The organism is Microbacterium sp. NPDC087589, assembly GCF_044743635.1.
Lineage (GTDB): Bacteria > Actinomycetota > Actinomycetes > Actinomycetales > Microbacteriaceae > Microbacterium.
The window spans coordinates 114072-169756 of record NZ_JBIUWV010000009.1 but is presented as its reverse complement, the minus strand read 5'-3'; the positions used below and the strand labels follow the sequence as shown (position 1 = coordinate 169756).

Here is a 55685-nt window from a genome sequence, read left to right as displayed (position 1 = left end):
CGCGCGCGGCAGCAGCAAGAGGACTCGGAAGAGGATGCCGAATCCGGCAGCGCTCCTGGAATCGCAGCGGCCACCGACCGTGCCGCGTTCATCGAGACGGCCATCCAGGTGGCGATCCGCCGAGGCGACTTCGACGACCTCCCCGGTGCGGGCAAACCACTCGAGGGGCTCGGCACGCACCATGATCCCGACTGGTGGATCCGCCGCAAGATCGAGTCCGAGAACCTCACCGGACTCGGTCCGCCCGCGATACTGCTGCGCGCCGAAGACCGCGAGCTCGACGACCAGCTCGACCTGCTCGGGCGCGAGGCCGACGTCCGTGAGGTGCTCGTGGACTTCAACCGTCGGGTCATCGAGGCACGCCGACAGCTGCAGGGCGGCCCGCCCGTCGTGACGAGCCCTCGCGACATCGACGCCTCGGTCTCCGCGTGGGCGGAGCGCCGCGCCGCACGGTTCGCGGCGGCAGCCGCTGAAGCGCCGGAACGTCCGGCGCGCCGCCGCTTCGGCAGCCGTCGCCGATCCTGAGGGACAGGGCGCAGCACCCGGCCGCGGTCAGGCGGTGACGGTCAGGCGGTGACGGGCAGTCGGATGTCGAACCGGGAACCGGTGCCGTCGTTGTGCGCGCTGATCACACCGCTGTGCGCTTCGACGATGCCGCGCGCGATCGCGAGGCCCAGTCCCGCACCGCTGGTGCCGTGGATGCCGCCGTGGGGCGTGCGCGCATCGCTTCCGCGCCATCCCGGCTCGAATACGCGAGCCAGGTCGTCGTGCGGAATGCCCGCGCCTGAGTCATGCACCGACAGGAGCATCGACTCGTTCTCGCGCGCGGTGCTGATGCGGATCGTCCCACCGCTGGGCGTGTGCTCGAGGGCGTTGGCGAGGAGGTTGACCATGACGCGTGCAAGCTCGCGGGCATCGCCCACGACGATGTGGTCCGGGCTGGAGAGCTCCACGAGGTCGATCTGCTTCGCGCGGGCGATCGCGGCGAGCTCGGCGACCGCGTCGCTGACGAGATCGTGCAGCGACATCGGCTCGGGCTTCAGCACAAGGGTTCCCGATGTGATCTTCGAGAGCTGGAAGAGGCCGTCGACCAGCTCGGTCATATGGTCCACCTGCCGGCGCATCTGCTCGTGGAATCGCGCGGGGTCCTCGGCGAGTCCGTCATCGAGGGCCTCGGTCATCACCCGGAGACTCGCCAGGGGACTGCGGAGGTCATGCGAGATCCAGGCGATCAGCTCGCGCCGGGACCGATCGAGCATCTCCACCTCGTCGCGGGCGGCCGCGAGCCGGTCGCTGGTGGACAGCAGCTCCTGAGCGACACGGGCGAAATCCGCATTCACGGCGAGCTCGCCGGTGCCGACGAGCCGTTCGCCGTCGCCGACGGAGTGGGTCAGCTGCTCGAGCGAGCGCACCCCTCGCACGAGCTGAGCGGCGAGGAGCAGCGCCACGACCAGTGCCACGACAGCCGAGATGGCCGTCACGACGACGACCACCAGGAGATCATGCGGCGAGATGTACATGGCCTCCGCGACCGCGAGCACGCCGGCCGCGAGCGAGAGCACCACGGCGAGGATCACGACGCACAACTGCAGCATCAGCGAACGTCTGCGCAGCAGCCACAGCGAGACCACTCCGAGCGCGCAGACGACCAGGGCCCAGGCGAGGGCGATGCCCGCGATCGCCACGACGTCTGCGAACGGCATCACTCGGCTCCCAGCTCGAGGCGGTAGCCGACGCCCCATACGGTGACGAGCACACGCGGATTGGCCGGGTCGTCTTCGATCTTCTCGCGCAGTCGCCGCATGGTGACGGTGACGGTCGACAGGTCACCGATCTCCCACCCCCAGACGCCACGAAGCAGCGTCGGACGGTCGAACGTCTGTCTCGGATGCTTGAGCAGGAAGGCGAAGAGGTCGAACTCGCGCACCGACAGCTCGAGCGGCACGGCGCTTCTCGTCACGATGCGGGCGGAGGGATCGAGCCGGAACGGACCGATGTCGAACGGAGCCTCCCGGGCGAAATCGGGAAGACTCCGGCGGAGCACCGAGTTCACGCGCAGCACGAGTTCTCTCGGTGAGAAGGGCTTGACGACGTAGTCGTCGGCTCCTGCCTCGAGACCGTCTATCCGGTCCTCCTCCGATCCCAGAGCGGTGAGCATGATGATCGGAACCGTCGACTGCGCACGGATGCGGCGGCACACCTCGGAGCCGTCGATGCCCGGCAGCATCCGATCGAGGATGACGAGGTCAGGAGCGACCGCGGCGACCGCGGCGAGACCGGAGAAGCTGTCGGTCGCTCCGTCGACCAGGTAGCCGGCCGCGCGCAGGTAGGTGTGCACGACCTCGTTCACCGTGGGATCGTCCTCGATCACCAGGACGCGACGATCCACGAGGTCCGCGGCGTCACCCCTGCTCTGAGACATGCCTTCATCGTATGGTCGACTCCTGCCGGGCGGAGGCCGGTGTGCTCCTGGCGGCGCATCCTTCCTCGATTCGTAAGGAGTTGGCGGGGCCGTGGTCGCCCCCGGCTCCCTAGCGTCTGGGTATGAGCATCCGCACCGACGTCGTCCTCCCGTGCCTCGACGAGGCGTCAGCCCTGCCTGGCGTGCTCGCCTCGCTCCCCGACGGAGCGCGCGCGATCGTCGTCGACAACGGTTCGACCGACGGTTCGGCGGCGATCGCGCGCCGCGCGGGGGCACTCGTCGTCGATGCGGAGCAACGCGGCTACGGGGCCGCGGTGCATGCGGGGCTGCTCGCCGCGACCGCCCCCGTCGTCGCCTTCTGCGACGCGGACGGCTCGTTCGACCTCGGTCAGCTCGATCGCGTCGCGGAGCCCGTGCACCGCGGCGAGCAGGATCTCGTCTTCGGGCGCCGGCGGCCCGTGAGCGCCGGGGTCTGGCCGGTGCACGCCCGCATCGCGAACACCGTGCTGCTCTCGACCGTCCGTCGTCGGACGGGTCTGCCGCTGCGCGACCTCGGCCCCTTTCGCGCCGGTCGGCGCGAGCAGCTGATCGCACTCGGCCTCGAGGACCGCCGCAGCGGATACCCCCTCGAGCTGCTCCTGCGGGCCTGGTCGGCGGGGCTGCGGATCGCCGAGGTCGAGGTCGACTACCACCCGAGATCCGGCAGATCGAAGGTCACCGGCACGGTTCGAGGAACCGTCACCGCCGTCACGGACATGCGCCGGATGCTGCGGAGGTTCGCATGAGCGCCTCGGCGGCCACCGTCGTCGTGATGGCGAAGGAGTGCGTGCCTGGTCGGGTGAAGACGAGGCTGCATCCGCCTCTGACGCTCGAGCAGGCCGCCCACGTCGCAGCGGCGAGCCTCGCCGACACGATCGATGCCGCCGTGGCCAGTGGACTCGCGGTGGTCGTGTGCGCCGATGGCGACGTCCCCGTTCCGGCCGGCGTCGGGTCGTTCGCCCAGGTCGACGGTGGGCTGGACCAGCGCATCGCGGCCGCGTTCGATCAGGTCGAGGGGCCGGTCCTGCTCATCGGCATGGACACCCCTCAGGCCGACCCGAGTGTGCTGCGTGCCCTCGCGGTGGGGTGGTCGGACGACGTCGATGCGTACTTCGGGGCCGCGCCCGACGGCGGCTTCTGGCTGCTGGGGCTCGCCGACCTTCCCGAGGGGAGGCGGGGCGGGCAGACACGAGGTGATCTGGTGCGCGGTGTGCCGATGTCGTCCGCCGAGACGGGACGCGCACAGCGCGCGCGTCTGGTCGCCGCCGGGCTCAGAGTGGTCGACATCGATTCGCTCACCGACATCGACGATCTCGCGTCGCTGCGCGAGGTGTCCGCGCGGCTTCCCGAAGACGGGCACCTCGCGCAGCTGCTGCCGGAGCTCGGACTCGCCGGGGTGTCGGTCGACGCAGGTCCGGGGTGCAGCGGATCATGAGCACGCCACTGGTCGCGCACTTCGGGGCGGGCGGAGACGCTCCGTACGACGTCGCACTGCGCAACGGCGGCGGCACGCTGCGGCTCGTCGAGCTCGGGGAGGGCGCTGGGCGGCACGTCGAGATCGCCCGGTTCCTCGCCGCCGCCGACGACGCCGACGATTCGGTGATCGCACGTATCCGAGGCCCCGTGCTCGACGTCGGATGCGGGCCAGGACGCATCGTGCACGCGGCGATCCGCGCCGGGCGGCTCAGCCTCGGCGTGGACGTCTCGCGGACCGCGGTCGAGCATGCGAGAAGTCGTGGACTCCCTGCTCTGCACCGCTCGGTCTTCGATCCGCTGCCGCAGGAGGGCGCATGGGAGTCGCTGCTCCTGCTGGACGGCAACATCGGCATCGGGGGAGAGCCGGAGGCGCTGCTCGCGCGCTGTGCGCAGCTCGTCTCGCCCGCGGGGAGCATCATCGTCGAAGTCGACCCCGATCCCGCGACCGACAGGGGCTATGCCGCGACCCTGGTCGACGACGACGGCCGTTCCAGCGCGCCGTTCCCGTGGTACGACCTGGGTGCCGCGGCGCTGCGCACCCGTCTGCGGAGGTCGAGGCTGTCGATCGCCGAGGTCTGGGACGTGTCAGGACGCGCTTTCGTCAGGCTCGCGCAGAGTCCCTGAGCGACGACGCAGGCGATGACGCACCGCGCTCGCCGCACTGAGCAGCCCGTCGTGCACGACGACGACGGCCGCCAGCCAGACGAGCACGCTGATCAGCTGCGGCAGATCCTGTCGCGTCAGCAGCCACCAGCCCCCGCACAGGAGCATCACCGCGCCCAGGACGACGAGCGTGACCCTCGCCCCGCGCATCACGCCACCTCGATGGACGTCAGCCACTTGGTCTGAAGGACTCCGGGCCTTCCCGGAGCGATGATGCGCGCCGGATAGCCGTGATCGACATCGAGTCGTGTTCCGTTGAGACGCAGGGCGGCGAGCGTTCGTGGGTCTCTCGCGTACGCCGCAGGCATCGTGGTCTCCCGGAAGGCGCCACGCCGTTGCATGCTGCGCAACCGCACCGTGGCGTCCTCCGGTGCTCCGACGAGGTCGAGCAGATCGCGCAGGCGCGGACCGGTCCAGGTGGCATCGACCGTCCATCCTTCGACGCAGGAGATCGGCAGAGACTCGGTGGCTTGCGGCAGCTCGTCGAGCTGGGCGAGCGTGAGCACGCGCGTCGTCGCTCCGGTGAGTGCCAGCGTCCACCCGGGATCGAGAGCGATCTCTGCGACGCCGGCCTGCCGTGCCGTGCGGTTGACAGGGAGGTCCTGCGGACTGTGCATCCGTGACCGCGGCGCCTTCAGACTCAGCGGTCCCCACGGCGTGATCGCGTGCACCAGCGCCGCCGCACCGAACAGGGCCGAGCCGCCTCCCACTCCCCACAGGAATCTCCGCCGCGAGATCTCGTCGCTCATCGAGACACCCCCTCCGCGTCGGCGTCGGCGTCGGCATCCGCATCCGCATCGGCATCCGCCCGCCAGGCCCGCACGATCGCCGGCAGATGCACGGAGACGTGCACCGCCATCGCCCCGATGAGCACCCAGGCCAGGGCGAAGTGCGTGCGGCGGAAGGAGAAGTCCCACGGGTACCACTGCAGGGTGTTGAGCGCACCCGTGAGCGGCACCATCAGGGCTGTGGCGACGAGTGCGGCGAGACTCGCCCGCTCGAGCAGATGCGACAGGCTGCGCACCGCAGGCCAGGCGAAGAGTTTCGGGAACACGACCCAGAGCTTGGCGAGGACCAGGGGGATGAGCGCCGAGCCGACCACGACATGCACCCCCTGCGTCCACCCGTAGAGATGGAGGGGAGCCACCGGGAGCGGCAGCCACGCCAGGGGGTCCTGGAGCAGATGGCTGTAGATGCCGGTGACGAAGCAGACCACGAACCCGACGCCGAGCATCCGGCCGATGACGACGGTCGTCCGCGTCGTCCGCAGCGGGGAGTCGAGTGCGCGCTGGACTCTCATCGACCGCTGCTGCAGCGCAGCCGACATCCTCTCGGTGATCGACTCCGATGGTCCTGGGCTGCCCATGACCTCAGTATGGGAAGCCCCGCTGCACGGGGCGACATCGATCCGCTTACAGACCGGTGACGGCTTCGACGTATCGCAGTTGTCACCGCGGTGTAAGGAAATCACCTGTCGCACCGTCGGCGGCTCACCCAGTCTGGGTGCATGAGCGGTGCAGAGCAGAGCCAGGACGACGCGTCGATCGAGGTCGCCGTCATCGGAGGATCAGGATTCGAAGAACTCCTCCTCGGCGGGGCGACCACGCTCCCTCCGCGGGAGTCGCGGTGGGGTACTGTCCCCGAGATCACGGTGGGCGACCTGGCCGGTCGCCGGGTCGCGTTCGTGCCCCGGCACGGCGTCGGCCACCGACTGCCACCGCACCGGGTCAACGCGAGAGCCCTGCTGTGGGGAGTGCGGTCGCTCGGTGCGCGCGTGCTGGTGTCGTCCAACGCGGTCGGCGGGCTGGACGCGGCCCTGCACCCGGGTGACCTCGTGCTGACCGATCAGCTCATCGACCGCACGCACGGCCGTGCCGACACCTACTTCGACGGCGAAGAAGGAGGCGCGGGGGTGCAGCATCTCCCCTTCGCAGAACCCTACGATCGACGTCTGCGGGAGATCGCTCTGGAGGTGCTGACGCGATCGGGCGAGCGCGTGCACCCGGCCGGCACGAGCGTCGTGATCCAGGGACCTCGCTTCGCGACCGCCGCAGAAGCGGACTGGCATCGGGCCATGGGTGCGCAACTGGTCAACATGACGCAGCTCCCCGAGGCCGCGCTCGCCGCAGAGCTCGGGTTCGCTCATGTGAACATCGCGATCGTGACCGACACCGACACCGAGCACGGCGACACCGAATCCGACACATCGGTCACCGCGGAGCGAGTGTTCGCGGTGATGGCTCAGGCGCGACCGCGGCTGAGCGCAGCGGTCGCTGCGATCGTCGCGGCGATCCCGCACGGGTACACGCCCGCTCCCCGGCTGTCGCCCGAGGTGGTCGATCGACTCCTCGCCTCGGGCGGTCGACCGTGAGGCTCCTGGTCACCGGCGGCGCCGGATTCATCGGTTCCGCCGTCGTCGAGGAGGCACTCGCCGAGGGATGGCGGGTGCGAGTGCTCGACTCGCTGCGCTCCGATGTGCACGCCGATGTGCACGCCGCAGCGCATCCGCCGCATCCGGGGGTCGAGTTCGTGAAGGCTGACATCCGAGACGACGAGGCCGTGGCCAGGGCTCTCCTCGGCGTCGACGCCGTGTGCCACCAGGCGGCCAAGGTCGGACTGGGGGTCGACATCCACGATGCACCCGACTACGTCTCGACCAATTCCCTCGGCACAGCCGCTCTGCTCGCGGCCATGTCGACGGCGGGGGTCGAGCGCCTCGTGCTCGCCTCGTCGATGGTCGTCTACGGCGAGGGACTCTCACTCGACGGACACCGCACGGTGCAAGCCCCGCCCCGCCGTCACACAGACCTGCGGGCCGGTCGGTTCGACCCCGTCTCGGAGACGACCGGCGAGGTGCTGGAGCCTGTGGAGATCGGCGAGGAGCAGCCATGCGATCCCCGCAACGTGTACGCCGCGACGAAGCTCGAGCAGGAGCTCCTGGCCCGAGCCTGGGCTCAGGACGGCGGACGCGCCGCGCTGCTGAGATATCACAACGTGTACGGACCCGGCATGCCCCAGGGAACGCCCTATGCGGGGGTGGCTTCGCTGTTCCGGTCGGCTCTCGAGAGGGGCGAGGCGCCGCGGGTCTTCGAAGACGGGAGGCAGCGGCGCGACTTCATCCACGTGAGGGACGTCGCCCGCGCCAACATCGCGGCGCTGAGGTGGACCGAGGACCCGGACAACCGGGGAGGCCGGGCCTTCAACGTGGCCACGGGCGTGCCGCACACGATCGGCGAGTTCGCCGCTTCGCTCGCCACCGCCTTCGGGGGGCCGGAGCCCGTGATCACCGGAGAGTACCGCCTGGGCGACGTGCGTCACATCACGGCATCCGCTCATCGGATCACTGCCGAGCTCGGCTGGCGGCCCACGGTCGCCTTCGAAGACGGGGTGCGCGAGTTCGCCCGCGCGCCGTTGCGCGCACGGGTGGGCGCTGCATGAGTGCGGGGTCGATGCGGCCTCGGGCGCGGGCAGCGGTCTGGGGAGTGGCTGGTGCCGTGATCCTCATCGCAGCGGCCATCGCGATCCCTGCGGCGACCGGATGGAACGTGCGGGTCAAGTCGTTCCCGCCCCTGCACGCCGAATGGATGCCCCGGCTGGGGCCCGGCACACCGTTGGCGCTGCTGCTGGGGGTCGCCGGCGTGATCTGGGGACCGCGACTCGCGGCATCCCTGCGGTGGGGTCGGCTGCTCGCGGTGTCGTTCGCGGCATCGGCGGTGTGGTTGTTCGCCCTCGCGACCGTCGACGGGCTCGACGGCATCGGGACGATCCTCGACCATCGGTACGAGTACCTCGGCACGGCCAGGGAGGTCGACGACATCGGTGCGACCCTCCGCGAGTACGTCTCACGGATCCCCTATGCGCACGAGGACAACTGGCCCGTGCACATCGCCGGACATCCGCCGGGGGCCCTGCTCTTCTTCGTCCTCCTCGTGAGGGTGGGCCTGGGCAGCGGACTCGCGGCGGGCACCGTGGTGATGCTCCTCGGGGCGACGACCGTGATGGCTGTGCTCCTCACGATGCGGACGCTGGGCGCCGAGGACCTCGCGCGCCGGGCAGCGCCCTTGCTCGTGTTCACACCCGCTGCGATCTGGATCGCCGTGTCGGGCGACGGCCTCTTCATGGCGGTCGCAGCATGGGGCGTCTGCACGCTGGCGCTGGCGACGCGGTCTCGCGGGGGTGTGCGGATCGTCTGGTCCGTCGTCGCCGGGCTCCTGCTCGGGTACTGCGTCATGATGTCGTACGGTCTGCCCCTGCTCGGCGTGCTCGCCCTCGCGGTGCTGGTCGTCGGCCGCTCCTGGGTGCCGTTGTCGATCGCCGCCGCCGCGGCTCTCGCGGTCGTGCTCGTGTTCGCGGTGAACGGATTCGCCTGGTGGGAGGCCTTCCCCGTTCTGCAGCAGAGGTACTGGGACGGCGTCGCCTCGCGCCGACCGCCGGGGTACTGGATGTGGGGCAACCTGGCGGCGTTCGCGGTGAGCGCGGGGCCGGCGATCGGCGCCTCCTTCGTCGCGGTCGCGGCCGGGGTCGTCGGGGTGATCGCATCACGACGGCGCGACCGGACGCCCGACCGCCCGAGCATCCTGCGCGATCCCCGAGCGGGGGTGCTGATCCTGTGCGTGGCGGGATGGCTGATGGTGCTCCTCGCAGACATCTCGAACATGAGCAGAGCCGAGGTGGAGAGGATCTGGCTGCCGTTCGTGCCCTGGACGACGATCGGGCTCGCGCTCTTCGGGCCGACCGTGCGGCGCGCGCTGCTGATCGCCCAGATCGGATTCGCGATCATCGTGCAGTCCCTGCTCCAGACGGGGTGGTGATCGCCTGAGGCAGGGGCCTCGCTCCCACGGTGTCCGGACCGGGTCATAGGCTGTTCGCATGACAGACGTGCTTCCCTCCGGCCTCGAGACCTCCGAGTTCAGCTCCGACATCCGCCCGCAGGACGACCTGTACCGCCATGTCAACGGCGCGTGGCTCGCCCGCACCGAGATCCCTGGCGACAAGGCGCGCTGGGGCTCGTTCCACCTGCTCGCCGAGCAGGCGGAGAAAGATGTCAGGGCGATCATCGAGGAGTCGCAGGATGCCGAACCAGGCACCCTCGCCCGCAAGATCGGCGATCTGTTCGGGAGCTTCATGGACACCGACCGCATCGCCGCTGCCGGCGTGACGCCCCTCGCCGAGACGCTCGCCGAGATCGAGGCCGTCGACAGCATCCCCGCATTTCTCCGCACGGTGGGGGCCTACGATCGCGATGGCCGCGCGCACCTGATCGGGTTCTACGTCGACGGCGACCCCGGCAATCCCGAGCGCTACCTTCCGGTGGTCGTGCAGTCCGGCCTGTCGCTGCCCGACGAGAGCTACTTCAGGCTCGACACCTTCACCGAGACGCGGGCGGCCTACCGCGCTCACCTCGAGCGGCTGCTCGCGCTCGCCGGAATCGCCGATGCCGCGGGCACCGCCGACCGTTCCATCGCCCTCGAGACCGAACTCGCCGGCCACCACTGGGACAACGTGAAGAGCCGCGACGCGGTCGCCACCTACAACCTCAAGTCCTGGTCAGAGATCCAGGAGCTCGCGGGCGTCGATCTCGAGCCGTGGCGCGATGCCGTCGCCCCCGGGCACCCTGAAGCCTTCGCAGAGGTCGTGGTCTCGCAGCCGAGTTTCCTCGAAGGCCTCGGTACGCTCCTCGTCGCCGAGCGTCTCGACGACTGGAAGGCGTGGCTCCGCGCGCAGGTCGTGCACGCGGCTGCTCCGTACCTGACCGACGACTTCGTGCAGGAGAACTTCTCGTTCTACGGCACCGAGCTCACCGGCGTCCCCTCGATCCGCGAGCGGTGGAAGCGCGGCGTCTCGGTGACCGAGGGCGCGCTGAGCGAGGCGATCGGCAAGGTGTACGTCGAGCGGCACTACCCGCCGACGGCGAAGGCGGCGATGGACGAGCTCGTCGACAACCTCATCGAGGCCTATCGCCGAAGCATCACCGACCTCGAATGGATGACAGCCGAGACACGGGAGCGCGCGCTCGCGAAGCTCGACTCGTTCACGCCGAAGATCGGTCATCCCACGGTCTGGCGCGACTACTCGAGCCTGGTGATCGACCGCGACGACCTGTTCGGCAACGTGCGGCGTGCGGCGATCTTCGAGCACGACCGCAACGTCGCGAAGGTCGGCAATCCGATCGACCGTGACGAGTGGCACATGCCGCCGCAGATGGTCAACGCGTACTACAACCCCTCGATGAACGAGATCGTGTTCCCTGCGGCGATCCTGCAGTACCCGTTCTTCGACGCATCGCGTGACGCGGCGGCCAACTACGGCGGGATCGGCGCAGTCATCGGTCACGAGATCGGTCACGGCTTCGACGACCAGGGCAGCCGCTACGACGGTGACGGCAAGCTCGAGGACTGGTGGACGGATGCGGATCGCACCGCTTTCGAGCAGCGCACGACGGCCCTGATCGCGCAGTACGACGAACTCGTGCCGGAGGGCCTCGATGACGAGCACCACGTGAACGGTGCACTGACGATCGGCGAGAACATCGGCGACCTGGGCGGCCTCGGTATCGCGCTCAAGGCCTACGAGATCTCGCTCGACGGCGCGGAGGCACCGGTGATCGACGGCTACACCGGCGTGCAGCGCCTGCTGCTGTCGTGGGCGCAGGTCTGGCAGCAGAAGAGCCGCGACGCGGAGACGCTGCGACTGCTCACGATCGACCCGCACTCGCCGAACGAGTTCCGCTGCAACCAGATCGTCCGCAACATCGATGCCTTCTACGAGGCGTTCGACGTCGCCGAATCCGATGCGCTGTGGCTGCCGCAGGGATCGCGCGTGACGATCTGGTGAATCGTCCCGCATAGCCGATCAGGGTTCGAGGGTGCCCTGCTGTCTCCTGTATGACGATCTGATGACCGTATACCGGAGCATGTAGGGCATCCTCACCTGACGGGGTTACGATATCCGTGCTGCGGAGGATGGACACCGCAGCATCCCGCCAATCCAACCCCCCTATTAAGGATCACGCGTGGGTGCTTCCGAGCCTGTCAACGGCCCGCCACTGGCCTCGCTGCGCCGCTCTCAGCGGCCCAGCCGACGCGTGCCGCGGCGTGCCGCCACGGGGCGCCGGTCGTTCACCTCGACGCTGCGAGCGCTCGAACAGCTCGCGGATGCGGGAGCCCAGGTCTCGGTGCATGTCGTCGATCTCGACAACCACACGCACGTCCTCTCGGGTGATGACCATGTGACCATGCCGGTCGCCGGGCTCGGAGTCGTGCCCCTGCTCATCGAGGTGGCGGCCGCCTTCGAGGCGGGCACCCTCGACCCGCTCGAGATCGTCGAGCGCTCCGCCGTCGAGGCGGTGTCGACCTCGGGACTCTGGCGACACCTGCACGCGCCTGCGCTGCCGCTCGAAGACCTCGCCGTGCTCGCAGCGACAGCCGGTGACCCCATCGCAGTCAATGCCCTGCTTCAGCGGGTCGGCCACGATCGCGTGCGTGAGCGCATCGAGGCCCTCGGGCTCCGCCGCACGGCTCTTCTCGATCGGTTCCGCGACGAGCGCGGCCCTGATGACGCACCGCAGGTCGCGGTCGGTTCGGCACGCGAGTTCGCCGGCCTGTTCTCGGCACTCGTCAATTCGCAGGTGGTGGGCGCATCGGTGAGCGCTCAGGTGTCCGAGTGGCTCAGTCTGAATCAGGACCTCAGCCTGGTCGCTGCCTCGACGGGCCTCGACCCCTTCGCTCACGACCATGACGCCCACGGGCTGCTCTTCATCAACAAGACCGGCCGCGATCGCGGTGTGCGGGCAGAGGCCGGCGTTCTCGCCGGGCCCCGCGCCGGCGTCGCCTACTCGCTGATCGTCTGCTTCGACGACCTGTCGATCACGCATCGGCTGCGTGCACACGATGCCTTCAGAGTCCTCGGGGTCGAGCTCATGGAGTACACGCACTGAGCTCAGGCCGGGCTCACCCGGGCAACGACGGATGCCGCTCGGCGGAACGCTGACGCGGGATGAAGAGCGACAGCACGAGCGCCACGATGCCCGCGGCGATCGCCAGCCAGAAGCACAGATCGAAGGCCGCCCTCGTGGGCACCGAGACTCCACCGACGTCGATGCTCATGGCGGCGAGCACCCCGCCCATCACGGCGGATGCGCTCGACGTTCCGATCGAGCGGAAGAGTGCGTTCAGCCCGTTCGATGCGCCCGTCTCGTTCGCCGGCACCGATCGCATGATGATCATCGGCATGGCGGCGAACGTGAATCCGATGCCGACGCCGATCAGCAGGTTGCCGACGAGGATGTGCCAGACCTCGCTCGACCACAGCAGTACGAACACGTAGGCGAGCACGATCGCGCCGGCGCCGACGGTGAACAGCGGGCGAGGGCCCACGGTGCGCTCGAGCCAGCCCGACAGCGGCGAGATCACCATCATCACGAGACCCGCCGGCATGATCACGAGTGCGGCCGAGACCATGTCGAGTCCGAAGCCGGCGCCAGAGGCGGCTGGACCCTCGAGCAGCTGCGGGAACGTCACGTTCGACGCGAACAGCGCGAAGCCCATGCCGATCGCGGCGATGTTGGTGAACAGCACAGCCGGGCGGGCAGCGACGCGCAGATCGAGCAGCGGATCCTCTGTGCGCAGCTGATACCAGCCCCAGACCAGCAGCACGCCGACGCCGCCGATGATGCACGTGAGCGACAGCGGAGCGGTCCAGCCCCACTCGGCACCGCGAGAGACGAACAGCAGGATGCCGGTGAGTCCGATCGCGAGTCCGATCGCCCCGATCACGTCGAGGCGTCCCGGGAACCGCAGCACGTCCTCGGGGATCACAGCCAGCACGAGGGCGAGGCCGATGACGCCGAGAGCCGCGGCGAGCCAGAACAGCCAGTGCCAGTCGGCGTTCACGGCGAGCACGGCGGCCACCGGCATCCCGATCGCGCCGCCCACGCCCATCGTCGCGCTCATCAGCGCGACGGCGGTGCCCAGACGTTCGGGCGGCAGCACGTCGCGCATGATCGCGATGCCCAGCGGGACCACGCCGGTCACCGCGCCCTGCAGCGCCCGGCCGATGATCACGCCGACGATCGAGCCCGAGAGCGCGGCGATCAGCGATCCGAGGATCAGCAGGCCGAGCAGCACGATCACGACGCGACGCTTGCCGTACATGTCGCCCAGCCGGCCCGAGATCGGGGTGGCGACCGCGGCGACGAGCAGCGTGATCGTGACGACCCAGGTGGTGTCCTCGCGGGAGGCGTTCAGCAGCCGAGGGAGCTCGGCCTGCAGCGGCACGACCAGCGTGAACATGAACGACGAGCAGAGCCCGGCGAACGCCAGCACCGCGACGATCGCCCACTTCGGTGATGTTCGGGAGAGCCTTCTGCGCGCGCGATCATCGTTCTCTCCCATCGCTTCAGGCTATCGGCGTCCGAGACACCCGAGGCGCGAGCCCCGTGCCGCGATCGTCAGCTCACGCCCTTCATCAGCCGCAGCACCGGCTTGACGGCGAAGAGCAGTCCGAGGCCGACCACGATCGCGATGCCGCCGAGGATCGAGAAGTACGGCACCTCGTCTGTCGGGTCGTAGAACTGCACGAGCCATCCCGAGATCGCGGTGCCCAGTGCGATCGACAGGAAGAACAAGGCGACCATCTGCGTGTGGAACACCTTCGGGGCGAGCTTCGTGGTCACCGACAGACCGACCGGGGAGATCAGCAGCTCAGCGACCGTGAACACGAAAAGGATGCCCACGATCGCGATCAGCGGGGTGGAGTTGGCGCCACCGCCCGCGAACGGCAGGAACAGCAGGAACGCCGCGCCCATGATCATCGCGCCCAGTGCGAACTTGACCGGAGTCGAGGGCTGACGGCGGCCGAGGCGGGTCCAGATCGCCGCGAAGACTCCGGACAGGATGATGATGAACACGGGATTGATCGACTGCACCCACGAGACGGGCATCTCGAATCCGAAGATGTTGCGGTCGAGACGCTCGTCGGAGTAGACCGTGAGCACGGTGAACTGCTGCTGGTACAGCGACCAGAAGGCGACGCTCGTGACGAAGAGGGGCAGGAACCCCCAGACGCGCGAGCGCTCGGTTCCGTCGATCCGACGGCTGCTGAGGATGACCGCGAAGTAGGCCACCGTCGCGACGATCGTCCCGATGATGACCATGGACGCGAGGTTGTCGGCCCGGATAACTCCGATGAGCACCAGCACCGCGATGAGGACGACCGCTGCGACCGCGATGATCGCGACGAGGGGGTACCGAGAGGAAGGCAGGGGGTTCGGGACCCGGCGTGCCTCTTCCGGCAGCGCCCTGCGGCCGAACGAGTACTGCACGAGTCCGAGCGTCATACCGATCGCGGCGAGGCCGAACCCATAGTGGAAACCGAGCGACGACTGCAGGATGCCGGTGAGGATCGGCCCCATGAAGGCGCCGAGGTTGATGCCGAGGTAGAACAGCGAGAATCCGGCATCCCGACGGGTGTCGTCTGCGCTGTAGAGCGTGCCGACGACCGAGGTCGCATTCGCCTTGAGACCACCCGAGCCGAGCGCGACGAGCACGAGGCCGACACCGACACCGAGGAAACCGGGAAGCAGGGCGAGGGCGATGTGTCCTGCGACGATCACGATCGCACTGAGGAACAGCACACGCTCCGACCCCAGCATCCGGTCGGCGATCCAGGCGCCGAGGATCGTCGAGAGGTAGACCGACCCGCCGTAGGCGCCGACGATTCCGCCCGCGACGGCCTGGGAGAGTCCGAGTCCTCCCTCGGTGACCGAGAAGTACAGGTAGATGAGCAGGATGCCCTGCATGCCGTAGAAGCTGAACCGCTCCCACATCTCGACGCCGAAGATGTGGACGAGTGCCCAAGGCTGACCGAAGAACCGGGTGTCGGATTTGTCGGCCGTCGTATCGCTGGTTGCCATTCCCCAACGGTACGCCCGGTCGAGACGTGGTTCCCAGCCCACTCGACCGTGTTCGATTCCGATATCGGCGACCGGAGGGGCAGACTGGGGGCGTGCGTACCATCCGTGATCTGGACACCGTTGAACTCATCATCGCCGCGCAGGGCCTGCTGGACTCCATCCGTGGCCCCGAGCGCGTGATCGACGCCGGCACTCTGCGAGCGCTGCAGCAGTCGGGCAACTACGTCGTCGGACTCTTCGACGCCGAGAGCGGCGAAGAGCGGATGGTGGGCGCCTCGATCGCCTTCTTCGGCGCGCCCGGACGCCGCGCGATGCACTCGCACATCACGGCGCTGCTGCCCGAGTACCGCGGACGCGGCTGGGGACGAGAGCTCAAAGAGCACCAGCGCCAGTGGGCGTTCTCGCGCGACGTCGGCCGCATCACCTGGACGTTCGACCCGCTCGTCGCCCGGAACGCGCACTTCTTCCTCACCGTTCTCGGGGCCCGCGTGACCGGGTACTCGGTGAACCGCTACGGCATCTTCGGCGGAGGGGATGCCGGAGACGAGAGCGACCGGCTCGACGTCGAGTGGGCGCTCGCCGACATCGCCAAGTCGCCGGCATCCGATGAGGTCGCGGAGACGCTGGAGATCCCCTCGGACATCGAGACCATCCGCGTCGAGGATCCGGATGCCGCGCACGAATGGCGCACCCGTCTGCGTGCGCAGATGGAGGGCCTGCTGAGCAGCGGCCTGACCCTGTCGGGGTTCGATGTCGAGAAGGGCTACCTCTTCACGGCCTGAACGCTCGGCCCCGACCTGGCCAGGGTCCTGACGCTAACCGGTCGCGGATAAGATTGACGTGCCCGTGATCACGGGCTTTCCCACAGCCGACCATTGGAGCCACCGTGGCCGAACAGTCCCGTCTAGACAAGGTCATCGCCCTTGCCCGCCACCGCGGGTTCGTCTTCCAGGCGGGTGAGATCTACGGCGGTTCGCGATCCGCGTGGGACTACGGGCCCCTCGGCACCGAGCTCAAGGAGAACATTCGCCGCCAGTGGTGGCAGACGTTCGTGCGCGGCCGCGGCGACATGGTGGGACTCGACTCGAGCATCATCCTGCCCAAGCGCGTGTGGGAGGCGTCGGGTCACGTCGCGACCTTCACCGACCCGCTGGTCGAGTGCCTGAGCTGTCACAAGCGCTTCCGCGCCGACACTCTGATCGAGGACTTCGAGGCGCGCAAGGGCCGCAAGGCCGAGAACGGCCTCGCCGACGTGCCGTGCCCCAACTGCGGCACAAAGGGCCAGTACACCGAGCCGAAGTCGTTCTCGGGTCTCGTGAAGACGTACCTCGGCGTGGTCGACGACGAGTCGGGCCTCTACTTCCTCCGCCCGGAGACGGCGCAGGGCATCTTCGTCAACTTCTCGAACGTTCTGACGGCCAGTCGCAAGAAGCCGCCGTTCGGCATCGGCCAGGTCGGCAAGGCGTTCCGCAACGAGATCACCCCCGGCAACTTCATCTTCCGCACGCGTGAGTTCGAGCAGATGGAGATCGAGTTCTTCACGCCCCCCGCAGACGCGCAGCAGTGGTTCGAGCACTGGGTCGAGGCCTGCTGGAACTGGTTCATCGACCTGGGTATCGACCCCGAGAACATGCGTCAGTTCGACGTGCCCGAAGACGACCGCGCGCACTACTCCGCCGGCACCATCGACGTCGAGTACCGCTTCGGCTTCACGGGCAAGGAGTGGGGCGAGCTCATGGGTGTCGCCAACCGCACCGACTACGACCTGTCGAGCCACAGCGAGGCGTCCGGGCAGAGCCTCACGTACTTCGACCAGGCCACCGGTGACCGTTACACGCCGTACGTGATCGAGCCGTCATTCGGACTCACCCGCGCCATGATGGCGTTCCTCGTCGACGCGTACCGCGAAGAAGAGGTGCCGAACGCCAAGGGCGGCACCGATGTGCGCACCGTGCTCAAGCTCGACCCGCGTCTCGCCCCGGTCAAGGCCGCGGTGCTGCCGCTGAGCCGCAACGAGCGACTGTCGCCGCTCGCTCGCGAGGTCGCCGACACGCTGCGCAGCTCGTGGGCCGTCGATTTCGACGACGCGGGTGCGATCGGACGCCGCTATCGCCGACAGGACGAGATCGGCACGCCGTTCTGCGTCACGATCGACTTCGACTCGCTCGATGACCGCGCCGTCACCGTGCGCGACCGCGACACCATGGCGCAGGAGCGCGTCTCGATCGACGAGCTGCACCAGTACCTGGCTGAGCGTCTCAAGGGCGCCTGACGCTCGGGCACATCCGAACGAGAGGCCCGCTGTCCGAGAGGACGGCGGGCCTCTCGCGTCAACCGGTGACGGTCAGCTGCACCTGATCGGTGCCGCCCGCCTCGACCCAGGCCAGCGAGCGCTCGAGGATGCCGCGGAGCACGTCGAGGTCGATCTTCTCGAGATCTTTGATGTAGAGGCATCCGACGCCCGTGCTGTGCGGCCCGAGCTTCTCGAGCGCCTCGGAGTGCGCGTCGACCCCGTCGAACAGGTAGATCGTGGTCGCCGCCTTGCGCGGGGCGAAACCGAGCAGGCCGCTGTCACCTTCGGTACCGGTCGGGTACCTGTAGTGGCAGCTGCCGAAACCGATGATCGTGCCCCAGGTCTGAGGGTCGCGGCCCGTGATCTCCTGCATGAGGGCGGTCAGCGTCTCGGCATCCCGGCGGCGGACCGCCGGAGCGGATCGGGCGATGAGTCCGGCGACATCATCGCCGGTGGGCTTCATGCCTTCGCCTTCGCCGCGGCCTTCATCGCCTTCTTGTGTTCGCGCACCCTGGTGAGCGATTCGGGCGAGACGATGTCGGCGACGCTGCGGTACGACCCCTCGATGCCGTAGTCGCCGGCGGCTTCGCGCCATCCTGCGCCGGTGAACCCGTACTGCTTGCCGAGCAGAGCCAGGAAGATCTTCGCCTTCTGCTCGCCGAAGCCGGGCAGTGCCTTGAGACGCTTCAGAACCTCGGCACCTGAGGGGTCGCCCTCGGTCCAGAGTGCCGAGGCGTCTCCGCCCCACTGATCGACGATCTCCTGGCAGAGGGTCTGCACGCGAGTCGCCATCGACCCGGGGAATCGATGCACAGCCGGGGTCGTCTTGAAGGCCTCGAGGAACTCGTCTGGGTCCATCGACGCGATCGTGGTCGCGTCGGTCGCGCCGGTGCGCTGCTCGATCTTGAGCGGTCCGGCGAACGCCGTCTCCATCGGGACCTGCTGATCGAGGAGCATCCCGACCAGCAGTGCGAGCGGGTTGTCGGTGAGCAGAGCGTCGGCGGCGGTGTCTCCGGTGATGTGAAGGGCCATGCGTCCAGTCTGGCACCCCGGTGATGACGGCGGAGTCAGATGCGCTGCAGCTTCGGCAGAGGACCCTCGAGGCGTGCGATCGACACTCTCACATCGGAGATGTCGGCCTTGAGCTCCGTCTTGACGTCGGCGATCTCCGTCTTGAGCTCGACCCTGAGTTCAGCGATCTCCGTCTTGAGCTCGACCCTGAGATCGGTGATCTGCGTCTCGACTTTCGTGAACCTCTCATCGATGCTGTCGAAGCGGGTGTCCAGTGCCTTCGACTGCTTCGCGAGCATCCGGGAGACCCCGCCGAGCACGGTCGCGCTGAAGGCGAAGAGGGCGACGATGATGCTGATCACATCAGGATCCACGAGCATCCTCCCAGTCTGCATGCGGGGATGGGCCTTGTCATGGTTCGACGATATGAAGCACGGGCGATGCGTGTGGGCGCCGGAGGCGAGATCCCCAGTGGCTGGGGAGAGATCTCCGCGGAGACCGATTGTGCAGAAGGGCGATTCCCTCAGGCGGTCGCGGCGTCGTCGGCGTCAGAAGCCTGCGCGGGCTCGATCGGCTCGATGCCGTACATCGTTGAGAGCGCGGCGGCGAAGTCGTCTGCGCGGCCGGTGGCGGCGAGCTCGTGCGCTCGCGTGGTCGGCACGTGCAGCAGCACGCCGGTCAGGTGGCGCAGGGCCTGCTCGACCTTGCCGTCGTCGTCGCCCCGGGCGCGGGCTCGGGCGATCTCGGACTCGAGCAGCGCGAACATGTGCGACCGCAGCGCGACGACCGATGGGGTGACGCTCTGTCGGCTTCCCACGACGTGGAAGGTGTCGGCGGCTTCACGCACGACGGAGCGCGCGGCATCCGTCGCCTGCAGCTCTTCGAGCGGTGCGTGCAGGCTGATGGTCTCGAGGTCGAGCAGGGCGACGCCCTCGAGGGCGGCGACAGCGGGGTCGACGTTGCGCGGCATGCCGAGGTCGACGACCATCTGGTTGTGCGACGCGACGGGGCAGCCCTCAGGGGCGATGCCTGTCGGCGCCTGCAGATGCTCGGGAGTGAGCACCGGTGCGGCCGCCGTCGTGCAGGTGATCAGCAGGCTCGATCGCGAGGCGACGCGCGCGTAGTCCTCGGCGGAGACCGGACGGATGCCGTGCTTCGCGGCGAACTTCTCTGCGCGACCCGAGGGCGAGTACACCGAGATGTTGACGGCCCCTCGTTCGCGCAGCGTCGCGAGGGTGACGGCTGCGTAGGCGCCCGTGCCGACGAGCAGCACGCGTTCGGCTGACCAGTCGACGATGCGGCTGTCGGCGAGCTCGAGAGCGAGGCGCACGAGTGAACGGCCTGCACGGCCGAGCGCCGTGACGTTCTTGACCTTGCGCTGCGCCTGGCTCGCCCTCTGGAAGAGGCGCTCGAGCTCAGGGGAAGTGGTTCCCACCTTGCGAGCGGACTTCAGTGCGCGCCGCACCTGACCGGCGATCTCGCCCTCGCCGGAGACGACGGATTCGAGGCCGGATGCGACGGAGAACAGGTGCTCGGCGACGCGACGGCCGGAGTGCACCTCATAGGCCCCGTCGAGTTCTGCGGCACGGATGCCCGTCGACGCCTCGACGGCCTCGAGAACTGCCTCGACGCCGATCGCACCTGCTGCGGTGACGGGCTCGTCCATCTCGACGTAGGCCTCGAAGCGGTTGCAGGTAGCAAGAACGACCGCACCCTGCACGCAGGACGCCATGTCCACAACAGAGGAGGCGACGTCATCGGGGGTGCGGCTCAGGCGTTCGAGCAATTCGAAGGGGGCGGTCTTGTGACTCGCCGTGACAACCAGCAGCACCGTTCGATTCTACCTGAGGCTTCATGCAGGTCGGCCCAGGGGTGGATGGGAGGATGGACGCATGCCCCTCTCCGACGCTCCGCTGCTGCGCGCCCTCACCGGCCCCCGACCTGAGCATGCCCCCGTGTGGTTCATGCGCCAGGCCGGCCGATCGCTGCCCGAGTACCGCGAGCTGCGGGTCGGCACGCGCATGCTCGACGCCTGCCTCACGCCTGACCTCGCCGCTGAGATCACTCTGCAGCCCGTGCGTCGCCACGGCGTCGATGCCGCAGTGTTCTTCAGCGACATCGTCATCCCGCTGCGTCTCGCCGGTGTGGAGGTCGAGATCGAGCCCGGCCGTGGTCCGGTGTTCGCGAACCCGGTGCGCTCGGCGGCCGACGTCGCCCGCATCACGGCGATCGACCCGCTCTCGCTCGACGGCACCGCGATCGCCGACGCCGTGGGCATCGTCACCGCGGAGCTCGGGGACACCCCGCTGATCGGATTCGCCGGTGCCCCGTTCACGTTGGCCGCGTACCTCGTCGAGGGTGGCCCGTCGAAGGAGCACCTGCGCGCCCGCGCCATGATGCACGCCGACCCCGACTCGTGGAACCGTCTGGCCGGATGGTTGGCTCAGGTCTCGCGCCGATTCCTCGAGATCCAGCGCGACGCCGGAGCATCCGTGGTGCAGTTGTTCGACTCGTGGGCGGGGTCCCTGAGCACCGCCGACTACCGCGCGTTCGTGGCTCCGCACTCGAAGGTCGCGCTCGAAGGCATCGGCGTCCCGAGCATCCACTTCGGCGTGGGTACGGGGCCCTTCCTCGATGACATGCGCCTGGACGGCATCGCCGACGGCGTCGGCGTCGACTGGCGCCTGCCGCTCGACGAGGCCGCGGCGATGCTCGGACCCGACGTCTCCGTGCAGGGCAACATCGACCCGGCGCTGCTCTCGGCGCCGTGGCCGGTTCTCGAGGCGCACGTGCGCGACGTGGTCGAGCGAGGGCGGGCGGCCAGAGGCCACATCGTCAACCTCGGACACGGCGTTCCGCCCGAGACCGACCCCGACCAGCTCACCCGCATCGTCGAGCTGGTGCACTCGCTCTGACATCCGGGGCGTCGAGCGGCTCGACAGCTCTTCGCCGGGAGCGCTATCTAGCATGAGTGCTATATTGCACACATGACAGACAGTGCGTCGGACATCTTCGCGGCATTGGCGCATCCGACGCGTCGGCAGATCCTGCAGGACCTCAAGGACGGCGAGCTCGCGGCGGGCGAGATCGCCTCGCGGTTCTCGGCGAGCGGCCCCACGATCTCGCGTCACCTGAGCGTGCTGCGTCAGGCGGGCCTGGTCAGCGAGCGCCGCGATGCCAACCGCATCCTGTACTCACTCGTCGGCGAGCGTCTCGCGCTCTCGGTCGGTGACTTCCTCTCGACCGTGTGCCCCGAGCAGATCGTGCTCCGAGAGGTGCGCAGACACGGCTCCGGACGCTCCGCCACTTCGGCGGTCGAGGCCTGACATCGCGCATCCGCGCCGGGGTGGCTCTCCCGTGCGGATCTCCGCTGTGCTCGTTTCTCCGGTCGAAACCGGTGAGGCATCAGTGTCGCGGGTGAAAGGATTGACGCATGCCGTCGAATCCCGCGAACCGTGAGTCGTCCCGTGCCGAGCCTGCGACGCTGGCAGCCCGCGCGGCCACGCGCCACATCGTCGTCATCGGCGGCGGCATCGGGGGGCTGATCGCGGCTCGCGAATGCGTCAAGGTCGGCATGAACGTCACGGTGCTCGAGGCGTCGGATGCCGTCGGCGGCGCGATCCGTCAGGCCGAGATCGACGGCGTCGTCGTCGATGCCGGGGCGGAGAGCTATGCGACCAGGGGTGGGCGCGTGCGCGCCCTCCTGACCGAACTCGGCCTCGCCGATCGCATCGTCGCCCCCGCGGCGGGCAGCGCCTGGCTCGCAGGCATCCCCGGGGTCGGCGCGGCACCGCTGCCGGTCGGCGGAATCCTCGGCATCCCGAGCAATCCGTTCCAGGAGGACGTGCGCCGCATCATCGGCTGGTCGGGAGTGTGGCGTGCCTACCTCGACCGCGTGCGCCCCCCTCTGACGATCGGCCACAACCAGAGCCTCGGCAAGCTGGTGTCCTCGCGCATGGGTGTCAAGGTGCGAGACCGGTTGGTGGCTCCGGTGACGACGGGCGTGTACTCCGCGTCACCCGAAGACGTCGATGTCGACATCGCGGCGCCCGGACTCAACGCCGCCCTCACGCGCGTCGGCTCGCTGTCGGGCGCTGTGCAGGCACTGCGTGACGAGGGTGCAGCGCGTGCGGCACAGGCCGCTGCGGCGCAGGCACCCGGTGCGGCCGTCGAGGGCCTCGCCGGCGGCATGATGGTCCTGATCGAGGCGCTGGTCACCGACATCGAGAAGCTCGGCGGGGTCGTCCGCAGGGGCGTCCGGGTGACCGACATCGCGCAGGACGCCGGCAGCTGGACCGTGCGTGCCGAGGGGCAACCGCTCACCGATTCGGATGCCGATGCGGAGACGGCACCGGAGACGGCCCCGAAGACGGCGACACTCGAGTTCACCGCTGACGGCGTCGTGCTCGCGACCTCGGAGGCGGTGGCGCGGCGTCTGCTCGAGAGCACCGCACCCGCACTCGCCGAGACCACGGTGGCGGATGCGCCGGAGATCGAGATCGTGACGCTGCTGCTGCGGGCCTCTGCGCTGCAGGGCGCGCCGCGGGGCACGGGCGTCCTGACGGTCCCCGGCAGCCACACCGCGAAGGCGCTCACGCATTCGACGGCGAAGTGGGAGTGGCTCCGGGCTGCCGCCGGCGATCGGCACCTGGTGCGCGTCTCGTTCGGCGCCCAGGGAGAACCGGCCGCGACGGCAGGTCTCGATGATGACGCGGCTGCTCGTCTCGCGCTCCGTGAAGCATCCGCTCTCCTCGGCGTTCCGCTCGCTGCCGACGATCTGCTCGGTGCGCACCGCTCGTGGTTCGTGCAGTCGCAGCCCGCGTCGATCATCGGCTCCGGCGAGCGGCGAGAGGCGGCGCGATCGGCCATTCAGGCCGTCCCCGGGCTTGCGGCGGTGGGCGCATGGCTCGCCGGCACCGGACTCGCGCAGGTGATTCCCGATGCGCGAGAAGAAGCCGATCGGCTGCGGCGCTCACTGCTCTGGGACTGACGCGCGCGTGTCGGGGACTGTCGGCCGTGTTCCCGCGTGTGTGACGCGCCCGATGGGGGGCAACCCGAAAGTCGCTCTGCTGTCAACCCTCTGCCCGACAGATGCCGAAATCGGCATACGGGGCTACGCTGGACACCTGCAGGCGGCTCCGCGCCGTCGGTTCGCCCCAGGCGTTCACACCGGAACAACGTGAGGAGACCCCATGAAGGGGAAGATCGGACTCGTCGTAGGAATCGGCGTGGGATACGTGCTCGGAACGCGCGCAGGACGCGAGCGCTACGAGCAGATCAAGACGCAGTGGCTGAAGGTCTGGAACCTCGACCCCGTGCAGGATCAGGTCGACAAGGTCAAGGGCTACGTCGGCGACAAGGCGGCAGCAGTGCCCGGTGCGATCTGGACCGGCGTGCAGAAGGTCGTCAAGTCGGCGGGCGGCGGCGACAAGACCGCCGGCCAGCGCCTCGACTCCGCTGTCGCTGCCGGCCGCAAGGCCGCTGACGACATCGTCGACGCCACCGAAGACGCCGTCGAAGAGGTCAAGGACGCCGCGAAGAAGGACGACGCGAAGAAGCCCGAAGCGAAGAAGCCTGCGGCCAAGAAGCCGGCTTCTCCGCGCTCCACAGCCGCGAAGTCTGGCAGCTGACATGCCCCGCGGATACCGCGATCGTGCCGAGGACAGCCTGCTGTCCCTGATCGGCGATCTCCCCGAACTCATCAGCAGCCTCGTCAAGGCCGAGATCAATGCGGCCAAGACGTGGATCTCGAAGACAGCGAAGGACGCGGGGATCGGTTCGGTCTGGTTCCTCGTCGCCCTCTTCTTCCTGTTCTGGGCCGTGCCGGTGATCCTGGTCTTCGCGATCGCCGGGCTGTCGTCGTGGTGGCCGGTCTGGCTCTCGGCCCTGGCCGTGTTCGGAATCCTGATCCTCGCCGTGCTGCTGTTCGCGCTGCTCGGCATCCTGAAGTTCCGCAAGGTGCTCGCTCGCAAGAACCCTGCCCAGGCGGTGGGCGAGGACATCAGACTCGTGAAGGAAGCCGGCTATGACGAACTCTGAGATCACGACGTCGCTGCCCAAGACGGCCGTCCCCGCAGGGATCGTCGACCCGGTGCAGTCGGCCCGCGCCGAGCTCAAGGCCGCGCTCGCGGCGATCGAGGTCAAGGGCAACTTCCCCCGGCGGATCGACAAGGCATCGAAGCGCGCTGCAGCGAAGGCGCGGGTCTTCGCCGACCGCAACCCTGCGGCGGCGATCGCCGGCGCGGTGGGAGTCGCGGTGATCGTGGGCGGCGCCGTCTGGGCGATCGCTCGCGCTCTCGCTCGCTGACCCGGAGGCGAATCCTCGCATCCTGACTCGCGTTCGCGAGTGATTCACAAAGGGGGCAGACTGGATCCATGTCCGATGCACGCGAAGAGAACCCGTCCGGCTTCACCCTCTGGGCCGTCTGGCGACGAAACCCCGATATCGCGGTCACCGAGTCCGACTCCACGGAGCTCGAGACGATCGTGTCCTACATCGAGGACTCCGGCGTCACAGTCCGCGGCTTCTACGACGTCTCAGGCCTGAAGGCCGACGCCGACCTGCTGGTGTGGCTGCACGGGGACACCGCGGAAGACCTGCAGAAGGCTCTTCGGCGTCTGCGGCGCACGGAGCTGCTGCGCACTCTGCTGCCCGTCTGGAACGTGATGGGCGTTCACCGCGATGCCGAGTTCAACCGTGCGCACGTGCCCGGGTTCCTCCGCGGAGTCGAGCCCAAGGACTGGCTGTGCCTGTACCCGTTCGTGCGCACTCCCGAGTGGTATCTCGCCCCGGAGGAAGAGCGCCGCAAGATGCTCGCCGATCACGGCCGCAAGGGTGCCGCCTTCACGGGAGTCATCGCCAACACCGTGGCCGCGTTCGCCCTGGGCGACTACGAGTGGATCCTTCCGCTCGAAGCCGACGATGTCACCGAACTGGTCGACCTCATGCGTGACCTGCGCTACACCGACGCGCGTCTGTACGTGAAGGAGGAGATCCCGTTCTACACGGGCCGTCGCCTCCGGTTCGACGAGATCGCGGACGTGCTGCAGTAGGTCGACGATGAGCACTCAGAGTCATACAGCCGTCCCGATCCGACTCGGCACCCGCCGCAGCGCGCTGGCGCAGGCTCAGTCGGGTCATGTCGCCGCCGCCCTCGAGAAGATCTCGGGGCGCCCCGTCGAGCTCGTGCCGATCACCAGCGAAGGCGACACGAATCGTGCGTCCCTGTCGGAGATCGGCGGCCAGGGCATCTTCGCCACGCGTCTGCGTGAGGCACTGCTGGCCGGGGAGTGCGACTTCCTCGTGCATTCCCTCAAAGACCTGCCGACGGCGATTCCCGAGGGCCTGTTCATCGCGGCCACTCCGGCGCGGGTAGACGCCCGTGATGTCGCGATCACGCGCGCAGGTACACCGCTGCACGAGCTGCGCTCCGGCAGCAAGGTGGGCACCGGGTCTCCTCGTCGCATCGCTCAGGTGCACCGCAGGGCTCCGCACGCGGAGGTTGTCGACATCCGCGGCAACGTCGATTCGCGTCTGCAGCGGGTCGCTTCCGGCGAGCTGGATGCCGTCATCCTCGCGGCCGCCGGTCTGTCGCGCCTCGGAACCGACTCCCCGCTCCGCCGCGAGGAGTTGGGGCTCTCCGAGTGGCCGACCGCTCCCGGGCAGGGTTCGCTCGCGGTCGAGACGCGCGCCGACGCCCCGGCTGAGCTGCTCGCCGCACTCGCTGAACTCGACGACCACGACACCCGGCTGGCCATCTCGGTCGAACGCGGAATCCTCGAGGGTCTCGACTCCGGATGCCAGGCGCCGATGGCCGCTCATGCTGTCGTGAACGGCGATGAGATCCGTGTCAGGACGGTCGTCTACTCGACCGACGGCGGCCGCCGGATCGGTCTCGACGTCACGGAGACTCTGAACGGGGAGTATATTCGTCGGAACGGCAGCGGCAATGGAGCGGATGCTGCCGATGGTGCAGACCCGATGCGCACAGCACGCGAGTTCGGGTTGTCTGTCGCCCATCGGCTGCTCGAGCAAGGGGCGGCCGACCTCGTCTCCCGAGAGCATTCCTCATCATGACCAATTCGAAGCAGGACCGACCGCTGGACGGCTGGCGCATCCTCGTACCCCGCGGAGGACCGTGGGGCGACGGCGTCGCAGCCAGTCTGCGTTCCCGTGGCGCGGTGCCCGTCGTCGCGCCGCTGATCAACTTCGCGGCCACCACAGATCAGGCCGCGCTCGACGTGGCGCTCACCCGGCTGGCTGCCGGAGAGTACGACTGGCTGACGGTGACGAGCGCGACGACCGTCGACGTGATGTTCGCGCACCGCGCGGTCGTGCCGCGTCGCACGAAGATCGCGGCGGTCGGCGAGACCACCGCGGCCGCTCTGCAGGCGGTGGGATACGAAGTCGCGATGGTGCCGGACGAAGACAACTCGGCAGCGGGCATGGCCGAGCAGCTCATCGCCCTCGAGGCAGAGCCGCGTCGCATCCTGGCTCTGCGCAGCGAGATCGCGAAGCCCGTGCTCAGCGTCCTGCTGCAGGAGGCAGGTCACGACGTCGACAGCGTCGTCGCGTACCGAACCGTCGGCGTGCCGGTCACCGACCGCATCAAGCGCGACGTCGAGAACGGACGCATCAACGCGATCCTGATCACGAGCGGTTCGGTCGCCGAGCAGGTGCGCGTGCAGTTCCCCCTGATCCCGGATGAGACGCTGCTGGCCGCGATCGGTCCACGGACCGCGAAGGATGCCGACAAGGCTGGTCTGCCGATCACGGTCGTCGCCGATCGTCAGACGGTCGACGCGCTCATCGATGCCGTGTCGAGCTACACCCTTCCGCACGCGGCGGATGAGCTGGCGCCGTGAGCTTCCCCGATGTCCGACTGCGGCGCCTGAGGCAGTCTCCTGCCGTCCGGGGCCTGGTGCGGGAGACCTCTCTCGAGCCGCGCCAGCTGGTGCTGCCGCTGTTTGTCCGCGAGGGGCTCACCGAGGCTGCCCCGATCGGCTCGATGCCAGGGGTCGCGCAGCATTCGCTCGACTCTCTGCGAGCCGCGGCCGTCGAGGCTGCCGAAGCGGGCGTCGGCGGGGTGATGCTGTTCGGCGTGCCGGCCGTCAGAGACGCTCAGGGCTCGGGTGCCGACGACCCGCAGGGCATTCTGAACGTGGCCACCGAGGCGCTCGCGGCCGAGGTCGGCGATGCCCTCGTGGTGCAGACCGACCTGTGCCTCGATGAGTTCACCGACCACGGTCACTGCGGCGTGCTCGCGGACGACGGCACCGTCGACAACGACGCGACTCTCGAGCGCTATGCGTCGATGGCGCTGGCGCAGGCTCGGGCCGGCTCTCAGTTGCTGGGGCTGTCGGGAATGATGGACGGCCAGGTCGCGGTCATCCGCGAAGCGCTCGATTCCGACGGCTACACCGATACGCTGCTTCTCGCCTACGCCGCGAAGTATGCGAGTGCGTTCTACGGCCCGTTCCGTGAGGCTGTGGATTCGCAGCTGACGGGCGATCGCCGCACGTACCAGCTCGACCCGGGGAACCGCCGCGAGGGTGTGCGGGAAGCCGTCGTCGACGAGGAGGAGGGCGCCGACATCGTCATGGTGAAGCCCGCCATGGCCTTCCTCGATGTGCTGCGCGAGGTGCGCGACACCGTGCATATTCCGGTGTGGGCATACCAGGTGTCCGGCGAGTACGCGATGATCGAGGCCGCCGCGGCGAACGGCTGGATCGACCGACGTGCGTCGATCCTCGAGTCGCTGCTCTCGATCCGCCGCGCCGGTGCCGATGTCGTCCTGACCTACTGGGCGACCGAAGCCGCACGATGGCTGCGCCCCTGACACCGATTCGTCGACGCACTCGTGGAGGTCGTCTGAGTCCCTCCCTCAGGTCTGCGGACTAGCCTGGAAGCGATGGCGGGAGAGCTCCGCGCATCGCTGAGGAGTGTGCTGTGACCGACCGCAATGATGACCTGTTCTCCGCTGCCCGCACGGTGATCCCCGGTGGCGTGAACTCGCCGGTGCGTGCGTATGGCTCTGTCGGGGGAACGCCGCGCTTCCTCGCCTCGGCGAAGGGCGCGACGGTGACGGATGCGGCGGGCAACGAGTACGTCGACCTGGTGGCTTCATGGGGCCCGGCTCTGCTCGGCCACGCGCACCCTGAAGCCGTCGCCGCGGTGCAGGAGGCAGCCACTCGAGGACTCTCGTTCGGTGCGCCGACCGAGGGCGAGGTGGAACTCGCTCAGCTGATCGCGGACCGAGTGCGGTTCGGCGAGATCCGGCCTGTCGAACGCGTGCGGCTCGTGTCGACCGGCACCGAAGCGACGATGACCGCGATCCGTCTTGCGCGCGGTGCCACGGGTCGCGACCTGCTGGTCAAGTTCGCCGGCCACTACCACGGCCACTCCGATGGCCTCCTCGCCGCTGCCGGCTCGGGCGTCGCGACGCTCGCTCTGCCCGGCTCCGCGGGGGTGCCTGCACCGATCGCCGCACAGACCCTCGTGATCGACTACAACGACCCGGCCGCGCTCGAGGCTGTGTTTGCCGAGCACGGTCCACGCATCGCGGCCGTGATCGTCGAAGCCGCTGCCGCGAACATGGGTGTGGTGCCGCCGCTGCCGGGATTCAACCGACTGCTGGCCGAGACCGCCCATGCACATGGCGCGCTGCTGATCCTCGATGAGGTGCTGACGGGCTTCCGTGTGCATCCGGCCGGCTTCTGGGGGCTCCAGGCCGCGGCGGGCGAGGACTATCTGCCCGACATCATCACGTTCGGCAAGGTCGTCGGCGGGGGAATGCCTCTGGCTGCGCTCGGCGGACGTGCGGAGGTCATGGACCTGCTCGCTCCGCTGGGGCCGGTCTACCAGGCGGGGACGTTGTCGGGCAATCCGCTCTCAGTCGCCGCGGGGCTCGCGACTCTGCGTCTGGCGACGCCGGAGGTCTACGCGACCGTCGACGCGGCCGCAGCCAGGGTCTCCCACGCGCTGGAGGCCGCTCTCACCGATGCCGGTGTCGCCCACGCCGTCGCGCACGCGGGGAACCTGTTCAGCGCCTCCTTTCGGGATTCAGCGCCCCGAACCTATGCCGAGGCGCAGGCTCAGGAGTCCTTCCGGTACGCGCCGTTCTTCCACGCGATGCGCGAGCAGGGAGTCGCGCTGCCGCCGAGCGTGTTCGAGGCCTGGTTCCTTACAGCCGCGCATGGCGAGGAAGAGCTCCAGCGCATCGAAGCCGCGCTGCCGATCGCTGCACGCGCCGCTGCCGCCGCAGCGCTCACACGAACATGACTCGTCGTCTCGCATCGTCTCGATAGGTGCGGCCCAGTGGGCTCGACCAATCTATCGTGCCGTCGGGGAGTTGCCTGGCAGACCAGCGATGCTCGTCGGAGATATCGGGATGCTTCAACACATGGTGGCTCGCGCAGAGGTGCGCCAGGTTATGGATCTCGGTCCGCCCACCCTTGGCATGATCGAAGGTGTGGTCGACCTGGCAGCGATGCACCGGCATCCTGCAGCCGGGGAATCGACAGTGCTGGTCTCGGGCGCGGAGGAATCGACGCATCGCCTCGGTGGGGGCATAGTTGTCGGTCTCGACGACGAGGCCTGTCGGATCAAGGAACAGCCGAGACCATCCGCGCAGGCGACCGGCGAGATCGCGGGCGACATCGGGATGCAGGGGTCCGTGACCGTCTAGCTCGGCGGGACGCTCATCGCAGCCCGCGAGCGTCGTCGCGGCGACCGTGACGTGGATCCGCCCGCGGATGTTATCGAGACCTGAGCCGCTCGCGGCGCTGGGATCGGCAGCAAGGAGAAGGTCGATCAGCAGGTCGGCTCTGACCTGGTCGATCGTGCGCGTGTCTGCCGGGATGTGCTCGACGGTGGGATCGGTGGTGAACGTGCCCTCCCCGAAGATCGCGTAGTCATCGCGCGCCGCGGAGTCGGCGGCGATGTCGTCGGGGTAGATCGGGTTCTCGCCGTCATCGATGGGCTCGAGCACCGGCTCGCGGTCTGCCCGGCCGGCGATGACGGCGCGGGCCAGCTGCGTCAGGCGGTCGAGGATCGCCACGGCGAGATGCTCGGGGAGCACCGCGGTCAGGACGGCGAGCCCGTCTCCGGCGGGCCGTACGGTCACCGTGCGTTCAGACAGTGCCCGTGCGTGCCGCTCATTGACCGTGGAACCCGCGAGGACTGCTGCCAGCGCCTTGAGGTGCACTCTCGTCCGTGCGGGGGTCTCCCTCTCCGCGACGGTCACGGCAGCGATGTCGTACTCCTCCAGCGCCTCGGCATCCGCTCTGCCGTTGTTGACCGCTTCGCGGACGACCCCCGCTGCACGGACGATCTCGCGGACGTGCGCGGCCGTGACGATGCCGTCGCGGAACGCCTGCTGCACACGCGGATGACCTCGCTCGAGGAAAGCCGCATCGGTGAACGCGTACTCGATGCTGCCTTGCGCGATGCGACCTGCCGCGGAGTACTCCGCGACCATCGATCTGTGGATGGCATCCCGATGGTACGGATTCTCTTCGGAGTCGGACCGGCTCAGGCGCATCCGTTCGGCGAGGAGAGCGGATGCCTCGGACTCGAGAACGGCGATCTGTCTCCGCTTCTCGACCCACGAGTCGAGCAGCTCAGCGCGCTGCTCGAAGTCGGGATCGGTGGCCGATGTCATGCTTCGACTCTAGTAGATTTGTTCGAATCTGGAGCAGAACATCGGAATGGAAGAGGGGTGGAATCGTGGGAACCGACAACGGATCGTTGCCTTCCTGTGAGCAAGACACAGACATCTGGAAGGGTGCCGCTGGCAGACTGGACGCATGGTGACGTTGCTGCTGGACCAGACGCAACTCGAGATCGTGCTCTCGCCGATCGAGCGTGCGGCGAGCTTCCACCGTGACAACGTTCGTCTCGTGCGCGACACCATCACCAAGGTCCAGCTGATCGACGACGCGTGGACCTGGTTGCGTGGCGTGCCGAATCCCGGAACGCACATTCCCGGCGTGCTCGCCGCGGGAACCTGGAAGGCCGCGGGCAGCGTCGATTTCGTCCTCATCCGCCGCCGGCGTCCCAGCGTGGTCATCGACCTTTCGGGTGACGCGCAGTACCGACGGCTGATCCTCACGACGAGGCACGGCCTCGCATTGACCCAGGCGCTCCGACTCGACGTGTCGGATGAGCCGGCCGACGTCGAGGAGATCGTGGCGACATCGCCGACGCCGGTGTCGAAAGGGAGTCGCCGTCCGGTGATCCGCCCTCGGCCCGCCTGAGAGACCCCGGAACGAGAGAACGCCCTCCGCAGCCTTACGGCGCGGAGGGCGTTCGCATCGGGGCCCGCTCAGGCGATCTCAGGGACGGTCGTGCTCGCCCTCGTGGTGCTCGTGGTGCCGCTGCTGCTCGCCCTCGTGGTGCTCGCCCTCGTGCTGCTCCTCATCGGGGCCGTGGTCCGCTTCCGGAGCGGATTCAGCGTCTGCGCCTGCATCCGCGTCTGTGTCGGAATCCGCGTCTGTCTCCGCATCCGCTGAGGCGTCGGCTTCTCCGAGCGGATAGTCCTTGGGCTCGTCCTCGTAGTACGCGCGCGCGGCGGCAGCGAGCATCGAGGTGACGGCCGCCGAGCGAGGGTCGTCGTCGGACGACGAGGACTCCGACGACTCGTCCGAGTCGTGCACCTCGGCGAAGAACTCGACTCCGGAGTGCTCGTCGGTGCCGTTCTCGTTCCCCACCGCGTCGGGCTCGTCAGCGACGTGGGCGTCGATATCCGCGGCGACAGAGGCACCGGCACCGTCGGAAGGTGCGGTGCCGAACAGGATGTCGTCGAACGACGGTCGGGCGCTCTCCGTCTCGGGTTCGGAAGTCGTCTCCGGGTCGATCGAGCCGCCAGTCGACTCCGCATCGCCGGGGGTGTCATCGCCGCTCGTGTGGGCCGCCTCGGAGGCGACGTCGGCCGCATCCTCCGCGTCGTTGGCATCCGAGGCATCCGCTGCGTAGCGGAGCTCTGCCGCGGCGTACTCGACATCACGAGCGGCATCTGCCGCATCCTCCGCGTCGTCGGCTTCGGCATCCGCCGCGTCAGCCGCCGCGCGGGCGAAGTCGGCTGCGGCTGCATCGGACGCGGAGGCGTCCTCAGCAGTCGAGCTCTCGGAGGCATTCTCAGTAGGGGAGGCCTCGGAGCCGGAAGCGTCGGAGTCCGTCACGGCGGAATCGGCGTCCGCGACTTCGGATGCCGCCCCGGTGTCGATGACCGGTGCTTCGACCGCTGTGATCGGCGATTCTGCGTCGGAGCTGGGCGCTGCGGAATCGACCACCGGCGCGGCAGCGATGGCCTGCGGTGCGAGCCTGCCACCGCGGACGAGCTCGATGAAGACGTCTTCCAGGGTGGGACCGCGCTGCACGAGGGTGGCGAGGGCGATGCCGGCCGATGCCGCGATGGCGCCGACCGCACCCGCGTTGCTGCCGCGAACCGTGAGGCCCGAGCGGAGCACCTCGACCTCCAGGCCGGCCGCCGAGAGCGCTGACTTCAGCGCCGCACGGTCCACCGCGTCGACCACGACCGAGCCGGCAGACGGGTCGGCGAGCTTCTCGATTCCGCTCGAGAGCACGAGCTGGCCCTTCGAGAGCACGAGCACGTGGTCTGCGACCTGCTCGATCTCGCTCAGCACGTGCGAGGAGACGAGAACCGTGCGCCCCTCGTCGGCAAGGCGGCGCAGGAGGAGCCGGATCCAGCGGATGCCCTCCGGATCGAGGCCGTTCGCCGGTTCGTCGAAGACCAGCGCGCCGGGATCGCCCAGCAGCGCGTGCGCCACGCTCAGCCGCTGACGCATTCCGAGCGAGAAGCTGCCGATGCGGCCTTCGGCCTCGTGCTCGAGACCGACCAGCGAGAGCACCTCGTCGACACGCGAGAGCGGGATGCCGTTGGCCTTGGCCGCGATCGTCAGCTGGCGTGAGGCCGAGCGACGAGGACGGTACGCGGTCTCCTCCAGGACGGAGCCGATCGTGCGCAGCGGGTGGCGCAGTTCTGCATGCGTGGTTCCACCGATCGTGGCGGTGCCGCTCGTGGCGCGCACCTGCCCGAGGAGGATGCGCAGGGTGGTGGTCTTTCCGGCGCCGTTCGGGCCGAGGAAAGCGGTCACGACACCGGGCTCGACTCGCGCGGAGAAGTCGGACACCGCCGTCACTTCATTGAAGCGCTTCGTGACGTGCGTGAACTCGAGCACCTGTCCGTCGGGCATCTGCGACCTCTCGTTGCAGTGGGCAGTTCTGTCTATCCTGCCGGAAAAGCCGCAGGATCGTGCATTTACCCTACGAACGCGGCCGGATGCAAGGGCCGGTCCACCGGGTAGCCTGGCACCCGTGACCGAATCCAGTGCAGCGTCCAGGGTCCTCGTCCGCACCGAAGGAGCCCTCGGCAGGCTGACCCTGAACCGGCCGGAAGCGATCAACGCGCTCGACCCCGGGATGATCCAGCTGCTCACCCAGGCCCTCGAGCGTTGGCGCGAGGACACCGATGTGCAGATCGTCGTCATCGACGGCGCGGGCGAGCGGGGCATGTGCGCCGGCGGAGACGTGCGCGGACTGCATGCGCAGATCGTGGCGGGGCGCACGGAGGAGACCGCCGAGTTCTTCCGCTCCGAGTACGCGCTGAACGCGATGATCGCCGAGTACCCGAAGCCCATCGTCTCCATCGCCGACGGCATCACGATGGGCGGCGGCGTCGGCCTCTCGGGTCACGCGACCATCCGCATCGTCACGGAGCGTTCGAAGCTGGCGATGCCGGAGACGCGGATCGGGTTCACGCCCGATGTCGGCGGCACACGGCTGCTGGGGCGCATGCCCGGGCGGTTCGGCGAGTACTTCGGGCTCACAGGCTCGACCATGAACGGAGCGGATGCCGTGCTGCTCGGCTTCGCCGACCACTTCGTGCCCTCCGATCGGCTCGATGCGCTGCGCGAGGCGCTCGCGTATCGTGCCGACCCGACCGGGCCGGCCGAGATCGTGCTGCTGTTCGACGAGACTCCGGAGCCGTCTGCGCTCCCGGCTTCCCGCGACTGGATCGACCGCGCATTCTCAGCCGACACGATCGCGGAGATCGTGTCGCGACTGCGTGCGGAGGAGGCTGCGGATGCCGCGACGACCGCTGATCTGCTCGAGAGCCTGGCCCCGACCGGACTCGCCGTCACCCTCGAGGCCGTCAGGGAGGCGCGTCTGCTCCCGAATCTGCGAGCCGCGCTCCAGGGGGAGTATCGCCGTGTGATGTGGTTCGTGACGCGGCACCCCGATCTCGTCGAAGGGATACGGGCCCAGGTGGTCGACAAGGACCGCAATCCGCAGTGGAACCCGGCGACGATCGCCGAACTCCCGTCGGATGCCGGTGCCGAGGCTCGGGACTTCGTGCCCGATCGCCCGCTCTTCTGAGGTACTTCGGTATATCGGCGGTTGTTCGCCGCGGTGCATAAACCGCTGGCCGCGGGCCAAATGCTTCGCTGTCAGCGAAGGTCCTCCCCTCGGGGGATACGAATGTCCGCAGTTCATGCCACTCTTGCAAGTGCGAGATCGTCGGCCTGCGTCCGCCCGTCGGGAGATCCGCCGATTCATCCTTCCTAGAAAGTCCGCCTGTGCTGGGAAAAATCCTCCTCCGCTATCTCGCCCGCTATAAGTGGCTGCTCCTGGCCGTGCTGGTGTTCCAGTTCGCCAGCGCGCTCGCCACCCTCTACCTTCCGCGCCTGAACGAAGACATCATCAACAAGGGTGTCGCCCAGTCGGACACCGACTACATCTGGCGCACCGGCCTCTTCATGCTCACGGTCTCGCTGGGGCAGATCATCGCCTCGGTCATCGCGACCTACTTCGCCGCCCGCGCATCGATGGGCGCGGGGCGGGACATCCGCGCCGACGTCTTCGCGAAGGTGAGCGGATTCTCCGAGCGCGAGGTGTCGCAGTTCGGCGCAGGCTCCCTCATCACACGCAACACGAACGACGTGCAGCAGGTGCAGATGCTCGCGATGATGGGCGCCACCATGCTCGTCACCGCGCCGCTGCTCGCGATCGGCGGCATCATCTTCGCCGTGCAGACGAACATCGGTCTGAGCTGGCTCATCGCCGTGTCCGTGCCGCTGCTGCTGATCGTCGCCGGGCTCGTCGTCAGCCGCATGGTTCCCCTGTTCCGCAGCTACCAGGGCAAGCTCGACACCGTGAACCGCGTGCTGCGCGAGCAGCTCACCGGTGTGCGCGTGGTGCGAGCCTTCGTGCGAGAGAACATCGAAGAAGAGCGCTTCCGCGGCGCCAACACCGACATCATGGTGGTCGGCCGCAAGGTCGGCTCGCTGTTCGTCCTGCTGTTCCCGCTGTTCATGCTGATCCTCAACGTCACGATCGTGGCGGTCGTCTGGTTCGGCGGCATCGAGGTCAACAGCGGCACGGTGCAGGTCGGCACGATCTTCGCATTCATGCAGTACATCGGCCAGATCATGGGCGGCGTCATCATGGCCAGCTTCATGGCGATCATGATCCCGCGCGCCGCGGTCTCGGCCGAGCGCATCGGGGAGGTGCTCGAGACGCAGTCGAGCATGGAGCGCCCGGCGAACGGCGTCACCGACTTCCCGACCCCCGGCTCAGTCGCCTTCGACGATGTCGAGTTCACCTATCCCGGGGCCGACTCTCCGGTGCTCGCGGGCATCAGCTTCGCGGCCGAGCCCGGCGAGACCGTCGCGATCGTGGGTTCGACGGGGGCGGGCAAGACGACACTCGTGTCGTTGATCCCGCGGCTCTTCGACGTCTCGGGCGGAGCCGTCTTCGTCGGCGGTGCAGATGTCCGCGAGGCGGACGTCGAGTCGCTGTGGGCGACGATCGGTCTCGTTCCGCAGCGTCCGTTCCTCTTCACCGGCACGGTCGCCTCCAACCTCCGCTACGGCAGAGAGGACGCGACCGACGAAGATCTCTGGCACGCCCTCGAGATCTCGCAGGGTCGTGACTTCGTCGAGGAGATGCCGCAGGGCCTCGAGTCGCGCATCACACAGGGCGGCACGAACGTCTCGGGCGGTCAGCGTCAGCGTCTGGCGATCGCCCGCGCGATCGTCCGTCAGCCGCAGATCCTGGTGTTCGACGACTCGTTCTCGGCGCTCGACCTCACCACCGACGCCCGGTTGAGGCAGGCACTATGGCGTGAGCTGCCGCACGTGACCAAGATCGTGGTCGCGCAGCGCGTCTCATCCATCACCGATGCGAATCGCATCGTCGTGCTCGAAGGGGGCACCATGGTCGGCGTCGGCACGCACGAGGAGCTCCTCGAGACGAGCACCACGTACCGAGAGATCGTCGAATCGCAGCTGGGGGTGGACGCATGAGCGAGCAGAACGTCCCCCAGCCCCGCCGCGGTCGCAAGGGCAAGGACACGGCCGCGACCACCACGGTCGAACCTGAACTGACCGAAGAAGAGAAGTACGAAGCCGAGCTCGCCGAGAAGGCGCGCCAGGACGGCGGCGGGTGGGACAGCGTCGCACCGGGCAAGGCCGACAACTTCGGCAAGAGCTTCAGTCGGATGATCGGACTGCTGAAGCCCTCGGCCGTGTGGTTCATCCTGGTGTCGATCGCCGGCGCCGTCGGCGTCGTGCTGACGGTGGCCGCCCCGAAGGTGCTCGGCGAGGCCACGAACCTCATCTACAAGGGCTTCATCTCGGTGCAGCTCGCTCAGGCGAACGGAGACTTCCCCGGTTTCCCTGCCGGCACCCCCCAGGAGGATGTCGTCGAGGCGCTCCGCCGGGGCGGGCAGGACGACTTCGCCAACCAGGTCTCGGCCCTCGGCAGCTTCCGGGTCGGTGACGGCGTCGACTTCGACGCGCTGCGGTGGATCATCATCGCGGTGCTGGCGATCTACATCACGGCAGCGTTCCTCAGCTGGCTCCAGGGCTACGTGATCAACGTCATCATGGTGCGCACCATGTGGCGCCTGCGCGAAGCGGTCGAGGCGAAGATCAACCGCCTGCCTCTGTCGTACTTCGACAAGGTGCAGCGTGGCGACCTGATCTCGCGCGTGACCAACGACATCGACAACATCACGCAGACGATGCAGCAGTCGCTGTCCGGTGCGATCACGGCCGTGCTCACGGTCGTGGGCGTGCTGGTGCTGATGTTCTCGATCTCGTGGCAGCTCGCTCTCGTCGCGCTGGTCGCACTCCCGCTGATGGGCGTGATCTTCGGTGTCATCGGCCCTCGTTCGCAGAAGGCCTTCGGCACTCAGTGGCGCAAGGTCGGCCGTCTGAACGCCCGCGTCGAAGAGGCCTTCTCGGGCCACGCGCTGGTCAAGGTCTTCGGCCGCGAGCAGGATGCGCTCGAGAAGTTCAAGGACGAGAACGAGGAGCTGTTCCAGGCCAGCTTCAAGGCGCAGTTCCTCTCGGGCATCATCATGCCGGCGATGACCTTCGTCGGCAGCCTCACCTATGTGGGCATCGCGGTGCTCGGCGGCCTCATGGTGGCGAGCGGGCAACTGCGTCTCGGTGACGTGCAGGCATTCATCCAGTACTCGCAGCAGTTCACGCAGCCGCTGTCGGAGCTCGGCGGAATGGCCGCGGTCGTGCAGTCCGGAACCGCGTCCGCCGAGCGGGTGTTCGAGCTGCTCGACACCGAAGAGCAGGAGGCCGACGCCGTCGACGCTCCCAGGCTCGCCGACGGCAAGGGCGTCGTGGAGTTCGAGAACGTCGCGTTCTCGTACACGCCCGAGCGTCCGCTCATCACCGACCTCTCGTTCCGGGTCGAGCCCGGCCAGACGGTCGCGATCGTCGGTCCGACCGGAGCGGGCAAGACGACACTCGTCAACCTCATCATGCGGTTCTACGAACTGAACGGCGGGCGGATCCTGCTCGACGGTCAGGACATTTCCGAGGTCACGCGCGAGCAGCTGCGCTCACGCACCGGCATGGTGCTGCAGGACCCGTGGCTGTTCGCCGGCAGCATCCGCGAGAACATCCGATACGGACGCTCCACGGCGACCGACGAAGAGGTTCTCGAGGCGGCGAAGGCGACATACGTCGATCGCTTCGTGCGCTCCCTCCCCGAGGGATACGACACGGTGCTCGACGAGGACGCGTCGAACGTCTCGGCGGGTGAACGTCAGCTGATCACGATCGCACGAGCGTTCGTCGCTCAGCCGTCGATCCTGATCCTCGACGAGGCGACGTCGGCGGTCGACACCCGCACCGAGGTGCTGCTGCAGCACGCGATGGCGGCGCTGCGACAGGGACGCACTTCGTTCGTGATCGCTCACCGTCTGTCGACGATCCGCGATGCCGACCTCATCCTCGTGATGGAGCACGGCGACATCGTCGAGAAGGGCACGCACGACGAGCTCATCACCGCGCAGGGCGCGTACTGGCGCCTCTACCAGTCGCAGTTCGAGCAGGCGGCGACCGACATCGATGCAGAGGACGCGCTCACGGGCTCGACCCCTGTCGTCGTGAGCGGCGACGCCGAAGACGCGGCTGCGGCAGCACAGGTCGGGGTCTCCGTGGGGGCGCAGGTTCCCGCCGCGGAGGCTGCGGCTGCGCAGGCGGTCATCGAACGCCCGGATGGTGGGGGCCAGAAGGCCTGATCCGCACTCGGACGGATCCGGCACACGGCCTCGTCAGCAGACGGCCCAGTCAACACAGGGCCTGGTCAGCAGACGGCCTCGTCAGCAGAATGCCCCGCCTCCCGTTCATTCGGGGGCGGGGCATTCTGCTGGCACCCGAGCAGCGCACTCAGCGTTGCGCTTCGGTGATGCCGAGGAGTTCGAGTGGATGGGTCAGGCGCCACCATGGGCTCGGGGCGTCGACGTCGTCTGCGAGCGACAGCGACGTCGTCACCGTGTTCAACGGTCCGGAGCTCGTCATCGTGCCGACCTCGTCGCCCGATTCGCGATTGTCGCCGAGGGAGACATCCGTCGATGCCTCGGCCGTCGCGCCGTTCCACAGCACGATCTCGGCATCGGCATCCGTGACGATCTCGGTGGTCGCGCCCCACGGCGTCGTCACCGTTCCGACCACAGTGCCGGCCGCGACCGCGGGAGCCTGCTGCTCGAGCGCTGTCTCGACCTGTGAGAACAGCGAACGGGTCTGGGTGAGGCGCTGCTCATCGTCTGGCTGCCCGAGAACGGACGCATAGAGGCGCACGGTCGTGTCGTCGAGGGTGATGACCTTTGCGGTCAGCAGGTTCCAGCTGTCACCGAGCGTGCCGGTCTTGACGCCGATCACGCCAGGATCCGCCAACATCCCGTTCGTGTTCACCACCGTGCCGGCGCCCGGCAGATCGACGGACGGGGTGCCGACGATGCCGGCGAACACCGGGTTCTGCATCGCCAGCTCGGCCAGCGCGATCAGTGACGCGGGCGTTGCCCTGTTGCGGTCGTCGAACCCCGACGGGGTCACGATCGTGATGTCGTCGAGGCCTCGGTCGCGCAGCCACACCTCCGCCGCGGCGGTGAACGCCGAGGGGGAGCCCCAGATCTCCTGGGAGAGACGATCGATGTAGTTGTTCGCCGAGCCGAGCAGTGTTCCCTGCAGCAGCTGGAACTCGGTGAGAGTGCCGCCCACGGGGACGTCGAGTGCCGACTGGTCGGAGCGGCGGTACTCCCAGTACGCGAGGTTGTCTGCCCGGGTGAACGAGAACTCGGGGCCCTGCTCGCCGACGGCGAGCGGCATCCGATCGAGCACCATCAGACTCGAGACCACCTTGGTGACGCTCGCGATCGCCGCCGCGTCGAGCGACGACGACGTCGTGCCGATCCCACCGACTCCCACGGCCGCGCTTCCCTGAGCCGGCCAGGTGATGGCGGCTGCGGGCGCGGTGATCGGCGTCAGTTCCGTCGCCTGCACGGTCGGCGGCACCTCGTGCAACGGCCACAGCATGGCCGACCCGACATAGGTGCCGAGCAGTCCGACGAGCACACCGAGCGGGACCAGCACGCCGGGTCGGGCGATCGCCGGGCGCAGGTGCGCTCCGGTCAGAAGTCCGCCGCCGCTCGCTGCGGGAGGCGCGTCATCGAGCGCCTCGGTCGCCGGGTGCCGAGCGACTTCGACGGCGTCGACCCACGTCAGCGGTGTCCCACCGCTGGTGCCCTCGGCCCACCGGGCATCGGGAGCCGTGTCAGGAGCGAAGATCGCGGTTGCCTCATCATCCGCATCCGATTCAGCGGCCGGATCCGTCGCGACGGCCGCTGAGACCTCGGCCTCAGGCACCGACACCTCAGGCACCGACACAGCATGCACCGAGCCGACAGGCGCTGACGCATCGGGCGTTGACGCGTCGCCCGCGGGAACGGCGGAGGCGGTGGCCTCGGCGGAATCGGGAGCGGTCACCTCCTCACGGTACCGAACTCGCGCAGGGTTCCGTGTCGCTGCAACAGGAGCAGACGTGAGTGTCGGCACTGGGTAAGATCGTCAGAACAACCACGGGAGTCCGGCGAGCCGGGCTGAGAGGGAGCGAATCGCGCTTCGACCGTCGAACCTGATCTGGGTAATGCCAGCGCAGGGAGGAGTCACTGATGAGTACATCCACGTCTGGATCCACCACGGAATCCGCATCCGTCTCGCACGCCTCGAAGGGCCTCGGTCGCCCGGAGCTCTGGCGCTGGCGGGTCGTCGACATCGTCGTCGCCAGCGTCATCGCCGTCGCCTGCGCACTGATCTTCCTGCTCTGGAACGTCGGATACGAGGTGCCGAGCAGCATCCTGACCCCCCTGCTCCCCGGCGTGCAGGGGCTGCTCGCCGGCCCGTGGCTCATCGCCGGTGTGCTCGGCGGCCTCATCATCCGCAAGCCGGGCGCCGCGCTCTACACCGAACTGGTCGCCGCGATCATCTCGGCCCTCGTCGGCAACGCGTGGGGTCCGCTCACCATCGTCTCGGGCCTCGTGCAGGGTCTCGGTGCAGAGCTGATCTTCCTCGTCTTCCTCTACGGCGTCTGGCGTCTGCCCGTCGCGATGCTGGCCGGTGCCGGCGCGGGGCTCGCGTGCGGCATCAACGACCGCATCCTCTGGTACGCCGGTGCGGACACGCTCTTCACCAGCGTGTACATCGTCTCGACGACCATCTCGGGTGCCGTCATCGCCGGGCTGGGAGCGTGGCTGATCGCCCGAGGACTCGCAGCCACAGGCGCCCTCAGCCGGTTCGCCGCCGGCCGCGAGGTCACCGCACGGGTGTGAGCTCGCCCCTGACGCCAGCCACCCTCGAAGCCCGCGGCTGGGGGTGGCGATACGCGACGCGGTTGCGCTGGGCGGTGCGCGACATCGACCTGCGCATCGAGGCCGGCGAGCGGGTGCTGCTGCTGGGTGCCTCGGGCTCTGGCAAGTCGACCCTGCTGCAGGGCTTCGGCGGAGTGCTCGGAGGCGCCGACGAGGGTGAGACACACGGTGGGCTGCTCGTCGACGGTGTGCCGCCCACCGACGCACGCGGTCGTGTCGGCATGGTGCTGCAGGACCCGGACACCCAGACGATCCTCGCCAGGGTCGGCGACGACGTCGCCTTCGGCTGCGAGAACCTCGGCGTGCCCCGTGACGAGATCTGGCAGCGGGTGCGCGCGGCGCTGGATGCGGTCGAGCTCGACGTCGCACTCGACCGGTCGACGGCGGCGCTGTCGGGCGGGCAGAAGCAGCGTCTCGCGCTCGCCGGTGTGCTGGCGATGCGACCGGGAGCCATCCTGCTCGATGAGCCGACGGCCAATCTCGACCCCGAGGGGGTGCAGGACGTGCGAGACGCTGTCGCCACCGCCCTCGACGCCTCGGGGGCCACCCTCGTGGTGATCGAGCATCGGATCGACGTCTGGCTGCCGCTCGTCACCCGGGTGATCGTGCTCGGCGCCGATCCGGAGGGCACGGTCGTGCTGGCGGACGGCAGCCCGGATGAGGTTCTCGGGGCACGAGGGGCCGAGCTCGCGGCATCCGGCGTGTGGGTTCCCGGGCACCCGCCCGCCGTTCCGCCCGCGCCGGCGCACGAGCCGGGGGAGACCCTGCTCGCAGCCCGCGGCCTCACGGTGGCCCGGCGGCGAGGGCTCGCGGTCGCCGGTCCGTTCGACGTCGAGGTGCGCGCGGGCGAGGTGCTCGGCGTGACCGGCGCGAACGGCGCGGGCAAATCGACACTCGGACTCACACTCGCGGGGCTCATCCCGGCCGAGGACGGCAGGGTCTCGGCGCTGCCTGCGCTCGCCGCGGGGGAGAAGCCCGACCCCATCCGCTGGTCTTCTCGGGCCCTGCTCACCCGCATCGCATCGGTCATGCAGACACCCGAGCACCAGCTGCTGGCGAAGACCGTGCGCGACGAGCTGTCGGTCGGACCGCGGGCGCTGAAGCTCCCCGACGCAGAGATCACCTCCCGTGTCGACGACCTGCTCGAGCGGCTGCGGCTCACCTCGCTGGCCGGGGCCAATCCGTACACGCTGTCGGGAGGCGAGAAGCGGCGCCTCACGGTCGCGGCGGCCCTCGCCACACGGCCTCGGATGCTGGTGCTCGACGAGCCCACCTTCGGGCAGGACGCCACGACGTGGGCCGAACTCGTCGGCCTGATCGCACGCCTGCGCGATGAGGGCACGGCGATCGTGGCGATCAGCCATGACGAGGCCGTGCTGGAGGCCCTGCACGCGCGGCGCCTCGAGGTCGGGGAGGTCACTCGATGATCGATCCGCTGACCGCCCGCATCGAAAGACCGGGGCCGATCGCCCCCCGCTCAGCCCTGGCGAAGCTCGCTGCCGCACTGTTGATCGCGCTGCCCCTCGTGCTGACGATCGACGTCGTCTCGGCATCCGTCGCCCTGCTGCTCGAGATCCCGCTGCTGCTTCTCGCGGGCCTGCGGGCCAAGGAGTTCTGGACCCGCACTGCGGTGCTGTGGATCGCAGCACCGCTGAGCGCGGTCACCATCGCGCTCTACGGTGCGACGAGCGGCACCATCCACTTCGAGTGGTTCGTGATGCGCGTCAGTGACGGGTCGCTCGCGCTCGCCGCAGCGACCGCCGTGCGGGTCCTCGCGATCGGACTGCCCGCCGTGGTGCTCTTCATCACGGTCGACCCCACCGATCTCGCCGACGATCTGGCTCAGCGGGTGAAGCTGCCGGCCAGATTCGTCGTCGGCGCGCTCGCCGGGATGCGGATGCTGGGACTGCTCGTCGATGACTGGCGTGCATTGGCACTCGCGCGGCGGGCCCGCGGCGTCGCCGACGAGGGCCGCGTGCGTCGCGCGTTCGGCATGGCCTTCGCGCTGTTCGTGCTGGCCATCCGACGCGGATCCTCACTGGCCACCGCCATGGAGGCTCGCGGCTTCGGCGGCACAGGCCGGCGCTCGTGGGCGCGGGAGTCGAGATGGGACCGACGAGACACGGTGCTCGTGGCCGTCGCGGCGGTGATCCCCACGGTCGCGATCACAGTGGCCGCGGTGACAGGGGCCTGGAACTTCATCCTCGGCCCGACCGCCTGACCGGCTGGCAGGTCATACTCAGCTTTCTCATAGCCGCAATGCCGGTGTATTCGCTAGCATCGAGTGAACCCAAGGGGAGTACTCCACCACGGGCGGCTCGTCATTACGGATGTCCCTGCATCCCGGGTCCCCGGTTCTCGTTCGCGAGGATGGAGAAGACCTTGGCGTCGACACCGTCACGCCTCGTCTTTTGGAGACCTCCTTGAACATCACGCCCCTCGTGTGGATCATCACGATCGTCATCACGATCGCCTTCTTCGTGTACGAGTTCTTCGCCCACGTGCGAAAGCCGCATGAGCCCACCATCGGCGAGTCCGCGCGCTGGTCGGCCTTCTACATCGGCCTCGCGCTGCTGTTCGGCGTCGGCATCGGCACCGTGTCGGGCTGGACGTACGGCGGCGAGTACTTCGCCGGGTACCTCACCGAGAAGGCGCTGTCGATCGACAACCTCTTCGTCTTCCTCATCGTGATGACGGGCTTCGCGGTGCCCCGCATGTATCAGCAGAAGGTGCTGATGATCGGCATCGTGATCGCTCTGATCATGCGCGGTGGGTTCATCGCCCTCGGCGCCACGCTGATCGAGAACTTCTCGTGGATCTTCTACCTGTTCGGCGCCCTGCTGCTGTTCCTCGCGTACCGACAGGCATTCGCGCACGGCGAGTCCGACCCGGCCAACGGCCGCTTCATGCGCCTCGTGCGCCGTATCCTGCCGGTGAGCGACGAGTACAACGGTGACCGCCTCACGGTGAAGCGTGACGGCAAGCGCTTCTTCACCCCGATGTTCCTCGTGATCATCGCGATCGGCTTCGTCGACCTGATCTTCGCCGTCGACTCGATCCCTGCGATCTATGGTCTGACCGAAGAGGCCTACATCGTCTTCACGGCCAACGCGTTCGCTCTCATGGGTCTGCGCCAGCTGTACTTCCTCATCGGCGGTCTGCTGCAGCGTCTCGTCTACCTCGCCCAGGGCCTCGCGGTGATCCTCGCCTTCATCGGTGTGAAGCTCGTGATGCACGCTCTGCACGTCAACGAGCTGCCGTTCATCAACGGCGGCGAGCCGCTGCTGTGGGTGCCCGAGATCCCGATCTGGTTCTCGCTGGTCTTCATCGGCGCGACCATCGCCGTCGCCACCATCGCGAGCCTCATGAAGACGCGACGCGACGACAAGCGCGACGCGCTCGACGCGGCATCCGCACCTGTCGCGGACGACGACGCACCCGCCGCCGCTTCCGCCGCTTCTCCCTCTGCATCCCTCACCACCGATACGAAGAAGGAACACTCGTGAACCAGTCGCGCCGCTCAGACGCGTCCGCAGACCCTGACAGACCCGGTGCCCGAATGACCTCGGGCACCCCCGCATCGCTCGAGGTGACCCGCTGATGGGCGACCTCGCGGTGAACATCGCCCTGGTGTTCGTCTTCGTGCTCGTCGGCGGTGTGTTCGCCGCGACCGAGATGGCGCTCGTCACCCTGCGTGAGAGCCAGATCAATGCGATCGCGGCTCGTGGCAGGCGCGGCGAGAAGGTCGCGAGCCTGGCTCGCAACCCGAACACCTTCCTCTCGGCTGTGCAGATCGGCGTGACGGTCGCGGGCTTCGCGTCGGCGGCATACGGTGCGACCTCGATCGCCCCGTCGGTCGCGCCGCTGCTCGAGAACCTCGGAGTCGCGGCGCCGTTGGCCCTGACGCTGGCGACCGTGCTGCTGACGCTCGTGATCGCGTATCTCTCGCTCGTGCTCGGTGAGCTCGTGCCCAAGCGACTCGCGATCCAGCGCAACGCCCAGTTCGCCTATGCCGTCGCGCCGGTGCTCGACGGTTTCGCCACGATCATGCGCCCGGTCATCTGGCTGCTCTCGGTGTCGACGAACGCCGTGGTGCGCCTGCTCGGCGGTGATCCGAACAAGGCCGCCGACGAGCTCAGCGACGAGGAGCTGCGCGACATCGTCGCGACGCATCAGAGCCTTCCCGACGACGAGCGTCGGATTCTCGACGACGTGCTGTCACTGCGCGGTCGCCAGGTGAGCGAGGTCATGCGGCCTCGCCCCGAGGTCGTCGCACTCGACGGGGCGGCGACGCTGGCCGAGGCGATCCCGCAGGTCAGAGAGCTGCCGTTCTCGCGGTATCCCGTGATCGACGCGTCGCTCGACGACATCGTGGGCTTCGTGCACGTGCGCGACCTCTTCGAGGCCGCGCACGACGACGAGACGCGCGAAGTGCTCGGCCTCATGCGCCCGGTCGAGTACGTGCCGTCGACCGCGGGCGTGCTGCCGACCCTGACCCGCATGCGCGCGGCCGGACACCAGATCGCTGTCGTCGTCGACGAGTACGGCGGCACCGACGGCATCGTGACGCTCGAGGACCTCGTCGAGGAGGTCGTCGGTGAGATCTTCGACGAGTACGACACGGAAGACCGGATGCAGGATGCCGGCGGCGCCCTGGACGGACGCCTGAACCTGCAGGACTTCGCCGAGATCACCGGCATCGCCCTGCCCCGAGGCGCGTCAGACACGGTCGCCGGTTTCGTGACCGAGATGCTCGGACGCCTCGCGGTGGTCGGCGACTCGGTCGAGGTGCCCGGTGCGACGATCCGCGTCACCGCCGTGGACCGGCGACGGATCGCGGAGATCCGGGTGGTCCTGCACGAGGACACCGAGACGGGTGACGCAGAGGGCGGCACGCAGGCATGAGCGTCGGGCCTGAGGCTCTTGTCTGAGCCTCAGGTCTCGTTCCAGAGCCGGCGGTAGTATTCGAGCCGCTCCCGATCGGGGGCGATGCCGTAGGCCTCGATGAGCGTGTCTGCCCAGCCGGGGCCGAAGTTCCACTCGGTGCTCATCGAGGCGACGGCGATGTCGGCCCAGCGGTCGGCTGCGCCGAGGGCCGCGAGATCGACATGCGCGAGCGGCCTGCCGGTGTCGTCAAGCAGCGTGTTCGGCATGCATGCGTCGCCGTGGCACACGACCAGCCTGTCGACCGGCGGGGGCCGGTGCAGGTCGGCCGGCAGCGTGACGCCGCGCTCTTCGGCGTTCGCGATTCGCCACGCAGGGTCCCACGCCCAGGGGCACTGCTCGACGGGCAGCGAGTCGTGCATCGTCCGCAGGGCGGCGCCGACCGCGCGGACCGCGACCTCGGGGTCTTCGCTCCAGCGGTGGTCCACCGCGCTGTGTCCGGGGAGCGCGACGGTGACGAGCCACTCGTGTGCGTCGTCCTCGCCCTGATCGAGGACCTCGGGAACGGAGATCCACTGCCGTGCCCACCGCATCCGCTCGGCTTCGTCGTGCATGTTCGCCTCTGCATCGTGCGGTCCCCACTTGATGTAGCGCCCGTCGTCGGTGCGGAAGGTGAGCCCGCCGATGCCGTTCAGCCACACCGGCGTCAGCGCGGCGCCCGCGGCCAGAGACAGCACTGTCGGCGGGATCTCGGTCGTGGCGGAAGGGATGCTCATGGTCGCTCGCTCCGTGTCTGAACGTATATCGGTATGCACGTATTCTCCCGGTTATCGGGGTTCATCTGCGGTTAGTCTCAGTCCCGGTCGCCGTCGGCGGCCGCATCATCCATCCCACTCGACACACAGAGGTCTTCGTGCGCGTTTCGTCCCGATCGCAGTGGTGGCGGCGGCACGGCAGCGATGCCGACGCCTCCTCGCCCGCATCCGGGGTGCCCGAGCCGGACGCCGCACAGGCTGCCGCGGTCGGGCTGCCGAAGGCTCCGGCGGTGTCGTCGCAGGAATCCGGCGAACGGGATCTCGACCAGTTCGTGGAGTGGATCTGGAGTGGAGACGCTGAGGCATCCGCGCCTGGCGACACCGCCGAGAGCGCACGCATCACCATTGAGGAGCAGTACAACATGAGTTCACTTGACGACGCCCTGCAGCAGCTGCTGGCCATCGAGGGCGCCACGGGCGCCGCGATCGTCGACTACGGCAGCGGAATGGCGCTGGCCCAGGGCGGCAGCCCCTCGTTCGACCTGGGGATCGCCGCGGCCGGCAACTCGAACGTCGTGCGCGCCAAGCTCGCCACGATGCGAGACCTCGGGGTGACCGACGAGATCGACGACATCCTCATCACCCTGAGCTCGCAGTACCACCTGATCAACGTGCTCAACACGACGGGCGCGAACGGTCTCTTCATCTACCTCGTGCTCAACAGTGCGGCGGCGAACCTCGCGCTCGCACGGCACAAGCTGAAGGGCATCGCCGCGCAGATCGAGGTCTGATCCCGCGAGTCGCTCTGAAGAGGCGGGGCCGGCATGGCTCCGCCTCTTCGGCGTGTGCGGCGTAGGCTCGGGATCGACACAGTCGACGGAGCCGCTCTTCCGACGTGTCACCTGAAACTCGGGGTCAGCTAAGCTGACACTGAGTCGCACACGTTTCGAAGGAGAACCGCATGCAGATCCAGGGCTCGAGTGCTCTCATCACCGGCGGTGCGTCCGGTCTGGGCCTCGCCACCGCACGAACCCTCGCCGCCGCAGGCGCCGTCGTCACGATTCTCGACCTGCCCTCGTCTGCCGGAGCCGAGATTGCCGAAGAGCTCGGCGGAGTCTTCGCGGGCGGCGACGTCACGAGCGCCGACGATGCCGCCGCGGCCGTCGCCGCAGCTCAGGCCGCAGCACCACTGCGCATCGTGGTCAACTGTGCCGGCATCGCCCCGCCGGCCAAGGTGCTCGACCGCGAGGGCAACCCCGCGGTGCTCGCCGATTTCGAGCGCATCGTGCGTATCAACCTCGTCGGCACCTTCAACGTCCTCTCGCAGGCATCGGCCGTGATCGCGAAGAACGATCTGACAGACGACGGCGACCGCGGCGTGATCGTGAACACCGCGAGCGTGGCGGCCTTCGACGGTCAGATCGGTCAGCCCGCATACTCGGCCTCGAAGGGCGGCGTGCACGCGATGACCCTTCCGGTCGCTCGCGAGCTCGCCCGCTACGGCATCCGCGTCTGCACCATCGCCCCCGGAATCATGGAGACCCCGATGCTGATGGGCCTCCCGCAGGCCGCGCAGGAGTCGCTCGGCCAGCAGGTGCCGTTCCCCTCGCGCCTCGGGCGGCCTGGCGAATACGCCGCCCTCGTGCAGCAGATCGTCGAGAACGGCTATCTCAACGGGGAGACGATCCGCCTCGACGGCGCGATCCGCATGGCGCCGAAGTAAACCTCAAGCCCCCACGCTCCAAGGAGAATCCATGTCACTGGCAGGCAAGACCATCCTGATGTCCGGCGGAAGCCGCGGCATCGGCCTCGCGATCGCGCTGCGCGCAGCGGCCGACGGCGCGAACATCGCGATGCTCGCGAAGACCGACACTCCGCATCCGAAGCTCGAGGGCACGGTGCACTCGGCGGCCGAGCAGATCAGGGCCGCCGGCGGCCAGGCGCTGCCGATCGTCGGCGACGTGCGCGACGACGACGACATCACCGAGGCCGTGATGAAGACCCAGGGCGAGTTCGGCGGTATCGACATCGTGATCAACAACGCGAGCGTCATCGACCTCTCGCGCTCGCTCGACCTCGGTGCGAAGAAGTACGACCTCATGCAGGACGTGAACGTGCGCGGAACCTTCATGCTGTCGCGCGCGGCCGTGCCGATTCTCAAGGATGCCGAGAACCCGCACATCCTGTCGCTGTCGCCGCCCCTGAACCCCACGCCGAAGTGGCTCGGTGCGCACACCGGATATACGCTCGCGAAGTTCGGCATGACGATGGTGACCCTCGGTCTCGCGGCGGAGTTCGCCCGCGACGGCATCGCCGCGAACACGCTCTGGCCGCGCACGACGATCGCGACAGCCGCAGTGCAGAACCTGCTCGGCGGCGACAAGGTCATGGCCGCGAGCCGCACGCCCGACATCTACGCCGACGCCGCCTACGCGGTGCTGCTCAAGCCCGCAGCCGAGTACACCGGCCAGACGCTGATCGTCGAGGACGTGCTCGAAGCCGACGGTGTCACAGACTTCTCGACGTATGCGGCCGTGCCCGGAACTCCCGACGACCGGCTGTTCCCCGACATCTTCCTCGACTGACGCTTCGACGGGCTCAGCGACCAGAGGGCCCGAAACGGCGGCCTGGATCGCCAGAAAGAGCGGAGCCGGGTCAGAAGAGCAGGTAGACGGCGCCGGCGATGGTCAGGACGATCACGATGCGGTCGAACAGCACCTGATTCATGCGCTTCGCCAGGCGGATGCCGGCGAGGGCACCGAGCACGACGAGGGGCGCCAGCACGGCATCCATCAGCAGCACGTGTTCGTCGAACAGGCCGATCCCTGCGAGGAACGGGATCTTCACGAGGTTGATGATCGCGAAGAACCAGGCCGAGGTGCCCAGGAACACCTGCACGGGAGTGCGCGTCGCGAGGAAGTACATCGACATGACGGGTCCGCCGGCGTTCGCGACCATGGTCGTGAACCCGCCGAGCGTGCCGTAGACGCCGGAGAGCGCGACGCCGCCGGGCGCGGGGGCCACGGCATCCGCCGCCCGGTTCTGCCGCCACCGTCGCCACAGGGTGATCGCGATCATCGCGAGCAGGATCACGCCGATCGCGCGGCGCACGATGCCGTCGCCGGCGAGCGCGAGGAACGCGAAGCCCGCCAGGAGTCCTGCGAGCACGGCCGGCGCCAGCCGCAGCAGAGTCGGCCAGTGCGCGTGGCGGCGGTAGGTGATCAGTGCGAAGACATCGCCCACGATGAGCAGCAGCAGCATCGCTGCGGTCGATGTGCGCGCGGGCAGCACGGTCGCGAACAGCGCGATCGCCAGGATGCTGCCGCCGGGGAGCGCGGTCTTCGAGATGCCGATCGTGACGGCGGCGAGACCGAGCGCAGCCCACGCGAGGGGTGCGAGCTCGATCACCTCAGCCGCGGGATGCCGCGAGCGCGGCGGCGAATCGAGCGGAGCGCTGCTCGATGTCGGCCCAGTCGGACGCGGCGAGCGAGGCGCCGTTCGCGAGGTCGCCGCCCGCGCCGACGGCGACGGCACCGGCGCGGAACCAGTCGACGAGGTTGTCGGGGTTGACGCCACCGGTCGGCATCAGCGGGGCGTCGGGGAAGGGGCCCCGGAGCGCGCCGAGGTACGAGGGGCCGCCGAGCGAGGCGGGGAAGATCTTGACCACGTCGACGCCCAGCTCGAGTGCGCCCATGACCTCGGTCGGCGTCATGGCGCCGGTCATCACGACACGGCCGGTGTCGAGCATCGCGCGGGTGAGCGTGGGAAGCGTGCCGGGGCTGACGAGGAACTCCGCACCGGCATCGGCGGCGAGGGCGGCCTGCTCGACGGTGGTGACGGTGCCGGCGCCGATGTAGGCGGCGTCGCCGTGGCGCGCGATGAGCTCACGGATCACGGCCGGGGCGTCCGGTGTCGAGAAGGTGACCTCGATGCCGGTCACGCCGCCGCGGATGATCGCCTCTGACGCCTCGAGCGCGAGCTCGGGAGAGGGCGCGCGGAGCACGGCGAGGACGCCGGTGGCGCGGGCACGGGAGAGACGGTCGGGCATCGGAGCTCCTTCAGTGGGGGATCGCATCCATTCTCCCCGACCGCAACCTGTAATTACAACTGGCGTGGATGCGGCCAGGCCTCGACGACGTTCTTCGACTCCTTGAGGCCCAGGCCCGTGTGCTCCCGCACGAGCTTGATCGCCTGGATCATCTGGTCTGCGGACACGAGGCGGTCGACCTCGGATGAGACGGATGCCGGCAGTGCCCCGCGCACCGACGATGGCGTCGCGGTGATCGAGGAGTGCACGGCCGAGGCGTTCGATACGGCCGCGAGGTGCGGGGCCGTGGTGCTGACCGACCAGTGGTCGATCCGGTCTTTCGCCTCCTGCAGGCGCACGCCCGTGTGTTGGCGGTAGAGCTTGATGGCGTGGATCTTGTGCCCCGCTGCCACGAGCCGGTCGATCTCGGCGACGGCCGCGGGAGTCAGCTGCGACGCTGAGGCGGTCGCCGTCGATGTCGAGGCCGCCGAGCGGGCCATCGTCGGCGAAGGGGTGAACACGTGAGGCTCGGGGGCCTTGGGGCGCATGGACCGCAGCGCTGCGCCGATGATCACCGCGCCGACCCCGATGACGAGGATGACCACGCCGACGGCGATGATGATGTCCATTCGCTCAGTCTAGGGACGCGCGTGCCCGTGCCCCAGGGCCTTCCCACCCGGCACCGCGTACCCTGGAGGTATGACCGAGACTCCCCGCACGCGCGAGACGCGCCCCGCCACGGCACCCGCGTCGTCCCGTTCGGGGGCGGTCCGTTCCACCGGGACTCCGCAGGTGCGCCCTGCGACCGAGGGCTGGACCCAGCAGAAGGATGCCGAGGGGCGCCCCCTGCTGCAGTTCGCGAGCCCCAAGCGCGGCAAGCCGCCGGTGCACCTGGCCGACCTCACGCCGGCCGAGCGCATCGAGAAGGTCAAGGAGCTCGGCCTCCCCGGATTCCGCGCGAAGCAGCTCTCGACCCACTACTTCCGCCACTACACGTCGGATGCCGCGGAGATGACCGATCTCCCCGCCGACAGCCGCGAGCAGCTCGTCGCCGGCATGCTGCCGCCGTTGCTCACCGAGGTGCGCCGCCTCGAGACCGACCGTGGTGACACGATCAAGTTCCTGTGGCGTCTGCACGACGGTGCCCTGGTCGAGTCGGTGCTCATGCGCTACCCCGGTCGCATCACGCTCTGCGTCTCGTCGCAGGCCGGATGCGGCATGAACTGCCCGTTCTGCGCGACCGGCCAGGCGGGCCTCACGCGCAACATGTCGACGGCCGAGATCATCGAGCAGATCGTGCGCGCCAACCGCCTGATCGCCGATGGCGGCCTCGGCGGCAAGAAGTCCGACGATCACTCGATGGAGCGCGTCTCGAACATCGTCTTCATGGGCATGGGCGAGCCGCTGGCCAACTACAAGCGCGTGATGGATGCGGTGCGCTCGATGGTCGCCCCGCAGCCCGACGGGCTCGGCATGAGCGCTCGCGGCATCACGGTGTCGACGGTCGGTCTCGTGCCGGCGATCAAGAAGCTCGCCGACGAGGGCATCCCGGTCACCTTCGCCCTCTCTCTGCATGCACCGGACGACCACCTGCGCGACGAGCTCATTCCGGTGAACTCCCGCTGGAAGGTCGACGAGGCCCTCGACGCCGCCCGGTACTACTACGAGAAGACGGGTCGCCGCGTCTCGATCGAGTACGCCCTGATCAAGGACATGAACGACCATGCCTGGCGCGCGGACCTGCTCGCCGACAAGCTCAACGAGCGCGGTCGCGGATGGGTGCACGTCAACCCGATCCCGCTGAACCCGACCCCCGGCTCGATCTGGACCTCGTCGACGCGTGAGGCGCAGAACGAGTTCGTGCGCCGACTCAACGATGCCGGCATCCCGACGACTCTCCGCGACACCCGCGGCAAGGAGATCGACGGGGCCTGCGGTCAGCTCGTCGCGACGACCGAAGACGAGGCTGCCTCCGCCGCCATGGCCTGAGGGCCTGCACCGCGACCTCGATCGCGGATGCCGTCTCGGCGGCCGAGTGTGATGGCTCGATCGAGCCATGAGGTGATGCGCTCGGGGCTCGCGTCCTTGACGCCCAGCATCCGGGTCGTGCGCACCGAGCGGATGCCGCAGAAGCGCAGCGTGCCGCGCGCGACGTGCGTCTGCGCGGGCAGCCCGGTGAAGGGCGTCAGGAACCACGGGGTGTCGGCGAGCAGGAACAAGCGGCCGTTGCGCGCCGGCAGCAGCCCCTCGGGCATTCCGAGCTTCGAGTAGCGGTACTCCTGCTGCGGCAGCAGCGCCCGGTCGAAGAAGCCCTTGAGCAGCGCGGGCACCGAGCCCCACCACAGCGGCGTGAACACCACGACCGTCGCGGCCTCGGCGAGGGCGCGCTTGGCGTCGATCAGGTCGGGCTCGAGCTCCATGCGCTGGCGGTAGCCGAAGCGCAGTGACGGATCGAAATCGAGATCGCGCAGCGCGAGGATGCGCGCATCTCCGTGCGCTGCGGCGTAACGCCGGGCGAGCTCCGCGGTGAGGGACCGGGCGTCGGGGTGGCCGTCGATGACGAGTGCGGAAGACATGCGGACTCCTATGTTGACAGTGTCAAGCGGTGGTGGACACTGTCAAGATAGGCGACAATGTTGCTTGTGTCAAGTTCTCGATCCGGCTACCACCACGGCGATCTCGCCCACGCTCTCGAGGCGGCGGCGATGCAGCTGCTCGCCGAGAAGCCGGCGGGGGAGATCAGCCTGCGTGAGGTCGCTCGCGCCGCTGATGTGAGCCACAACGCCCCGTACCACCACTTCTCCGACCGCCGTGGGCTGCTCAAGGTGCTCGCCGAGCGGAGCATGGCCGACCTCGTCGCCGCGGTGCGGATGGCGATCCAGGCAGCATCCGACCCGGCATCCGCGGTGATCGAGGGCGGCGCCGCGTACATCCGCTACGCGGTCGAGCATCCGAACGGCTTTGATGTGATCTACGACCCCACGGTGTGCATCCCCGGCGAGCCGAGTGAGACCATGGCCCCGTTGATCGCCGAGCTCGAAGAGCTGCTGGGGGCCGCATCCGTCACCGCGGGACTCGACGGGCAGAGCGTGACCGGCGTATGGGGCCTCGTGCACGGACTCGGAACGCTGTGCGCCGCGGGACATTTCTCGCTCGACGACGCGTTCGCCGCGAGCTCCGACGCGCTCACCCGCATGCTCCCGCGCTGACCTCCTCGGGGCCGCGGGCGGCCCTGCAGAGGCGGAAACACAGGGTTCGTGCACGTTTTCCACAGGCGACCTTTCGTAGATTGTCGGAATGCCCTATTCCGCTCACCGCCCCGGACGGTTCGATTCGCAGGGTCGGATCATCCTCGACAGCGACCCGAACGCTGACACGGATGACCTCGACTTCCTGCGTGCGTACGAGCCCACCGGCGCCGATCTGCAGGCGCCGGACACGGTCGACGCCGGGCGCGGCAGTGAAACGGAAGTGGACGCTGAGCCGGATGCCGCGGCATCCACCCCGCCCGCGCGCGAGCCGAAGCCCCGCCGTCAGCCCCGAGAGCGCACGCCGCGCGTGCCGGGTTCGCGTCTGCGCACGCTCGCGATCCTCGGCGGAGCGGACGGCGAGATCCTCGACCGGGTTCCCGGCGAGACCCCGCGTTTCGTGCAGATGTTCTTCGTGCTCGCCGGCACCGCGCTGGTCTCGGCGATCTCGATGCTGTTCGCGCTGACCACCGGAGTGCAGGCCGCGATCTGGCTGGCCGTGCCGCTGGCGGTCGTCTGGGCGCTGATCATCTTCAACCTCGACCGGTTCCTGACGTCGACCATGTCGTCGACGCGCAACATCTGGAAGCTCATCGGTCTCGCGATCCCGCGTGTGATCATGGCCGCGATCATCGGCTTCGTCGTCGCTGAGCCGCTCGTGCTGCAGATCTTCCACAACGACATCGCCCGCGAGGTCGCCGCCACGAACATCACGCAGGCGCAATCCGACCAGGAGGCGTTGGAGACGGGCCCCGAGAAGAAG

56 protein-coding genes and 1 riboswitch (2 of these 57 cut by a window edge) are annotated in these 55685 nt (G+C 68.7%); of the genes, 37 read left to right on the top strand and 19 right to left on the bottom strand.

Translation table 11 applies throughout. The features are described from left to right. Positions 1 to 525, top strand: partial view of a DUF1992 domain-containing protein gene (locus tag ACIOU8_RS17605; protein ID WP_400792322.1) — the 3' portion only. The gene continues 33 nt to the left of window position 1, outside the view; only the last 525 of its 558 coding nucleotides appear in the window; its start codon lies off the left edge, out of view; its stop codon occupies positions 523 to 525. Between the two features lie 41 nt (positions 526 to 566). On the opposite strand, the gene ACIOU8_RS17600 is transcribed toward ACIOU8_RS17605, so the two are convergent. Further along, positions 567 to 1703 (bottom strand): sensor histidine kinase, encoded by a 1137-nt coding sequence (locus tag ACIOU8_RS17600; protein WP_400792319.1) that lies wholly within the window; start codon positions 1701 to 1703, stop codon positions 567 to 569. Next, the gene (locus ACIOU8_RS17595; protein WP_400792316.1) at positions 1703 to 2422 is read right to left on the bottom strand and encodes a response regulator transcription factor; all 720 of its coding nucleotides are present in this window, start codon (positions 2420 to 2422) and stop codon (positions 1703 to 1705) included. Before ACIOU8_RS17595 ends, ACIOU8_RS17600 begins: the two co-directional genes overlap by 1 nt. Before the next feature lie 122 nt (positions 2423 to 2544). Here ACIOU8_RS17595 and ACIOU8_RS17590 point away from each other — a divergent pair, with 122 nt between their 5' ends. The 3 genes from ACIOU8_RS17590 to ACIOU8_RS17580 are packed head-to-tail and all read left to right on the top strand — an operon-like array spanning position 2545 to position 4561. After that, positions 2545 to 3207, top strand: a complete 663-nt coding sequence (locus ACIOU8_RS17590; protein WP_400792313.1) for a glycosyltransferase family 2 protein — start codon at positions 2545 to 2547, stop codon at positions 3205 to 3207. Continuing rightward, on the top strand, positions 3204 to 3896 hold the full coding sequence (locus tag ACIOU8_RS17585; RefSeq protein WP_400792310.1) for a DUF2064 domain-containing protein: 693 nt from the start codon (positions 3204 to 3206) through the stop codon (positions 3894 to 3896). The genes ACIOU8_RS17590 and ACIOU8_RS17585 overlap by 4 nt, the downstream gene beginning before the upstream one ends. Continuing rightward, a complete protein-coding gene (locus tag ACIOU8_RS17580) occupies positions 3893 to 4561 on the top strand; it encodes a class I SAM-dependent methyltransferase (RefSeq protein WP_400792307.1) in 669 nt (222 codons plus the stop codon). Before ACIOU8_RS17585 ends, ACIOU8_RS17580 begins: the two co-directional genes overlap by 4 nt. Here the strand turns inward: ACIOU8_RS17580 and ACIOU8_RS17575 are convergent. From ACIOU8_RS17575 to ACIOU8_RS17565, 3 genes are read right to left on the bottom strand one after another with little or no spacing between them, the layout of a single operon-like run. Continuing rightward, positions 4523 to 4750, bottom strand: coding sequence for a hypothetical protein (locus ACIOU8_RS17575; RefSeq protein ID WP_400792305.1), 228 nt, complete (start codon positions 4748 to 4750; stop codon positions 4523 to 4525). The two genes, ACIOU8_RS17580 and ACIOU8_RS17575, sit on opposite strands and share 39 nt — an antisense overlap. Continuing rightward, positions 4750 to 5349 carry a molybdopterin-dependent oxidoreductase gene (locus ACIOU8_RS17570; protein WP_400792302.1) on the bottom strand — a complete coding sequence of 200 codons (600 nt, stop codon included), beginning with the start codon at positions 5347 to 5349 and terminating at the stop codon, positions 4750 to 4752. Before ACIOU8_RS17570 ends, ACIOU8_RS17575 begins: the two co-directional genes overlap by 1 nt. Beyond that, positions 5346 to 5966 carry a hypothetical protein gene (locus ACIOU8_RS17565; RefSeq protein ID WP_400792299.1) on the bottom strand — a complete coding sequence of 207 codons (621 nt, stop codon included), beginning with the start codon at positions 5964 to 5966 and terminating at the stop codon, positions 5346 to 5348. The genes ACIOU8_RS17570 and ACIOU8_RS17565 overlap by 4 nt, the downstream gene beginning before the upstream one ends. Before the next feature lie 141 nt (positions 5967 to 6107). Between ACIOU8_RS17565 and ACIOU8_RS17560 the strand changes: the two genes are divergently transcribed. The 5 genes from ACIOU8_RS17560 (at position 6108) to ACIOU8_RS17540 (ending at position 12536) form a co-directional block, all read left to right on the top strand. Then, positions 6108 to 6971: an MTAP family purine nucleoside phosphorylase gene (locus ACIOU8_RS17560; RefSeq protein WP_400792296.1), complete on the top strand. Its 864-nt coding sequence runs from the start codon at positions 6108 to 6110 to the stop codon at positions 6969 to 6971. Then, complete coding sequence (locus tag ACIOU8_RS17555; RefSeq protein ID WP_400792293.1) at positions 6968 to 8038, top strand: NAD-dependent epimerase/dehydratase family protein; 1071 nt, start codon at positions 6968 to 6970, stop codon at positions 8036 to 8038. Before ACIOU8_RS17560 ends, ACIOU8_RS17555 begins: the two co-directional genes overlap by 4 nt. A 56-nt stretch (positions 8039 to 8094) precedes the next feature. Then, entirely contained in the window at positions 8095 to 9411 is a 1317-nt protein-coding gene (locus ACIOU8_RS17550) for a hypothetical protein (RefSeq protein ID WP_400792290.1), read from the top strand. Between the two features lie 58 nt (positions 9412 to 9469). Then, positions 9470 to 11434: a M13 family metallopeptidase gene (locus ACIOU8_RS17545; RefSeq protein ID WP_400792287.1), complete on the top strand. Its 1965-nt coding sequence runs from the start codon at positions 9470 to 9472 to the stop codon at positions 11432 to 11434. Positions 11435 to 11612: 178 nt separating this feature from the next. Further along, entirely contained in the window at positions 11613 to 12536 is a 924-nt protein-coding gene (locus ACIOU8_RS17540) for a serine hydrolase (RefSeq protein WP_400792284.1), read from the top strand. A 13-nt stretch (positions 12537 to 12549) separates the two neighbouring features. Here the strand turns inward: ACIOU8_RS17540 and ACIOU8_RS17535 are convergent, their stop codons facing one another. Further along, a complete protein-coding gene (locus tag ACIOU8_RS17535; RefSeq protein WP_400792281.1) occupies positions 12550 to 13992 on the bottom strand; it encodes an MFS transporter in 1443 nt (480 codons plus the stop codon). A 56-nt stretch (positions 13993 to 14048) separates the two neighbouring features. Beyond that, a complete protein-coding gene (locus ACIOU8_RS17530; RefSeq protein WP_400792278.1) occupies positions 14049 to 15512 on the bottom strand; it encodes a peptide MFS transporter in 1464 nt (487 codons plus the stop codon). A gap of 92 nt (positions 15513 to 15604) precedes the next feature. Here ACIOU8_RS17530 and ACIOU8_RS17525 point away from each other — a divergent pair, with 92 nt between their 5' ends. Next, on the top strand, positions 15605 to 16294 hold the full coding sequence (locus tag ACIOU8_RS17525) for a GNAT family N-acetyltransferase (protein WP_400792275.1): 690 nt from the start codon (positions 15605 to 15607) through the stop codon (positions 16292 to 16294). Between the two features lie 104 nt (positions 16295 to 16398). Continuing rightward, positions 16399 to 17784 (top strand): glycine--tRNA ligase, encoded by a 1386-nt coding sequence (locus tag ACIOU8_RS17520; protein ID WP_042541298.1) that lies wholly within the window; start codon positions 16399 to 16401, stop codon positions 17782 to 17784. Positions 17785 to 17842: 58 nt separating this feature from the next. Here the strand turns inward: ACIOU8_RS17520 and ACIOU8_RS17515 are convergent, their stop codons facing one another. The 4 genes from ACIOU8_RS17515 to ACIOU8_RS17500 all read right to left on the bottom strand — a co-directional run bounded on the left by ACIOU8_RS17515 (position 17843) and on the right by ACIOU8_RS17500 (position 20647). Then, entirely contained in the window at positions 17843 to 18268 is a 426-nt protein-coding gene (locus ACIOU8_RS17515; RefSeq protein ID WP_400792271.1) for a DUF1801 domain-containing protein, read from the bottom strand. Continuing rightward, complete coding sequence (locus tag ACIOU8_RS17510; protein ID WP_400792268.1) at positions 18265 to 18837, bottom strand: HhH-GPD-type base excision DNA repair protein; 573 nt, start codon at positions 18835 to 18837, stop codon at positions 18265 to 18267. Before ACIOU8_RS17510 ends, ACIOU8_RS17515 begins: the two co-directional genes overlap by 4 nt. A gap of 35 nt (positions 18838 to 18872) precedes the next feature. Continuing rightward, on the bottom strand, positions 18873 to 19196 hold the full coding sequence (locus ACIOU8_RS17505) for a hypothetical protein (RefSeq protein ID WP_400792265.1): 324 nt from the start codon (positions 19194 to 19196) through the stop codon (positions 18873 to 18875). Between the two features lie 143 nt (positions 19197 to 19339). Continuing rightward, entirely contained in the window at positions 19340 to 20647 is a 1308-nt protein-coding gene (locus ACIOU8_RS17500) for a glutamyl-tRNA reductase (RefSeq protein WP_400792262.1), read from the bottom strand. Between the two features lie 61 nt (positions 20648 to 20708). On the opposite strand from ACIOU8_RS17500, the gene hemE reads away from it, so the two are divergent. The 11 genes from hemE to ACIOU8_RS17445 all read left to right on the top strand — a co-directional run bounded on the left by hemE (position 20709) and on the right by ACIOU8_RS17445 (position 30097). After that, positions 20709 to 21731: a uroporphyrinogen decarboxylase gene (gene hemE / locus ACIOU8_RS17495; protein WP_400792259.1), complete on the top strand. Its 1023-nt coding sequence runs from the start codon at positions 20709 to 20711 to the stop codon at positions 21729 to 21731. 72 nt (positions 21732 to 21803) lie between these two features. Then, the gene (locus ACIOU8_RS17490; protein ID WP_400792256.1) at positions 21804 to 22142 is read left to right on the top strand and encodes a metalloregulator ArsR/SmtB family transcription factor; all 339 of its coding nucleotides are present in this window, start codon (positions 21804 to 21806) and stop codon (positions 22140 to 22142) included. Between the two features lie 107 nt (positions 22143 to 22249). After that, positions 22250 to 23806, top strand: coding sequence for a protoporphyrinogen oxidase (gene hemG, locus ACIOU8_RS17485; RefSeq protein ID WP_400792253.1), 1557 nt, complete (start codon positions 22250 to 22252; stop codon positions 23804 to 23806). Positions 23807 to 24008: 202 nt separating this feature from the next. Next, a complete protein-coding gene (locus ACIOU8_RS17480; protein WP_400792250.1) occupies positions 24009 to 24446 on the top strand; it encodes a hypothetical protein in 438 nt (145 codons plus the stop codon). A gap of 1 nt (position 24447) precedes the next feature. Continuing rightward, entirely contained in the window at positions 24448 to 24855 is a 408-nt protein-coding gene (locus ACIOU8_RS17475; RefSeq protein WP_056374522.1) for a phage holin family protein, read from the top strand. After that, on the top strand, positions 24842 to 25123 hold the full coding sequence (locus tag ACIOU8_RS17470) for a hypothetical protein (RefSeq protein WP_400792246.1): 282 nt from the start codon (positions 24842 to 24844) through the stop codon (positions 25121 to 25123). The genes ACIOU8_RS17475 and ACIOU8_RS17470 overlap by 14 nt, the downstream gene beginning before the upstream one ends. A 68-nt stretch (positions 25124 to 25191) precedes the next feature. Continuing rightward, positions 25192 to 25869 carry a hydrogen peroxide-dependent heme synthase gene (gene hemQ / locus ACIOU8_RS17465; protein WP_400792243.1) on the top strand — a complete coding sequence of 226 codons (678 nt, stop codon included), beginning with the start codon at positions 25192 to 25194 and terminating at the stop codon, positions 25867 to 25869. 7 nt (positions 25870 to 25876) lie between these two features. Next, positions 25877 to 26893 (top strand): hydroxymethylbilane synthase, encoded by a 1017-nt coding sequence (gene hemC / locus ACIOU8_RS17460; RefSeq protein ID WP_400792241.1) that lies wholly within the window; start codon positions 25877 to 25879, stop codon positions 26891 to 26893. Beyond that, positions 26890 to 27681: a uroporphyrinogen-III synthase gene (locus ACIOU8_RS17455; RefSeq protein WP_400792238.1), complete on the top strand. Its 792-nt coding sequence runs from the start codon at positions 26890 to 26892 to the stop codon at positions 27679 to 27681. The genes hemC and ACIOU8_RS17455 overlap by 4 nt, the downstream gene beginning before the upstream one ends. After that, positions 27678 to 28655 carry a porphobilinogen synthase gene (gene hemB / locus ACIOU8_RS17450; protein ID WP_400792235.1) on the top strand — a complete coding sequence of 326 codons (978 nt, stop codon included), beginning with the start codon at positions 27678 to 27680 and terminating at the stop codon, positions 28653 to 28655. The genes ACIOU8_RS17455 and hemB overlap by 4 nt, the downstream gene beginning before the upstream one ends. 110 nt (positions 28656 to 28765) lie before the next feature. Then, positions 28766 to 30097 (top strand): glutamate-1-semialdehyde 2,1-aminomutase, encoded by a 1332-nt coding sequence (locus ACIOU8_RS17445; RefSeq protein ID WP_400792232.1) that lies wholly within the window; start codon positions 28766 to 28768, stop codon positions 30095 to 30097. Here the strand turns inward: ACIOU8_RS17445 and ACIOU8_RS17440 are convergent. Continuing rightward, the gene (locus ACIOU8_RS17440; protein WP_400792229.1) at positions 30084 to 31478 is read right to left on the bottom strand and encodes a DUF222 domain-containing protein; all 1395 of its coding nucleotides are present in this window, start codon (positions 31476 to 31478) and stop codon (positions 30084 to 30086) included. The two genes, ACIOU8_RS17445 and ACIOU8_RS17440, sit on opposite strands and share 14 nt — an antisense overlap. Before the next feature lie 145 nt (positions 31479 to 31623). Here ACIOU8_RS17440 and ACIOU8_RS17435 point away from each other — a divergent pair, with 145 nt between their 5' ends. Next, the gene (locus tag ACIOU8_RS17435) at positions 31624 to 32073 is read left to right on the top strand and encodes a hypothetical protein (protein WP_290161661.1); all 450 of its coding nucleotides are present in this window, start codon (positions 31624 to 31626) and stop codon (positions 32071 to 32073) included. A 78-nt stretch (positions 32074 to 32151) separates the two neighbouring features. Here ACIOU8_RS17435 and ACIOU8_RS17430 read toward each other — a convergent pair whose 3' ends face one another. Beyond that, positions 32152 to 34032, bottom strand: a complete 1881-nt coding sequence (locus tag ACIOU8_RS17430) for an ATP-binding cassette domain-containing protein (RefSeq protein ID WP_400792225.1) — start codon at positions 34030 to 34032, stop codon at positions 32152 to 32154. A 121-nt stretch (positions 34033 to 34153) separates the two neighbouring features. Between ACIOU8_RS17430 and ACIOU8_RS17425 the strand changes: the two genes are divergently transcribed. From ACIOU8_RS17425 to ACIOU8_RS17415, 3 genes are all read left to right on the top strand, one after another. Then, entirely contained in the window at positions 34154 to 35215 is a 1062-nt protein-coding gene (locus ACIOU8_RS17425; RefSeq protein WP_400792222.1) for an enoyl-CoA hydratase/isomerase family protein, read from the top strand. A 200-nt stretch (positions 35216 to 35415) separates the two neighbouring features. Further along, positions 35416 to 37143 carry an ABC transporter ATP-binding protein gene (locus ACIOU8_RS17420; protein ID WP_400792218.1) on the top strand — a complete coding sequence of 576 codons (1728 nt, stop codon included), beginning with the start codon at positions 35416 to 35418 and terminating at the stop codon, positions 37141 to 37143. After that, positions 37140 to 39383 carry an ABC transporter ATP-binding protein gene (locus ACIOU8_RS17415; protein ID WP_400792215.1) on the top strand — a complete coding sequence of 748 codons (2244 nt, stop codon included), beginning with the start codon at positions 37140 to 37142 and terminating at the stop codon, positions 39381 to 39383. The genes ACIOU8_RS17420 and ACIOU8_RS17415 overlap by 4 nt, the downstream gene beginning before the upstream one ends. A gap of 148 nt (positions 39384 to 39531) precedes the next feature. Here ACIOU8_RS17415 and ACIOU8_RS17410 read toward each other — a convergent pair whose 3' ends face one another. Further along, complete coding sequence (locus ACIOU8_RS17410) at positions 39532 to 41127, bottom strand: D-alanyl-D-alanine carboxypeptidase (protein ID WP_400792212.1); 1596 nt, start codon at positions 41125 to 41127, stop codon at positions 39532 to 39534. 82 nt (positions 41128 to 41209) lie between these two features. Continuing rightward, positions 41210 to 41319: riboswitch (TPP riboswitch) on the top strand. On the opposite strand from ACIOU8_RS17410, the gene ACIOU8_RS17405 reads away from it, so the two are divergent. The 5 genes from ACIOU8_RS17405 (at position 41313) to ACIOU8_RS17385 (ending at position 46913) form a co-directional block, all read left to right on the top strand. Then, positions 41313 to 41969, top strand: coding sequence for an ECF transporter S component (locus ACIOU8_RS17405; RefSeq protein WP_400792209.1), 657 nt, complete (start codon positions 41313 to 41315; stop codon positions 41967 to 41969). (Overlaps the previous riboswitch by 7 nt.) Then, positions 41966 to 43435 carry an ABC transporter ATP-binding protein gene (locus ACIOU8_RS17400; protein ID WP_400792206.1) on the top strand — a complete coding sequence of 490 codons (1470 nt, stop codon included), beginning with the start codon at positions 41966 to 41968 and terminating at the stop codon, positions 43433 to 43435. Before ACIOU8_RS17405 ends, ACIOU8_RS17400 begins: the two co-directional genes overlap by 4 nt. Then, a complete protein-coding gene (locus ACIOU8_RS17395) occupies positions 43432 to 44229 on the top strand; it encodes an energy-coupling factor transporter transmembrane component T family protein (protein ID WP_400792204.1) in 798 nt (265 codons plus the stop codon). The genes ACIOU8_RS17400 and ACIOU8_RS17395 overlap by 4 nt, the downstream gene beginning before the upstream one ends. 202 nt (positions 44230 to 44431) lie before the next feature. Continuing rightward, positions 44432 to 45514 (top strand): TerC family protein, encoded by a 1083-nt coding sequence (locus tag ACIOU8_RS17390; RefSeq protein WP_400792202.1) that lies wholly within the window; start codon positions 44432 to 44434, stop codon positions 45512 to 45514. Positions 45515 to 45608: 94 nt separating this feature from the next. After that, on the top strand, positions 45609 to 46913 hold the full coding sequence (locus tag ACIOU8_RS17385; RefSeq protein ID WP_400792200.1) for a hemolysin family protein: 1305 nt from the start codon (positions 45609 to 45611) through the stop codon (positions 46911 to 46913). Positions 46914 to 46942: 29 nt separating this feature from the next. Here ACIOU8_RS17385 and ACIOU8_RS17380 read toward each other — a convergent pair whose 3' ends face one another. Then, positions 46943 to 47668, bottom strand: coding sequence for a phosphotransferase (locus ACIOU8_RS17380; protein WP_400792198.1), 726 nt, complete (start codon positions 47666 to 47668; stop codon positions 46943 to 46945). A gap of 137 nt (positions 47669 to 47805) precedes the next feature. Between ACIOU8_RS17380 and ACIOU8_RS17375 the strand changes: the two genes are divergently transcribed. From ACIOU8_RS17375 to ACIOU8_RS17365, 3 genes are all read left to right on the top strand, one after another. Continuing rightward, positions 47806 to 48438, top strand: coding sequence for a hypothetical protein (locus tag ACIOU8_RS17375; RefSeq protein WP_400792196.1), 633 nt, complete (start codon positions 47806 to 47808; stop codon positions 48436 to 48438). A gap of 170 nt (positions 48439 to 48608) precedes the next feature. After that, positions 48609 to 49370 carry an SDR family NAD(P)-dependent oxidoreductase gene (locus tag ACIOU8_RS17370; RefSeq protein WP_400792193.1) on the top strand — a complete coding sequence of 254 codons (762 nt, stop codon included), beginning with the start codon at positions 48609 to 48611 and terminating at the stop codon, positions 49368 to 49370. A gap of 31 nt (positions 49371 to 49401) precedes the next feature. Beyond that, positions 49402 to 50232 carry an SDR family oxidoreductase gene (locus tag ACIOU8_RS17365; protein WP_400792191.1) on the top strand — a complete coding sequence of 277 codons (831 nt, stop codon included), beginning with the start codon at positions 49402 to 49404 and terminating at the stop codon, positions 50230 to 50232. 70 nt (positions 50233 to 50302) lie between these two features. On the opposite strand, the gene ACIOU8_RS17360 is transcribed toward ACIOU8_RS17365, so the two are convergent. The 3 genes from ACIOU8_RS17360 to ACIOU8_RS17350 are packed head-to-tail and all read right to left on the bottom strand — an operon-like array spanning position 50303 to position 52303. Then, positions 50303 to 51055, bottom strand: a complete 753-nt coding sequence (locus ACIOU8_RS17360) for a sulfite exporter TauE/SafE family protein (protein ID WP_400792189.1) — start codon at positions 51053 to 51055, stop codon at positions 50303 to 50305. Between the two features lies 1 nt (position 51056). Beyond that, positions 51057 to 51695: a bifunctional 4-hydroxy-2-oxoglutarate aldolase/2-dehydro-3-deoxy-phosphogluconate aldolase gene (locus ACIOU8_RS17355; RefSeq protein WP_400792186.1), complete on the bottom strand. Its 639-nt coding sequence runs from the start codon at positions 51693 to 51695 to the stop codon at positions 51057 to 51059. A 53-nt stretch (positions 51696 to 51748) separates the two neighbouring features. Beyond that, the gene (locus tag ACIOU8_RS17350) at positions 51749 to 52303 is read right to left on the bottom strand and encodes a ribosomal protein L7/L12 (RefSeq protein WP_400792184.1); all 555 of its coding nucleotides are present in this window, start codon (positions 52301 to 52303) and stop codon (positions 51749 to 51751) included. A gap of 70 nt (positions 52304 to 52373) precedes the next feature. Here ACIOU8_RS17350 and rlmN point away from each other — a divergent pair, with 70 nt between their 5' ends. Next, the gene (gene rlmN, locus ACIOU8_RS17345; protein ID WP_400792182.1) at positions 52374 to 53663 is read left to right on the top strand and encodes a 23S rRNA (adenine(2503)-C(2))-methyltransferase RlmN; all 1290 of its coding nucleotides are present in this window, start codon (positions 52374 to 52376) and stop codon (positions 53661 to 53663) included. Here rlmN and ACIOU8_RS17340 read toward each other — a convergent pair. After that, positions 53612 to 54250 (bottom strand): NAD(P)H-dependent oxidoreductase, encoded by a 639-nt coding sequence (locus tag ACIOU8_RS17340; RefSeq protein WP_400792179.1) that lies wholly within the window; start codon positions 54248 to 54250, stop codon positions 53612 to 53614. The genes rlmN and ACIOU8_RS17340 overlap by 52 nt on opposite strands. A 66-nt stretch (positions 54251 to 54316) precedes the next feature. On the opposite strand from ACIOU8_RS17340, the gene ACIOU8_RS17335 reads away from it, so the two are divergent. Together ACIOU8_RS17335 and ACIOU8_RS17330 are read left to right on the top strand one after the other, a co-directional pair. Beyond that, positions 54317 to 54883, top strand: a complete 567-nt coding sequence (locus ACIOU8_RS17335; RefSeq protein WP_400792177.1) for a TetR/AcrR family transcriptional regulator — start codon at positions 54317 to 54319, stop codon at positions 54881 to 54883. An 88-nt stretch (positions 54884 to 54971) separates the two neighbouring features. Next, positions 54972 to 55685, top strand: the 5' end (the start) of a protein-coding gene (locus ACIOU8_RS17330; RefSeq protein WP_400792174.1) for a DUF4407 domain-containing protein. 924 nt of this gene lie beyond the right edge of the window; 714 of the gene's 1638 nt are visible here — the first part of the coding sequence; it begins with the start codon at positions 54972 to 54974; the stop codon falls past the right edge of the window.

Coding starts and splice junctions, on each gene's coding strand:
- ACIOU8_RS17600 (WP_400792319.1), bottom strand. CDS start 1,703: ATGCCGTTCGCAGACGTCGTGGCGATCGCGGGCATCGCCCTCGCCTGG.
- ACIOU8_RS17595 (WP_400792316.1), bottom strand. CDS start 2,422: ATGTCTCAGAGCAGGGGTGACGCCGCGGACCTCGTGGATCGTCGCGTC.
- ACIOU8_RS17590 (WP_400792313.1), top strand. CDS start 2,545: ATGAGCATCCGCACCGACGTCGTCCTCCCGTGCCTCGACGAGGCGTCA.
- ACIOU8_RS17585 (WP_400792310.1), top strand. CDS start 3,204: ATGAGCGCCTCGGCGGCCACCGTCGTCGTGATGGCGAAGGAGTGCGTG.
- ACIOU8_RS17580 (WP_400792307.1), top strand. CDS start 3,893: ATGAGCACGCCACTGGTCGCGCACTTCGGGGCGGGCGGAGACGCTCCG.
- ACIOU8_RS17575 (WP_400792305.1), bottom strand. CDS start 4,750: ATGCGCGGGGCGAGGGTCACGCTCGTCGTCCTGGGCGCGGTGATGCTC.
- ACIOU8_RS17570 (WP_400792302.1), bottom strand. CDS start 5,349: ATGAGCGACGAGATCTCGCGGCGGAGATTCCTGTGGGGAGTGGGAGGC.
- ACIOU8_RS17565 (WP_400792299.1), bottom strand. CDS start 5,966: ATGGGCAGCCCAGGACCATCGGAGTCGATCACCGAGAGGATGTCGGCT.
- ACIOU8_RS17560 (WP_400792296.1), top strand. CDS start 6,108: ATGAGCGGTGCAGAGCAGAGCCAGGACGACGCGTCGATCGAGGTCGCC.
- ACIOU8_RS17545 (WP_400792287.1), top strand. CDS start 9,470: ATGACAGACGTGCTTCCCTCCGGCCTCGAGACCTCCGAGTTCAGCTCC.
- ACIOU8_RS17535 (WP_400792281.1), bottom strand. CDS start 13,992: ATGGGAGAGAACGATGATCGCGCGCGCAGAAGGCTCTCCCGAACATCA.
- ACIOU8_RS17530 (WP_400792278.1), bottom strand. CDS start 15,512: ATGGCAACCAGCGATACGACGGCCGACAAATCCGACACCCGGTTCTTC.
- ACIOU8_RS17515 (WP_400792271.1), bottom strand. CDS start 18,268: ATGAAGCCCACCGGCGATGATGTCGCCGGACTCATCGCCCGATCCGCT.
- ACIOU8_RS17510 (WP_400792268.1), bottom strand. CDS start 18,837: ATGGCCCTTCACATCACCGGAGACACCGCCGCCGACGCTCTGCTCACC.
- ACIOU8_RS17505 (WP_400792265.1), bottom strand. CDS start 19,196: ATGCTCGTGGATCCTGATGTGATCAGCATCATCGTCGCCCTCTTCGCC.
- hemE (WP_400792259.1), top strand. CDS start 20,709: ATGCCCCTCTCCGACGCTCCGCTGCTGCGCGCCCTCACCGGCCCCCGA.
- ACIOU8_RS17490 (WP_400792256.1), top strand. CDS start 21,804: ATGACAGACAGTGCGTCGGACATCTTCGCGGCATTGGCGCATCCGACG.
- hemG (WP_400792253.1), top strand. CDS start 22,250: ATGCCGTCGAATCCCGCGAACCGTGAGTCGTCCCGTGCCGAGCCTGCG.
- ACIOU8_RS17480 (WP_400792250.1), top strand. CDS start 24,009: ATGAAGGGGAAGATCGGACTCGTCGTAGGAATCGGCGTGGGATACGTG.
- ACIOU8_RS17475 (WP_056374522.1), top strand. CDS start 24,448: ATGCCCCGCGGATACCGCGATCGTGCCGAGGACAGCCTGCTGTCCCTG.
- ACIOU8_RS17470 (WP_400792246.1), top strand. CDS start 24,842: ATGACGAACTCTGAGATCACGACGTCGCTGCCCAAGACGGCCGTCCCC.
- hemQ (WP_400792243.1), top strand. CDS start 25,192: ATGTCCGATGCACGCGAAGAGAACCCGTCCGGCTTCACCCTCTGGGCC.
- hemC (WP_400792241.1), top strand. CDS start 25,877: ATGAGCACTCAGAGTCATACAGCCGTCCCGATCCGACTCGGCACCCGC.
- ACIOU8_RS17455 (WP_400792238.1), top strand. CDS start 26,890: ATGACCAATTCGAAGCAGGACCGACCGCTGGACGGCTGGCGCATCCTC.
- ACIOU8_RS17440 (WP_400792229.1), bottom strand. CDS start 31,478: ATGACATCGGCCACCGATCCCGACTTCGAGCAGCGCGCTGAGCTGCTC.
- ACIOU8_RS17435 (WP_290161661.1), top strand. CDS start 31,624: ATGGTGACGTTGCTGCTGGACCAGACGCAACTCGAGATCGTGCTCTCG.
- ACIOU8_RS17430 (WP_400792225.1), bottom strand. CDS start 34,032: ATGCCCGACGGACAGGTGCTCGAGTTCACGCACGTCACGAAGCGCTTC.
- ACIOU8_RS17415 (WP_400792215.1), top strand. CDS start 37,140: ATGAGCGAGCAGAACGTCCCCCAGCCCCGCCGCGGTCGCAAGGGCAAG.
- ACIOU8_RS17405 (WP_400792209.1), top strand. CDS start 41,313: ATGAGTACATCCACGTCTGGATCCACCACGGAATCCGCATCCGTCTCG.
- ACIOU8_RS17395 (WP_400792204.1), top strand. CDS start 43,432: ATGATCGATCCGCTGACCGCCCGCATCGAAAGACCGGGGCCGATCGCC.
- ACIOU8_RS17385 (WP_400792200.1), top strand. CDS start 45,609: ATGGGCGACCTCGCGGTGAACATCGCCCTGGTGTTCGTCTTCGTGCTC.
- ACIOU8_RS17380 (WP_400792198.1), bottom strand. CDS start 47,668: ATGAGCATCCCTTCCGCCACGACCGAGATCCCGCCGACAGTGCTGTCT.
- ACIOU8_RS17370 (WP_400792193.1), top strand. CDS start 48,609: ATGCAGATCCAGGGCTCGAGTGCTCTCATCACCGGCGGTGCGTCCGGT.
- ACIOU8_RS17365 (WP_400792191.1), top strand. CDS start 49,402: ATGTCACTGGCAGGCAAGACCATCCTGATGTCCGGCGGAAGCCGCGGC.
- ACIOU8_RS17355 (WP_400792186.1), bottom strand. CDS start 51,695: ATGCCCGACCGTCTCTCCCGTGCCCGCGCCACCGGCGTCCTCGCCGTG.
- ACIOU8_RS17350 (WP_400792184.1), bottom strand. CDS start 52,303: ATGGACATCATCATCGCCGTCGGCGTGGTCATCCTCGTCATCGGGGTC.
- rlmN (WP_400792182.1), top strand. CDS start 52,374: ATGACCGAGACTCCCCGCACGCGCGAGACGCGCCCCGCCACGGCACCC.
- ACIOU8_RS17340 (WP_400792179.1), bottom strand. CDS start 54,250: ATGTCTTCCGCACTCGTCATCGACGGCCACCCCGACGCCCGGTCCCTC.